Source organism: Polaribacter sp. Hel1_33_78, from assembly GCF_900106075.1.
In the GTDB taxonomy this organism is placed as follows: domain Bacteria; phylum Bacteroidota; class Bacteroidia; order Flavobacteriales; family Flavobacteriaceae; genus Polaribacter.
Window position 1 is genome coordinate 1 of record NZ_LT629794.1, and the last position, 57,671, is coordinate 57,671.

At 30.6% G+C, this 57,671-nt stretch carries 58 protein-coding genes and 3 pseudogenes (1 of these 61 running past the window's edge); 27 read left to right on the forward strand and 34 right to left on the reverse strand.

From position 1 onward, the window contains the following. Positions 1-1,096, reverse strand: a pseudogene (locus tag BLT88_RS00005) (ATP-binding protein); the annotation flags it as partial. A 108-nt stretch (positions 1,097-1,204) separates the two neighbouring features. Between BLT88_RS00005 and pgk the strand changes: the two are divergent. Continuing rightward, positions 1,205-2,388: pseudogene (gene pgk / locus BLT88_RS00010) on the forward strand (phosphoglycerate kinase). A 100-nt stretch (positions 2,389-2,488) separates the two neighbouring features. Continuing rightward, a pseudogene (locus BLT88_RS00015) lies at positions 2,489-3,540 on the forward strand (aldo/keto reductase). A gap of 106 nt (positions 3,541-3,646) precedes the next feature. Here BLT88_RS00015 and BLT88_RS00020 read toward each other — a convergent pair. From BLT88_RS00020 to BLT88_RS00030, 3 genes are all read right to left on the reverse strand, one after another. Further along, positions 3,647-4,219, reverse strand: a complete 573-nt coding sequence (locus tag BLT88_RS00020) for an acyltransferase (protein WP_036784779.1) — start codon at positions 4,217-4,219, stop codon at positions 3,647-3,649. Between the two features lie 6 nt (positions 4,220-4,225). Beyond that, entirely contained in the window at positions 4,226-4,972 is a 747-nt protein-coding gene (deoC, locus tag BLT88_RS00025; protein WP_091952149.1) for a deoxyribose-phosphate aldolase, read from the reverse strand. A gap of 130 nt (positions 4,973-5,102) precedes the next feature. Next, a complete protein-coding gene (locus BLT88_RS00030) occupies positions 5,103-5,699 on the reverse strand; it encodes a DUF3109 family protein (protein WP_091952150.1) in 597 nt (198 codons plus the stop codon). An 88-nt stretch (positions 5,700-5,787) separates the two neighbouring features. Between BLT88_RS00030 and BLT88_RS00035 the strand changes: the two genes are divergently transcribed. The 3 genes from BLT88_RS00035 to BLT88_RS00045 all read left to right on the forward strand — a co-directional run bounded on the left by BLT88_RS00035 (position 5,788) and on the right by BLT88_RS00045 (position 7,860). Next, a complete protein-coding gene (locus tag BLT88_RS00035; RefSeq protein ID WP_036784771.1) occupies positions 5,788-6,372 on the forward strand; it encodes a MarC family protein in 585 nt (194 codons plus the stop codon). Between the two features lies 1 nt (position 6,373). Continuing rightward, the gene (locus BLT88_RS00040; protein WP_091952151.1) at positions 6,374-6,979 is read left to right on the forward strand and encodes an NAD(P)/FAD-dependent oxidoreductase; all 606 of its coding nucleotides are present in this window, start codon (positions 6,374-6,376) and stop codon (positions 6,977-6,979) included. 149 nt (positions 6,980-7,128) lie between these two features. After that, entirely contained in the window at positions 7,129-7,860 is a 732-nt protein-coding gene (locus tag BLT88_RS00045) for an energy transducer TonB (protein ID WP_091952152.1), read from the forward strand. Positions 7,861-8,274: 414 nt separating this feature from the next. On the opposite strand, the gene BLT88_RS00050 is transcribed toward BLT88_RS00045, so the two are convergent. Beyond that, positions 8,275-10,167 carry a recombinase family protein gene (locus BLT88_RS00050; RefSeq protein ID WP_091952153.1) on the reverse strand — a complete coding sequence of 631 codons (1,893 nt, stop codon included), beginning with the start codon at positions 10,165-10,167 and terminating at the stop codon, positions 8,275-8,277. 332 nt (positions 10,168-10,499) lie between these two features. On the opposite strand from BLT88_RS00050, the gene BLT88_RS00055 reads away from it, so the two are divergent. The 6 genes from BLT88_RS00055 (at position 10,500) to BLT88_RS14100 (ending at position 18,416) form a co-directional block, all read left to right on the forward strand. After that, the gene (locus tag BLT88_RS00055; protein WP_091952154.1) at positions 10,500-12,206 is read left to right on the forward strand and encodes a class I SAM-dependent DNA methyltransferase; all 1,707 of its coding nucleotides are present in this window, start codon (positions 10,500-10,502) and stop codon (positions 12,204-12,206) included. Beyond that, entirely contained in the window at positions 12,199-13,506 is a 1,308-nt protein-coding gene (locus BLT88_RS00060) for a restriction endonuclease subunit S (RefSeq protein ID WP_091952155.1), read from the forward strand. Before BLT88_RS00055 ends, BLT88_RS00060 begins: the two co-directional genes overlap by 8 nt. After that, complete coding sequence (locus tag BLT88_RS00065) at positions 13,503-16,454, forward strand: type I restriction endonuclease subunit R (protein WP_091952156.1); 2,952 nt, start codon at positions 13,503-13,505, stop codon at positions 16,452-16,454. The genes BLT88_RS00060 and BLT88_RS00065 overlap by 4 nt, the downstream gene beginning before the upstream one ends. 12 nt (positions 16,455-16,466) lie before the next feature. Then, a complete protein-coding gene (locus BLT88_RS00070) occupies positions 16,467-17,408 on the forward strand; it encodes a DUF4917 family protein (protein ID WP_091952157.1) in 942 nt (313 codons plus the stop codon). A gap of 217 nt (positions 17,409-17,625) precedes the next feature. Beyond that, positions 17,626-18,255 (forward strand): recombinase family protein, encoded by a 630-nt coding sequence (locus tag BLT88_RS00075; protein ID WP_157691088.1) that lies wholly within the window; start codon positions 17,626-17,628, stop codon positions 18,253-18,255. Further along, a complete protein-coding gene (locus tag BLT88_RS14100; RefSeq protein WP_157691090.1) occupies positions 18,255-18,416 on the forward strand; it encodes a hypothetical protein in 162 nt (53 codons plus the stop codon). Before BLT88_RS00075 ends, BLT88_RS14100 begins: the two co-directional genes overlap by 1 nt. 264 nt (positions 18,417-18,680) lie before the next feature. Here the strand turns inward: BLT88_RS14100 and BLT88_RS00085 are convergent, their stop codons facing one another. From BLT88_RS00085 to BLT88_RS00095, 3 genes are all read right to left on the reverse strand, one after another. Next, on the reverse strand, positions 18,681-18,941 hold the full coding sequence (locus tag BLT88_RS00085; RefSeq protein WP_157691092.1) for a hypothetical protein: 261 nt from the start codon (positions 18,939-18,941) through the stop codon (positions 18,681-18,683). Then, on the reverse strand, positions 18,934-19,551 hold the full coding sequence (locus BLT88_RS00090; RefSeq protein ID WP_091952161.1) for a hypothetical protein: 618 nt from the start codon (positions 19,549-19,551) through the stop codon (positions 18,934-18,936). The genes BLT88_RS00085 and BLT88_RS00090 overlap by 8 nt, the downstream gene beginning before the upstream one ends. A 105-nt stretch (positions 19,552-19,656) precedes the next feature. Further along, positions 19,657-20,082, reverse strand: a complete 426-nt coding sequence (locus tag BLT88_RS00095; protein ID WP_157691094.1) for a hypothetical protein — start codon at positions 20,080-20,082, stop codon at positions 19,657-19,659. A 311-nt stretch (positions 20,083-20,393) separates the two neighbouring features. On the opposite strand from BLT88_RS00095, the gene BLT88_RS00100 reads away from it, so the two are divergent. Together BLT88_RS00100 and BLT88_RS00105 are read left to right on the forward strand one after the other, a co-directional pair. Beyond that, positions 20,394-21,110 (forward strand): hypothetical protein, encoded by a 717-nt coding sequence (locus BLT88_RS00100; protein WP_091952163.1) that lies wholly within the window; start codon positions 20,394-20,396, stop codon positions 21,108-21,110. Between the two features lie 8 nt (positions 21,111-21,118). Next, positions 21,119-21,841: an endonuclease/exonuclease/phosphatase family protein gene (locus BLT88_RS00105; protein WP_091952164.1), complete on the forward strand. Its 723-nt coding sequence runs from the start codon at positions 21,119-21,121 to the stop codon at positions 21,839-21,841. A 162-nt stretch (positions 21,842-22,003) separates the two neighbouring features. Here BLT88_RS00105 and BLT88_RS00110 read toward each other — a convergent pair whose 3' ends face one another. The 5 genes from BLT88_RS00110 to BLT88_RS00130 form a co-directional block, all read right to left on the reverse strand. Continuing rightward, entirely contained in the window at positions 22,004-22,189 is a 186-nt protein-coding gene (locus tag BLT88_RS00110; protein ID WP_091952165.1) for a helix-turn-helix domain-containing protein, read from the reverse strand. Further along, on the reverse strand, positions 22,174-22,386 hold the full coding sequence (locus BLT88_RS00115) for a hypothetical protein (RefSeq protein WP_091952166.1): 213 nt from the start codon (positions 22,384-22,386) through the stop codon (positions 22,174-22,176). Before BLT88_RS00115 ends, BLT88_RS00110 begins: the two co-directional genes overlap by 16 nt. A 763-nt stretch (positions 22,387-23,149) precedes the next feature. Then, the gene (glmS, locus tag BLT88_RS00120) at positions 23,150-25,006 is read right to left on the reverse strand and encodes a glutamine--fructose-6-phosphate transaminase (isomerizing) (RefSeq protein WP_091952167.1); all 1,857 of its coding nucleotides are present in this window, start codon (positions 25,004-25,006) and stop codon (positions 23,150-23,152) included. Between the two features lie 14 nt (positions 25,007-25,020). Next, entirely contained in the window at positions 25,021-26,601 is a 1,581-nt protein-coding gene (locus tag BLT88_RS00125) for a DUF4270 family protein (RefSeq protein WP_091955583.1), read from the reverse strand. A 12-nt stretch (positions 26,602-26,613) separates the two neighbouring features. Further along, the gene (locus BLT88_RS00130) at positions 26,614-27,423 is read right to left on the reverse strand and encodes a glycogen/starch synthase (protein ID WP_091952168.1); all 810 of its coding nucleotides are present in this window, start codon (positions 27,421-27,423) and stop codon (positions 26,614-26,616) included. A gap of 97 nt (positions 27,424-27,520) precedes the next feature. Here BLT88_RS00130 and panC point away from each other — a divergent pair, with 97 nt between their 5' ends. The 3 genes from panC to radA all read left to right on the forward strand — a co-directional run bounded on the left by panC (position 27,521) and on the right by radA (position 30,955). Further along, positions 27,521-28,363, forward strand: coding sequence for a pantoate--beta-alanine ligase (gene panC / locus BLT88_RS00135; RefSeq protein WP_036784763.1), 843 nt, complete (start codon positions 27,521-27,523; stop codon positions 28,361-28,363). Positions 28,364-28,431: 68 nt separating this feature from the next. Beyond that, complete coding sequence (locus BLT88_RS00140; protein ID WP_091955585.1) at positions 28,432-29,376, forward strand: lysylphosphatidylglycerol synthase transmembrane domain-containing protein; 945 nt, start codon at positions 28,432-28,434, stop codon at positions 29,374-29,376. Positions 29,377-29,593: 217 nt separating this feature from the next. Beyond that, positions 29,594-30,955, forward strand: a complete 1,362-nt coding sequence (gene radA, locus BLT88_RS00145; RefSeq protein ID WP_036784761.1) for a DNA repair protein RadA — start codon at positions 29,594-29,596, stop codon at positions 30,953-30,955. 62 nt (positions 30,956-31,017) lie between these two features. Here the strand turns inward: radA and BLT88_RS00150 are convergent, their stop codons facing one another. Together BLT88_RS00150 and BLT88_RS00155 are read right to left on the reverse strand one after the other, a co-directional pair. Next, positions 31,018-31,764 (reverse strand): uroporphyrinogen-III synthase, encoded by a 747-nt coding sequence (locus BLT88_RS00150; protein WP_036784758.1) that lies wholly within the window; start codon positions 31,762-31,764, stop codon positions 31,018-31,020. 17 nt (positions 31,765-31,781) lie between these two features. Then, complete coding sequence (locus BLT88_RS00155) at positions 31,782-32,450, reverse strand: DUF4271 domain-containing protein (protein ID WP_302846597.1); 669 nt, start codon at positions 32,448-32,450, stop codon at positions 31,782-31,784. Positions 32,451-32,505: 55 nt separating this feature from the next. Between BLT88_RS00155 and BLT88_RS00160 the strand changes: the two genes are divergently transcribed. The 4 genes from BLT88_RS00160 to BLT88_RS00175 are packed head-to-tail and all read left to right on the forward strand — an operon-like array spanning position 32,506 to position 35,502. Further along, a complete protein-coding gene (locus tag BLT88_RS00160) occupies positions 32,506-33,228 on the forward strand; it encodes a polyprenol monophosphomannose synthase (protein WP_091952172.1) in 723 nt (240 codons plus the stop codon). A 6-nt stretch (positions 33,229-33,234) separates the two neighbouring features. Then, complete coding sequence (locus BLT88_RS00165) at positions 33,235-33,696, forward strand: GNAT family N-acetyltransferase (protein ID WP_091952173.1); 462 nt, start codon at positions 33,235-33,237, stop codon at positions 33,694-33,696. 8 nt (positions 33,697-33,704) lie between these two features. Next, on the forward strand, positions 33,705-35,045 hold the full coding sequence (locus BLT88_RS00170; RefSeq protein ID WP_091952175.1) for a dihydroorotase: 1,341 nt from the start codon (positions 33,705-33,707) through the stop codon (positions 35,043-35,045). Between the two features lies 1 nt (position 35,046). Continuing rightward, positions 35,047-35,502 (forward strand): DUF4296 domain-containing protein, encoded by a 456-nt coding sequence (locus BLT88_RS00175; protein WP_052107596.1) that lies wholly within the window; start codon positions 35,047-35,049, stop codon positions 35,500-35,502. Here the strand turns inward: BLT88_RS00175 and BLT88_RS00180 are convergent. Continuing rightward, a complete protein-coding gene (locus tag BLT88_RS00180) occupies positions 35,495-36,493 on the reverse strand; it encodes an SDR family oxidoreductase (protein WP_091952176.1) in 999 nt (332 codons plus the stop codon). The two genes, BLT88_RS00175 and BLT88_RS00180, sit on opposite strands and share 8 nt — an antisense overlap. A gap of 187 nt (positions 36,494-36,680) precedes the next feature. On the opposite strand from BLT88_RS00180, the gene tyrS reads away from it, so the two are divergent. Next, complete coding sequence (gene tyrS, locus BLT88_RS00185; protein WP_091952178.1) at positions 36,681-37,973, forward strand: tyrosine--tRNA ligase; 1,293 nt, start codon at positions 36,681-36,683, stop codon at positions 37,971-37,973. Positions 37,974-38,053: 80 nt separating this feature from the next. Here the strand turns inward: tyrS and mscL are convergent, their stop codons facing one another. Next, the gene (mscL, locus tag BLT88_RS00190) at positions 38,054-38,506 is read right to left on the reverse strand and encodes a large conductance mechanosensitive channel protein MscL (RefSeq protein ID WP_036784742.1); all 453 of its coding nucleotides are present in this window, start codon (positions 38,504-38,506) and stop codon (positions 38,054-38,056) included. 10 nt (positions 38,507-38,516) lie between these two features. Further along, positions 38,517-39,491 carry an acyl transferase gene (locus tag BLT88_RS00195; protein WP_091952186.1) on the reverse strand — a complete coding sequence of 325 codons (975 nt, stop codon included), beginning with the start codon at positions 39,489-39,491 and terminating at the stop codon, positions 38,517-38,519. 223 nt (positions 39,492-39,714) lie between these two features. Between BLT88_RS00195 and BLT88_RS00200 the strand changes: the two genes are divergently transcribed. Together BLT88_RS00200 and BLT88_RS00205 are read left to right on the forward strand one after the other, a co-directional pair. After that, positions 39,715-40,155, forward strand: a complete 441-nt coding sequence (locus BLT88_RS00200) for a hypothetical protein (RefSeq protein WP_091952188.1) — start codon at positions 39,715-39,717, stop codon at positions 40,153-40,155. A 197-nt stretch (positions 40,156-40,352) separates the two neighbouring features. Further along, positions 40,353-40,727 carry a hypothetical protein gene (locus tag BLT88_RS00205; protein ID WP_231960021.1) on the forward strand — a complete coding sequence of 125 codons (375 nt, stop codon included), beginning with the start codon at positions 40,353-40,355 and terminating at the stop codon, positions 40,725-40,727. Here the strand turns inward: BLT88_RS00205 and BLT88_RS00210 are convergent. Then, entirely contained in the window at positions 40,715-41,767 is a 1,053-nt protein-coding gene (locus BLT88_RS00210) for an isoaspartyl peptidase/L-asparaginase family protein (RefSeq protein WP_091952190.1), read from the reverse strand. The genes BLT88_RS00205 and BLT88_RS00210 overlap by 13 nt on opposite strands. Before the next feature lie 112 nt (positions 41,768-41,879). On the opposite strand from BLT88_RS00210, the gene BLT88_RS00215 reads away from it, so the two are divergent. The 4 genes from BLT88_RS00215 to BLT88_RS00230 all read left to right on the forward strand — a co-directional run bounded on the left by BLT88_RS00215 (position 41,880) and on the right by BLT88_RS00230 (position 45,706). Beyond that, positions 41,880-43,421 carry an aldehyde dehydrogenase family protein gene (locus BLT88_RS00215; RefSeq protein WP_091952192.1) on the forward strand — a complete coding sequence of 514 codons (1,542 nt, stop codon included), beginning with the start codon at positions 41,880-41,882 and terminating at the stop codon, positions 43,419-43,421. A gap of 173 nt (positions 43,422-43,594) precedes the next feature. Beyond that, a complete protein-coding gene (locus BLT88_RS00220; protein WP_091952200.1) occupies positions 43,595-44,482 on the forward strand; it encodes a hypothetical protein in 888 nt (295 codons plus the stop codon). A gap of 178 nt (positions 44,483-44,660) precedes the next feature. Then, on the forward strand, positions 44,661-45,434 hold the full coding sequence (locus tag BLT88_RS00225) for a DUF1295 domain-containing protein (protein WP_091952202.1): 774 nt from the start codon (positions 44,661-44,663) through the stop codon (positions 45,432-45,434). A gap of 2 nt (positions 45,435-45,436) precedes the next feature. Next, positions 45,437-45,706, forward strand: a complete 270-nt coding sequence (locus tag BLT88_RS00230; protein WP_091952204.1) for a hypothetical protein — start codon at positions 45,437-45,439, stop codon at positions 45,704-45,706. A 54-nt stretch (positions 45,707-45,760) separates the two neighbouring features. On the opposite strand, the gene BLT88_RS00235 is transcribed toward BLT88_RS00230, so the two are convergent. From BLT88_RS00235 to BLT88_RS00305, 15 genes are all read right to left on the reverse strand, one after another. Then, complete coding sequence (locus tag BLT88_RS00235) at positions 45,761-46,513, reverse strand: SDR family NAD(P)-dependent oxidoreductase (protein WP_091952206.1); 753 nt, start codon at positions 46,511-46,513, stop codon at positions 45,761-45,763. A 260-nt stretch (positions 46,514-46,773) separates the two neighbouring features. Beyond that, on the reverse strand, positions 46,774-47,706 hold the full coding sequence (locus BLT88_RS00240) for a hypothetical protein (protein ID WP_091952209.1): 933 nt from the start codon (positions 47,704-47,706) through the stop codon (positions 46,774-46,776). A gap of 103 nt (positions 47,707-47,809) precedes the next feature. Then, complete coding sequence (locus BLT88_RS00245; protein WP_091952210.1) at positions 47,810-48,289, reverse strand: hypothetical protein; 480 nt, start codon at positions 48,287-48,289, stop codon at positions 47,810-47,812. Between the two features lie 155 nt (positions 48,290-48,444). Beyond that, positions 48,445-49,311: an ATP synthase F1 subunit gamma gene (gene atpG / locus BLT88_RS00250; RefSeq protein ID WP_036788092.1), complete on the reverse strand. Its 867-nt coding sequence runs from the start codon at positions 49,309-49,311 to the stop codon at positions 48,445-48,447. Between the two features lie 49 nt (positions 49,312-49,360). After that, positions 49,361-50,938: a F0F1 ATP synthase subunit alpha gene (gene atpA / locus BLT88_RS00255; RefSeq protein WP_091952211.1), complete on the reverse strand. Its 1,578-nt coding sequence runs from the start codon at positions 50,936-50,938 to the stop codon at positions 49,361-49,363. A gap of 21 nt (positions 50,939-50,959) precedes the next feature. Then, entirely contained in the window at positions 50,960-51,517 is a 558-nt protein-coding gene (gene atpH / locus BLT88_RS00260) for an ATP synthase F1 subunit delta (protein ID WP_091952212.1), read from the reverse strand. A gap of 7 nt (positions 51,518-51,524) precedes the next feature. Continuing rightward, on the reverse strand, positions 51,525-52,025 hold the full coding sequence (locus BLT88_RS00265; protein ID WP_036784715.1) for a F0F1 ATP synthase subunit B: 501 nt from the start codon (positions 52,023-52,025) through the stop codon (positions 51,525-51,527). A 95-nt stretch (positions 52,026-52,120) separates the two neighbouring features. Beyond that, positions 52,121-52,309: an ATP synthase F0 subunit C gene (gene atpE, locus BLT88_RS00270; protein ID WP_013993139.1), complete on the reverse strand. Its 189-nt coding sequence runs from the start codon at positions 52,307-52,309 to the stop codon at positions 52,121-52,123. A 36-nt stretch (positions 52,310-52,345) separates the two neighbouring features. Then, positions 52,346-53,482 carry a F0F1 ATP synthase subunit A gene (gene atpB / locus BLT88_RS00275; protein ID WP_091952216.1) on the reverse strand — a complete coding sequence of 379 codons (1,137 nt, stop codon included), beginning with the start codon at positions 53,480-53,482 and terminating at the stop codon, positions 52,346-52,348. 66 nt (positions 53,483-53,548) lie between these two features. Then, positions 53,549-53,941 carry a DUF6168 family protein gene (locus tag BLT88_RS14300; protein WP_091952217.1) on the reverse strand — a complete coding sequence of 131 codons (393 nt, stop codon included), beginning with the start codon at positions 53,939-53,941 and terminating at the stop codon, positions 53,549-53,551. Further along, positions 53,934-54,164, reverse strand: a complete 231-nt coding sequence (locus BLT88_RS00285; RefSeq protein ID WP_036784704.1) for an AtpZ/AtpI family protein — start codon at positions 54,162-54,164, stop codon at positions 53,934-53,936. The genes BLT88_RS14300 and BLT88_RS00285 overlap by 8 nt, the downstream gene beginning before the upstream one ends. Then, positions 54,115-54,501, reverse strand: a complete 387-nt coding sequence (locus BLT88_RS00290) for a polymer-forming cytoskeletal protein (RefSeq protein WP_052107508.1) — start codon at positions 54,499-54,501, stop codon at positions 54,115-54,117. The genes BLT88_RS00285 and BLT88_RS00290 overlap by 50 nt, the downstream gene beginning before the upstream one ends. A 31-nt stretch (positions 54,502-54,532) precedes the next feature. Further along, on the reverse strand, positions 54,533-56,755 hold the full coding sequence (locus BLT88_RS00295) for a hypothetical protein (RefSeq protein ID WP_091952219.1): 2,223 nt from the start codon (positions 56,753-56,755) through the stop codon (positions 54,533-54,535). 122 nt (positions 56,756-56,877) lie between these two features. Continuing rightward, positions 56,878-57,573, reverse strand: coding sequence for an ABC transporter ATP-binding protein (locus tag BLT88_RS00300; RefSeq protein ID WP_091952220.1), 696 nt, complete (start codon positions 57,571-57,573; stop codon positions 56,878-56,880). A gap of 20 nt (positions 57,574-57,593) precedes the next feature. Further along, positions 57,594-57,671: the 3' end of a DUF5687 family protein gene (locus tag BLT88_RS00305; RefSeq protein ID WP_091955586.1), read on the reverse strand. The gene runs 1,389 nt beyond the window's last position; only the last 78 of its 1,467 coding nucleotides appear in the window; its start codon lies beyond the right edge, outside the window; it ends in the stop codon at positions 57,594-57,596.

The window sequence follows — 57,671 nt, forward strand, 5'->3', positions numbered from 1 at the left end:
AAGATCTAATAAAATAATCTTTGCATTCCCATTTCTTTCAATATGATACATGGCATCATTTAATTCTTTTTCTATTTCTAGAATATTTCCTGAATGCACAAAAGGCGCAAATTTAGACAAATCAAAACCTGATTTTGATTCCATAAAAACCAACTGATCAGACTTGTAGTTCATCAATAGTGCTTGTCTAAAGAATTGTAAACAATAGTCTAAAAAACGTTTTTGGGTTTCTCTTCCAGTTTTTGCAATGGTATCAGACCAAGAAATTAGTTGCTGCACCACTGAAGCATTTCCTTTAGCCCTAAAAGCAGTTCTTATCCAGGCAATAAACCATTCTTCAAAAACTAAATCAGAAGAGTCATTTTGTAATAAATGCAATGCTTTGATATAATTTCCTTCTGCTTGATGTGCAATTTTTGTCGCTTGGTTGTCCGCAACTTGATTCTTTAAAATCAAAGCATTTGCGATATCTTGTTCACTCAAAGCAGGAAAATGCAATGCTTGGCAGCGCGATTTTATAGTGTTTATAATCTGTTCTTCATTTTCTGTAATCAATAAAAAAACAGTTTTTTGTGGTGGTTCTTCAATCAGTTTTAATAATTTGTTGGCAGCAGCAATATTCATTTTTTCTGCCATCCAAATTATCATTACTTTAAAGCCACCCTCATAACTTTTTAAGCTTTAACTTTTTAACAACAGCTTCAGATTCGTCAACTCCAATTAAACCTTGCTTATTTTCTACACCTATATGTTGTAACCAATTAAATAAGCTACCGTAAGGTTGTGTTGCAATAAAATCTCGCCAATCTTCTAAAAACAAATCACTTACAGCATGTTTTTTTACCGAATCGTTTGTAGTTACAGGAAATGCAAAATGTAAATCTGGATGTTGGAGTTTGTTGCATTTTATATTACATGCTCCTGCATCTTCGGAAAAATTACACAATAAAAATTGTGCATAGGCAATTGCCATTGGCAGCGAACCACAACCTTCTTTGCCTATAAACAGCTGTGCATGCGGAACTCTGCCATTCTCAGCAGACTTTTGCAAATGTTTCTTAATGTGTTCTTGGCCTATAATTTGTTTGAAAAGCATATGCAAATATAACAGATAAATTTACGCAAACGTTATCTTAATTTTTGAGTTTTCAATTTTAGTAACCGTAAATAAAAAAGTATTTTTGTTAAAAATACATCAACAAAAATGAAAACACTGAAAGATTTTAATTTCCAAAATAAAAAAGCAATTATCCGTGTAGATTTTAATGTGCTTTAAATAATCAATTCGAAGTTACAGATACTACTAGAATTGAAGCTGCTAAATCTACCATTATAAAGGTTTTAGAAGATGGAGGAAGCTGCGTTTTAATGTCACATTTAGGTCGTCCAAAAGGCAAGCAAGAAGAGTTTTCTTTGAAACATATTGTTGCAAAAGTAAAAGAAATTTTAGGTTAACGTAAAGTTTGTTGAAGATTGTATCGGTGAAAAAGCTGAAGAAGCTGTTGCTAATTTAGAAAATGGAGAAATTTTATTACTAGAAAATCTTCGTTTTTACGATGAAGAGAAAAAAGGAGATGTTGCTTTTGCAGAAAAATTGTCTAAACTAGGAGATATTTATGTAAACGATGCCTTCGGAACTGCACACAGAGCGCATGCATCAACCACAATTATTGCACAATTTTTTGGAGATAATAAATGCTTTGGAAACTTATTAGCGAGAGAAATTGAAAGTATCGATAAGGTATTAAATAATTCAGAAAAACCAGTTTTAGCAATTCTAGGAGGGGCAAAAGTGTCTTCAAAAATTACGGTAATTGAAAATATTTTAGATAAAGTAGATCACTTGATTATTGGTGGTGGAATGAGTTTTACATTTATTAAAGCACAAGGCGGAAAAATTGGTAACTCAATTTGTGAAGATGACAAAATGGAGTTAGCACTTGACATTTTAAAACAAGCAAAAGCTAAAAATGTTCAAATTCACATTCCTGTTGATGTTGTTGCTGCTGATGATTTTAGCAATGATGCAAATACGCAAGTTTGTGATATTAACAAAATACCAGATGGCTGGGAAGGAGTTGATGCTGGACCAAAATCTAGAGAAATTTTTGATATAATTGCAAACCAATGTAAACTATTTTATGGAACGGCCCTTTAGGTGTTTTTGAAATGGACTCTTTTGCTGCAGGTACGATTGCACTTGGTCATTCAATTGATAAAGCAACTAAAAATGGAGCATTTTCTTTAGTTGGTGGTGGAGATTCTGTTGCAGCTGTGAAACAATTTGGTTTTGCAGACAAAGTAAGTTATGTTTCTACGGGTGGTGGAGCAATGCTAGAAATGTTAGAGGGTAAATCTTTACCAGGAATTGAAGCAATTTTGAAATAAAAACGCTTAAAACATATGTTAAAAAAGTTCTCAAAATGAGAACTTTTTTTTATGCCTATAATTAGTGTTAAATAAGCCTTATTTTTGTTATTCTAAAAAAATTAAACATCAAAATGAATATACAACGTTACCAAACACAGAGACAAAAGTTTTCTAAAATTTGTTTAGGAACCATGACTTGGGGAAACCAAAATACAGAAGCAGAAGCACATGAGCAAATGAATTATGCTTTAGAAAAAGGTGTGAATTTTATAGATGCCGCCGAATTATATCCTGTACCCGCAAATGCAGAAACGTATGGCGATACTGAAAGAATTATCGGTAATTGGCTAAAAAAAACAGGAAATAGAGATAAGGTAGTTTTGGCTTCAAAATTGCTGGAGCGGGGATTATACAGCACATATTAGAAAAAATGGCTTTAGTAAAAAAGGCATTACGGAAGCAATTGAAAATAGCCTCAAACGTTTACAAACAGATTATATGGATTTATATCAATTGCACTGGCCTTCTAGAGGAGTAAACTGTTTTGGAGTTAGAGATTATCCTTATAAAACAGCTAGTAAAGAAGCAGAAAATCATTTAGAAATTTTAGAAACTTTAAGTGATTTTATAAAACAAGGCAAAATAAAACATATCGGTTTGTCGAACGAAACTCCATGGGGAACTATGAAATATTTACAAGCATCAGAACAATATAATTTACCAAAACCTGTAACCATTCAGAATTCATATTCTTTAATTCACAGAGGATATGAAGTTGGTATGTCTGAAGTTTCAATGAGAGAAAACATAGGTTTATTAGCTTATTCACCTTTAGCACAAGGTGTTTTATCAGGGAAGTATATAGATGGAAATTTACCTGAAGGCGCAAGAGGAACTTTGTTTCCCAGGTTTATTGCTAGATACAGAAATAAAGGCTCAGAAGCTGCGGTTCTAAAATATTTAGAAATCGCCAAAAAGAATAATTTAACACTTACTGAATTATCTTTAGCTTATATAAATCAGCTACCATTTGTAACCAGTAATATCATTGGCGCTACAAAAATGAGTCAATTAAAAGAGAATATCAATTCTATTTATGTTGAATTATCTGATGAAACTTTAAAAGAAATTGAAGCTGTTCATGCAGCAATTCCGAATCCTGCACCTTAAAAAAAGACACTTTAAATAAAGTAGAAAACCAGATACTATTAATTGACAGCATCTGGTTTTGTAGCTTCATAGTTCGAATGAGTTTAAAACACCTTTTAATCTATTTTCACTTTACTTTTATAACACTATTATCCTTCAATTGATACTCTTGCCCACTTTCTTTACACGTTGCAAAACCCTGTTTATTAAATTCTAATCTATGGCCAAACTCCCCCACCCAGCCTATTTGTTTTGATGGATTCCCAACCACCAAGGCATATGGTAAAATTTCTTTTGTTACAACTGCTCCCGCTCCAATAAAAGCAAATTCGCCAATATCATTACCACAAACAATGGTTGCATTTGCGCCAATACTCGCTCCTTTTTTTACAATTGTTTTTAAATATTCATTTTTTCTAATAATAGCACTTCTTGGATTTATAACATTTGTAAAAACCATGGAAGGCCCTAAAAAAACATCATCTTCACAAATAACACCCGTATAAATAGAAACGTTGTTTTGCACTTTTACATTTTTACCTAAAATAACTTCAGGAGAAACCACAACGTTTTGACCGAGATTACAAGATTCGCCAATACTACAATTAGACATAATATGACTAAAATGCCAAATTTTTGTCCCTTTCCCTATAATACAATTATCATCTATAACTGCCGTTTCGTGTGCAAAATAATCCATAAAGTATTAATATCCTGTCTTGTGACTTTTCTCTTTAGTACAAATCTCTTTAGATGATGAAGTTCCTATTCTATCAACTCCTATAGAAATCATTTTTAATGCCGTTCCATAATCCCTCACGCCTCCTGCAGCCTTTATTTGCAATGGTTTTGCATTTTCAGAAATTAGTTTCATAGTTTCAAAAGTAGCACCATTTGGCGTGTTGTCTTGAGTTTTAAAAAATCCTGTTGATGATTTAACAAACACTTTTTTAACAGCAGCTTCATCAAAATTTTCGAGAACAACCTCCTTTATTAGTTGTGAAATTACAATAATTTCTTCTCTCGTCAAGGCAGCTACTTCTATGATCCATTTTGCAACTTTATTGTTTTCAATACAAAGTTTAGTCGCTTTTAAAACTTGCTCTTTTATCATCGCAATTTTACCTTCTTTAAAAGCGGTATAATTGACAACAAAATCCAATTCATCTGCACCTAAATCAATCGCTTTTTGGGCTTCTTTTAATTTAATTTCAGTAGATGAGTTCCCTTCCGGAAAATCGATTACAGTTCCTATTAAAAAGTCAGCTTTTGATTCTAAAAACATTTTTTTTGCTAATGAAATATATTTTGAACGAATCATTACTAATTTATAATTGTACAAAATGGCTTCATTTATCAAATCAACTACTTTTTGTTGATTATCTTCTTCTGTAATACTTGCTTGAGTTGCTGTCTTTAAATAAGTAGCATCTAAAAATTGATTAATTTTCATACTACCAAAAATACGTAATAAAAAAAACCCAGCATAAAGTTGGGTTTAAATTTTAATCTACCCAGAAAGAAAAATACAATTTATATCTAACCTTTACTGGTTTTTTACTTTGTAATCCTTGTATAATATTCTAGAAAACTTTGCTATATAGGTGCTTTATTTTAAATGTTTTTTCCGCCACTTTTTCTAATTCATCATACCAATTTTGACCAAACTTTCTAACTAAGGCTTGTTTTACAAACTTGTATACTGGCACTTGAAATTCTTTGCCTAAAGAACAAGCGTCATCACAAATTTCCCATTTATCATAATTTACTGCAGAAAACTCACTATAATCTTTAACTCTTATTGGATATAAATGACAAGAAACTGGCTTCTTCCAATCAATTTCTCCTTGATTATGCGCTTCTTCGATAGCGCACAAGGCTGTATTCTTTTCATCAAAAATTACATAAGCACAATCTGCCCCATTAATCAAAGGTGTTTCTAATTCTCCCCATTCACTTGTAACCCAAGCTCCTTCTTTTTCAATAACCTCAATTCCCTCTTTTCTTAAAAAAGGTTTTACTTTTGGATAAATTTCTTCTAATATTTTAGCTTCTTCTTTTTCTAATGGAGCTCCAGCGTCACCATTTACACAACAAGCACCTTTGCAGGCGGCTAAATTACACACGAAATCTTTTTCGATAATATCTTCTGAAACGATTGTTTTTCCTAGTTGAAACATGCGAACAAAAATATGACTATTTTTTTTAATTTTTTACAAATTCATAAAGTAAGTTTTCTAATTTTGCAATAAATTAAACTTATAGATTATGAAATTTAACCTAAAAGAAATTATAACTGCGTTTATGGTATTATTTGCTGTTATAGATATCATTGGTAACATTCCTATTATTATTGATTTACGAAAAAAATCAGGACATATACAGTCTGAAAAAGCATCACTTATTGCAGGTTTCATTATGATTGTATTCTTGTTTCTTGGTCAAAGCTTATTAGGTTTAATTGGTATTGATGTAAATTCTTTTGCTGTTGCTGGTGCTTTTATTTTATTTTTTATCGCTTTAGAAATGATTTTAGGCATTACTTTATATAAGGAAGATGGTAATTCTTCCTCCATAACTGCCACCGTATTCCCTCTAGCTTTTCCTTTAATTGCGGGTCCAGGAAGTTTAACAACGTTACTTTCTTTAAGGGCAGAATTTGCCATAGAAAACATTATTGTAGCTGTAATTTTAAATGTAATTTTCTTATACATCGTTTTAAAAACATCGTCTAAAATAGAACGTTTAATTGGTCCTTCTGGAATTCAGATAATTCGTAAAATTTTTGGCGTAATTCTCTTAGCTATCTCTGTAAAACTTTTTACTCAAAACATAAAAATGCTATTTATATAAAATGATTTTTGATGCATTAATAATTGGCGGAGGAGTTTCCGGAATGCAGTGTGCACTCATTTTAGGCTCTGCAAAAAACAAGCATTTTGCTGCTCATAAAAAAATAGGAATTATAATGCACCAAAGAGCTTCTCATTTAGAAAATGCCTTGTTTAATAATGTTTTAGGTCTGGCTCCAAAAACATTAGGAAAAGATATTTTAATTGAAGGTAAAGAGCAATTAACAACTTTATATCCTCATGTTTCTCATATTAATAACGAAAAAGTTTTGTCAATAAGAAAAATTGATGGCATTTATACTATAGAAACAACTAAGAACAGCTATCAATCGAAAATTATAGTCATTGCATTAAACTACTCAAAACCCTTTTCCATAAATGGTTTAAACAAATATATTATTCCTCACAAAAAAGCAAACCCAGAAAAAGATAGAATTCAATTAAATAATGAAAATCATCTCATACAAAAAGGGTTGTATTGCTGCGGTACAATCGCTGGTTTACGAAGTCAATTTGCAATTGCTGCAGGAAGTGGTGCTTCTGTAGCCACAGATATCCTTACTCTTTGGAACGATCATACACCAACAAAAGTGCATGATAAAGTATGAGGAAAATCATGTTTTAATTCTCTTTTACTGTCTAATTTTATATCTGTTAAGTGACTCTGTTTTTATCGGTTTAATTCCGTTCATTTAACAATAGACTGTTATTCATAATAGTCGTTTTATATTTTTTAGAAACATTAAAGAGTTAAAAGATGCAAATTAAAAAAAACCCAAAACAACAGTTAGAAAATTATAGTAAAATTTTTATGCAAATAGGTTTAGTACTTTCGCTATTTATCACTTACGTGTCAATGGAGCATAAAACATTTGAAAAAAATAATTCATCACACTTAGGCATCGTAAATATGGTTGATGAAATGAAGGAAGAAATTCCAATTATTGAAATTCAAAAAGTAGAACCTCCAAAACAAAATATACCTCCCCCTACAATAGAGAAAATCAAAATTGTCGAAGACGATTTAAAAATAGAAGAAACCATTATAGAATCTACAGAAACTGATGAAGGTGAGGCTATTGTTGTAAATACTGAGGATATTGAAGAAGTTGAAGAAGCAGAAGAGTTTATCGAAGACATTCCTTTTATTTTAATTGAAGACGTACCTGTTTTTCCTGGATGCAAAGGAAATAACAAAGAACTTAAAGCTTGTTTTACTAAAAAAGTAACAGGACACTTTGGGAGACAATTTAATTTAGATTTAGCGACTGAATTAGGCCTACTACCGGGTAAAAAAAGATTATTTGTAGTTTTTACAATTAGTAAAACCGGAAAGGTCATCAATGTAAGATCAAGAGGACCTCACCCAGTTTTAGAGAAAGAAGTAGCTAAAGTTATTGGTTCTTTACCACAAATGAAACCAGGTAAACAAAGAGGCACTCCAGTAGGCGTAAGTTATAGTATACCGATAACATTTGAAGTTAGGTAATAAAAAAATCCAGCTTAAAAGCTGGGTTTTTAATTAGATCAAAATGGTCATTATAATTTTCGCTAATCTGTATAATAAGTCGCAATTATAATTTTTTAGTGAAGCCATCTTTGTGTTCATTTTATAAAGTACTCCAAAATTTGTTGTAAAGAAAAACTCTATATCTGTTATGGTATAAAGACGTCAAAACGTAAATAATCATGTATAACATGGACTGTAAAACAATACATTCTCGTATCTTTTATGACTTCATGATTTTCTTCTTGTTTCTTTGATACCGGAAGAACCCAAAACAAGAGAGAGGTGATTTCTACGATACACGTAAAAATCACCTCTCCTATATTTTCAATTAAAGCTACTATGAGTTTACTCTACTGTAATGGTTTAATTCGTTGTGACAATTACTCTTACTCCTTAAACCTTTTTTAGTACTTTTCCTTTAAGTGTTCGGTAGTAAGATGAGAGTTTTGGTTTATCCCACTTCTTTCCTGTCGGGGTTAATAACCTTTCCTTATTTAATTTATCACATATATTTTGTAATGATAAAAACTCTACTTCTTTAAGTTGAATTATTCTTTCATTTAAACCTTTACGAACTTCTTTATTTAACTTAGTTCTTATTTGTGTTGGTTTTTTGAACCTGAAGTTTACTTTCCTATCCCCATCTATTATTTTATAATCCTTAAACCCAGTTTCATCTATATTACCTTTATTATTATAAATCAATTTATCACCTACAATTGGTAATCTGAAATTGATAGTAATATCGTGTTCTTTCGATTTCTCATCAAAGAAAACTTGAATATTCTGAACATTACGATTTATGAAACCTCTTTTTTCTTCTAACGATAGGTTCTGTACTTTTTTTACATCTTTCTCCATTTTTGAAATCCAATTAACCCATCCTTTTGATTCAGAAATTAATCTCTCCTCTTTTGTGATTAAATCCATCTCCTCCTCAACTATTTCAATAGATATTTTAAATTTCTCTCGAAGTTTATCACCAACTGATTCACTTATTTTTTTAGTTCTAACATCATACTCTATCTGTATTTGTTCATCTTCTAAACTCTCTAATTCTCTTCTTTTGTTTCGTAATTTTGTTCCAATACTACCCAATCTTTTGGAGTTCTTAGACTCTGAATCCCATTTTGGAGATAAATCTTTTATTTTGTACTTCTCTCTAACAATCGATGATTTAGTAATAATCTCTGTAATCTTGTTTAGGAGTTTTTCATCAGTCTCTATGATATTCAAACTCCTCTTCATTTTACAATTTGTTTTATTGTAATTTTTCTTTTTATCGTTAAGGTAATCTTCATTATGTTTCCAACTGTATTCTGAACACCTACCGTAGTACTGTTGAGAATTTCCTCTTTTTCTATAAGATAAACTCAACCCACATTCATCACATACAATAGTTCCACCAAGAATATGGTCGGTAGGAATATTCTTTTTTCTTTTTTGAAGATGGAGATTCATTTTTTGATTTACACTATCCCATAAATCTTTTTCAATAAGTTGAGGGGTATCAATCGTTATCTCATCAACAGTAGTTATATCTCCATTTGGAAGTTTTTCCTCCCATTTCCATACTTGTTTTCCAATATAAATTGTGTTCCTCATCATTTTTTGAAGTGTCCCTAAATTCCATCCTAATTTGGTTCTCCGAGGTTTAATATCTGGTATCTTATCAAGATACATTTTAATATCCATTGTACTTTTACCCTGGTTGTACATCGTGAATATCTTTTTTAGATGGAAACTCTCTTTTAAATTTTCTTTAAGTTTTTTGTTTTTTACAGTATATCCAAAAGGTATGGTTGAACCTAGATAGGTGTTTCCACTTCGAAGGGAGTTTCGTTTTCCCATAATACTTCTCATCCTTCTCAACTCATTATCATATTGTGATATTAAAGAAAGTACTCCTATCATTAATTTATCAGGTGAGTTATTTAAGTCATATGGTTTCGTTGAATCTCCAATATAAATTTGAACCCCATAATCGATAAACACTTTTAGAATAGAGTACCAAGATTGAGAATACCTACCCAACCTATCTGTATTAAATACCCAAACTTTTCTTATCCCATTAGGTTTTTGAATCTCATCCAACAACTCGACTAATTTTGGACGATGGTTTATTTCAACCTTAAAAGAACTTTGAACCCCTTCATCAAATTCTTGATGTTTTAATCCTAATATTTCGGATATTTTTCTTCCAAGTTCCTTTTGGATATCAAGAGAACTACCGTCTGTTTCTTGAGGTTTTGAACTAACTCTATATAATAATCCTATTTTCTCCATAAGGGTAAGGTTGACACAGTTTAATTTAACCAAATGTAAATATAATGTGTGTTAAAATATAATCTTACTCCTTAAAATTTTTAAAACTTAATAAAAGATAACAGAATGAAGAACAATTAACCAAATACAAATCTCTTTTTGATAGTGGATTACTCCCAAAAGAAGTTTATTTAGAAGAGGTAAGGAAAATAATGGGTTAATGAGTTTACACTATCCCACCTTTCATTCTTTACAACTACAACTCCAAAATTCTTATATTTCATACAATTAATTCAAAAAAAAGGGTCTTTAAAACACCCTAAATTGACTATATTGTCCCTTAAAAAAATACGATGAATAACCATAATGAAATTTCTTCTTTTGTATGGAACGTTTGTGACGATGTACTTAGAGGATTATTTAAACAACACGAATACGGAGATGTAATCCTTCCTTTCTTAGTACTTAGAAGATTGGATTGTGTTATTGAACCAAAGAAAGATGAAATTATTGAACTCTACAATGAGTTGAAAGATGAGGTTGACCCAACCCCAATTATAAAAAAACAAACAGGATTAAAATTCTTTAATCACTCTAACTACGATTTACAAAGATTGAAGGGAGACCCAAATGGATTGAAGGTTAACTTCCCTAACTATATAAGTGGTTTCTCTCAAAATGTATTTGAGATTTTAGAAAATTTCCAATTAGAAAAACCAGTTGAAAAACTCCTTAAGAACAACAAACTATATCTTTTAATAGATAAGTTTACTGAGATAGATTTACACCCTAATAAGGTAGATAATCATACAATGGGACAAGTCTTTGAGGAACTTCTTCGTAAGTTTTCAGAGATGTCTAACGAAACTTCGGGAGAACACTACACCCCTCGTGATGTGGTTAAACTTTTAGTTTCTATGGTTTTTTCTGAAAGTGAAGAACACTTAAAAGGAGATGGAATTATCCGTTCTATTTTTGACCCTTGTTGTGGTACAGGTGGTATGTTAACGATTGGTAAGGAATGGATTGAGGAAAACATTGATAATAAGGTTCGTTTAAACCTTCAAGGACAAGAATTAAACCCACACACCTATTCTATTTGTAAATCTGATATGTTGATTTCAGGTGAAGACCCTGACAATGTAAAGTTAGGTTCTTCTTTATCTGAAGACCATTTTGAAGGTAGAAAGTTTGATTATATGATAACCAATCCTCCATTTGGGGTAAGTTGGAAATCTGAGAAAGAGTTTGTGGAAGAAGAATCTAAAAACCCTTATGGAAGATTTAGTGTAGGAACTCCAAGAGTTTCTGATGGTTCTTTATTATTCCTACAACATCTTATTTCTAAGATGAAAGAGGAAGGTTCTCGTATAGGAATTGTATTCAATGGTTCTCCTCTTTTTACTGGTGATGGTGGAAGTGGTGAATCTGAAATACGTAAATGGATTATTGAAAATGATATGTTGGAATGTGTAGTTTCATTACCAGACCAATTGTTCTTTAATACAGGAATATCAACGTATATATGGATTGTAACCAATAAAAAGAAATCTCAACGAAAAGGAAAGGTTCAATTAATTGATGGTTCTACTTTTTACAAACCGATGAAAAAATCATTAGGAAGTAAACGAAAGAAAATATCCAAAGACCAAACAGAATCACTTATTCAAACGTATCACAACTTTGAAGAAAATGAATTCTCTAAGATTTTTGACAATGAGTTTTTTGGATATACCAAAGTAACCATAGAACAACCAACTATAAAAAACGATAAGGTTGTTAAGGATACAAAAGGAAATCCAAAACCAAACACTAAATTAAGAGATAGTGAGAGAATACCTCTTACCGAAGATATTGAAGAATATTTTAACAGAGAAGTAGAACCACATTTACCTCATAGTTGGATGGATAGAGAGAAGGATAAAGTGGGTTATGAAATCAACTTTACAAAGTATTTTTATCAGTACAAACCATTACGTAGTTTAGGAGATATTACCTCTGATTTATTGGAGTTAGAAAAAGAGAGTGAAGGAATCTTTAAAGAAATTATAAATGAATAGATACCAATACTATAAAAACGTACCTGAAACATGGATTGGAGATATTCCTGTTCATTGGAAAATTTCTTTAGTTAGTAGACATTTTAATATTGGAAGAGGAAGAGTTATATCTAAAGTTGAAATTTTCGAGAATAAAGGTGATTTTCCAGTTTATAGTTCTCAAACAACAAATAATGGTGAATTAGGAAAAATTAACACATATGATTTCGATGGAGAATATGTGACATGGACAACAGATGGAGCAAATACTGGTACATGTTTTCACAGAAATGGGAAGTTTAACACAACTAATGTTTGTGGAATGTTAAGTAAACGGAACATTCTTTTTGAACTTAAGTATTTGTGTTTCTATTTAAACCTTGTAACAAAACCATACGTTCGTATTGACATAAACCCAAAGTTAATGAATAATATGATGGGGGGAATACCATTAATTGTTCCTCCAATATTCGAACAACAACAAATCGTATCCTTTTTGGATGATAAAACCCAAAAGATATATTCTCTTATCCAACAAAAAGAAAAGAAGATAGAACTCCTTAAAGAGAAAAGAACCTCACTCATTAACCATGTTGTAACCAAAGGTGTTAATCCCAATGTGGAGATGAAAGATTCTGGAGTGGAATGGATTGGTGAGATTCCAAGTCATTGGAATACTTCAAAGTTAAAATATCATGGTAATTTTTTTAGTGGTTACTCATTTGACAGTAATGATTTTCAAAATGAAGGTGAGGTAAGAGTTATTAAAATTTCTAACATTCAAAACAATGGTGTTTCTTGGGAAGATTTATCATTTTTACCAAAAAACTATTATGACGATTTTGAAGGATTTAGAGTATTAAAAGGAGATTTAATTTTTGTTTTAACAAGACCTATAATCTCCACAGGAATTAAAGTATGTTTTTATCAGGAAGAACATTTAACTCTTTTGAATCAAAGAAATAGTGTATTTAGACCTGATGTAGATACTTTAGTAAAAAGATTTTTATTCTTTTTAGTTAGGACGTTTTACTTTTTTGAAGAATTCAAACAACAACTAAAAGGAAGTGGTCAACCAAATATATCTACAGAACAAATATCAAATATTAAAATCTATTTACCCTCTCTTAAAGAACAACAACAAATCGTTGAGTATTTAGATAAACAAACAGAAGAAATTGATACCCTCATCCAATTAGAACAAAAGAAAATAGATACTCTAAAAGAATATCGTCAATCTTTAATATCAGAAGTAGTAACAGGTAAAATAAGAGTATGTGAAGAAGATAATTCATTGATTTTAAACTCCCAAACCGTATGAGAAAACCAAACGAAGAACGTTTCGAAAAACATATAGAACAAACCTTAATTCAACATGGGTATACTTCTCGTTTATATACGGAGTACGATAGAAACCAATGTCAACTTCAAGAAGAACTCATAGAGTTTATTAAATCTACTCAAAAGGAAGAATATGATAAACTATACAAACAATTTGATACTTCAACAGATAAACAACTGAGTAAGATTGTAAATGACCAAATCTCTAAAAGAGGGATTATTGATGTTCTTAGAAAAGGAATTAGTACAAGAGGATGTTCTTTTGATATGGTATATTTTGAACCAAAGAGTGGTTTGAATCCTGAACATCAATCTAAATTTGAAAAGAATCGTTTTGTATCAGTTCGTCAACTTCACTATTCTAATAAAAATGAGAATTCTATTGATTTGGTATTGTTCTTAAACGGAATACCAATTATTACAATGGAGTTGAAAAACCAACTCACAGGACAAAACATAAAGAACTCAGAGAACCAATACAAATACGATAGAAACCCAATAGGAGAACCCCTATTACAGTTTAAAAGGTGTTTGGTACATTTCTGTGTAGATAACGATAAAGTATCTATGACTACTCGATTGAGTGGTAACAAAACAAGGTTCTTACCTTACAATAAGGGGATAGAAAACCCATCTGTAAAAGATGATTTTCGTTCTGAGTATTTATGGAATGAAATCTTACTTCCTAATTCACTTTTAGATATCATAGAGAACTTTGTATTGGTATCCGTAGAATCTAAAAAGGAGTGGAATGATAAACTGAAAAAAGTAACTTTAGAAAAGGAAGAGATTCTTATATTCCCTCGTTACCACCAATTAGATGTTATTCGTAAAGTAAGGAGTAGTGTAAAAGAAGAAGGTGTTGGAAACAATTACCTAATTCAACATACCACAGGTTCAGGTAAATCATTTAGTATTGGTTGGTTATCACATACCCTAACCTCATTGTATAAAACCAAAGAAGATACCAAACGAATGTTTGATACCATATTGGTAATTACAGATAGAAAGGTATTAGATAGTCAGTTAAAAAAGACTGTTAAAGATTTACAACAAACTGATGGGGTGGTGAACCCAGTAGATATTAACTCAAAACAATTAAAAGAGTTTTTAGAAAAAGGAAAAGATATCATTGTAACTACAATTCAGAAGTTTCCTTTTATCTCTGAAACCATTTCACAACTAAAAGGACAAACCTTTGGAGTAGTGATTGATGAAGTACATTCATCTCAGAGTGGAGAAACCTCTAAACACCTAAAGAAATCACTTTCAGGAGATGTTATTGAAAATGAGGATGGAGAGGTAGATTATGAAGAAATGATTCGTAAAGAAATTGAATCTAGAGGAAAACAACCTCATATATCTTTCTTTGGTTTCACAGGAACTCCTAAAAATAAAACATTAGAACTCTTTGGTAGAAAGAATGAAAATGATGGGTTTGAACCCTTCCATTCTTACTCCATGAAACAATCTATTCACGAGGGATTCACTTTAGATGTATTAGAACATTATACAACTTATAAAAGATATTTTAAGGTAAAACAAACGGACACAGAGGATAAGGAATTACCTGAAGGACAGGTTATGAAACAACTTGTTGATTATGTAGATTCTCATGATGAGACCATTAATCAAAAGGTTAATATTATTCTTAATCATTTTACTTCATCAACTTCCAAAAAAATAAACGGAAGAGGAAGAGGAATGGTGGTAGTTCGTTCTCGTAAACATTGTGTTCTTTTCCATAAAGAAATGGTACGTCAAATGAAAGAGAGAGGACTTTCATATTCTTGTTTAGTAGGGTTTAGTGGTGTAGTTCATTTAAAAGGGGACCATAAGGAGTATACAGAAGTATCTCTAAATAAAGAAAACGGATTAGAAGGTTCAAACATTCCAAGTGGTTTGAAAGACCCACGATTTAGAATCTTAATTGTATCCAATAAGTTTCAAACAGGATTTGATGAACCATTGATTCACTCTATGTATGTAGATAAGAAATTGAGTGGAGTTCAATGTGTACAAACCCTTTCAAGATTAAACAGAACGAAGAGTGGTAAAACAGATACGTTTGTTTTAGATTTTGTAAATGATACGGAAAAGATAGTAGAATCATTTCAACCATTTTATACATCAACCGTTCTAACAGGGGAAACAGAACCTGATAAACTATATGATTTACAAAACGAAATAGAATCGTTTACCATCTTTTCAGATGACCATATTGATAGGTTTTGTAAAGAGTTTTATAAAGATACGGAAACAGATGAACGTTTACACCCTATCATTGATGAGGTTGTAGATAACTTTAAGAATTTAGAAAATGATGAACAAAAAGAAGAGTTTAAATCTAAAATTCAATCTTTCATTCGATTGTATTCTTACATCTCTCAAATCATCAATTTTACAGAAGTAAATTGGGAGAAACTATATGTATTCCTTCGATTCTTAAACAAGAAACTACCAAAAGGAATTACTGAAAAAATTAGTATAATAGATTCAGTTGATTTAGGTTCTTTAAGAATTCAAATGATGGGAGAATCTCGTTTATCATTAGAAGATAAAGGTGGAGAAATCGAACCAATGTCTGGTGGAACAGGTGGTGGTATTGATGAACCAGAATTAGACCTTTTATCTCATATTATTCAACGGATTAATGAAGTTTATGGAATAGAGTTATCTGAGGAGGATAAAGTTGATTTGAAACAGGTAACCGAAAGATTAAAGAATAATGATGATTTGGTTTCTGTTATGATGGGTGATAATTCAGAGAGTGATAAAAAAGATTGGTTCAAAAAGGAATTTGGTGGAGAGGTTTCTGAATACTACGGAGATAGATTAGATTTTTATAAGAAGATAATGAACCCTAAAGTCTTCCCAATGATATTAGAGGGGATGTATAAAGATTACAATAAAGATATAAGGAAGTAACAATATTTAAGTATGGATTTATTTAAAAATCTAGAGGAGTTATGGGGGAAACCTTTGTTATTGGGTAATGGGTTTAGTGTTTTAAACAATCCAACTTTTAATTATACTAATTTAATTGATGAGATAAAAAATGAGTATGAAGACGAAATGACAACTATTTTAAATGATAACAATAATAAAAATATAGAAGAAATATTGTTTAAAATCCAATCGAGTATTGAAATCTGTAAAATATTAACTATTGACGTTGAAAAAATTAAAAAAGTAGAAGAAAAACTAAAAAAAAGTTTTATCGAGACAATAACAAAAATTCAACCAGATTGGAATTTCTTTAAAACCGAATCAGGAACCTTATTTGGTAATCAATTAAAAAAGTTTGGAAATATTTTCACTACAAATTATGATTTAAATCTATATTATTTAATGGTACAATCTAAAAATGGGTTGATAAATCATTCTGACAACTTCTCTAATGATGGAAATTATTTGAAATTTGATAATGAAAACAATGAAATACATAGACATCACATTTATTATTTACACGGAAACATAATGTTGTTCAGTAATGAAGATAATGTGTACAAAGTAAGACATTCACAAGGTCAAAGAATAGTTTCACAAATTGAAGAAAACTTAAATAATAACTATCTCCCTTTAATCATAACTGAGGGAAACTCTGAACATAAATTAAATAAAATAAATGGGAATAAATACTTAAGGTTTTGTTTTAAAGAATTTAATAAACTTAAATCTTTGGTCATATTTGGTCATTCTTTAAGTGAATTTGATAAACACATATTAGATGTTATAAATGATTCTAAAAAAAGAGTTTATTATGGATTAAATAAACCTACAAATGAAAAAATTAACAAAGTAAAATCTTTATTTGGTGAAAATATTGAACTTAAAATTTTTAACTCAAGTTTACTTTTCAATACTGACCAAAATTCTTAAAGAGAATTCATTACTCTATCAATCTTCTCCAGTAAAAAAAAATGACTCCGATAAAATAACGAGTAAGACCTCTATTTTATAAAAAAGTATTTCTCTCAGTTACAAGAAACCCCCCTTCTACTTCCCTTTAATTTATAAATAAATAGGGTTCACTTTATTTGGATATATCATAGGTTTTTAATACATTTAAGTGTTGAAATTAAAAGGAATCACTATTATGAATAAAATGGTAATTAAGTACAATAGAACATCAACTATCAATCAAAAGGGAGGAAGGTTTGAGTTAGATAAGAACAAATACGATTTAACTATAAACGATTTTGGAGTTAGTGGTAAAATACCTTTCAAAAAGAGAGAAGGAGGTTTTCAACTTATTGAACTGGTAAATGAGAGTAAGGTTGAGAAAATTGTTTTTGAGGATTTGAGTAGGTGTGGTAGAACTCTGAAAGATTCAATTAATACATTGGATTTCTTTTTGGAAAAGGGTGTGGTAATAAAAATCAGAAACATTGGTATTGAATCTCATACTCCTAATGGTGATAAAAACCCTATGTGGAATATTGTTACTTCTATCCTTTCATCAGTTTATGAAATGGAAAGAGAGAGAATCTTAGAGGTTACAGAGATGGGTAGGAAAAATTATGTAATGAAGGGTGGAAAGTTAGGAAGGAAGTTAGGAAGTAAAGAAGATACTGTTGTTTGGTTAAATAAACCTCAAACCAAATCCATTATGAAACTTCTCAAAATGGGAAAATCTAATAGAGATATTATTGGAAGGTTGAATTGTTCTCCTAAAACAATTACAAAGTGTAGAAATCATTTGAAACAAGATTTAATTATTGTGTAATGAGTAAAAAGAAAAAATTAAATAAAAAAATCAGAGATAGTTATGGAACTATTACTCTGAAAGAATTAATTGATAGAGGTGAGTGTTCTCCATTTCATCACTTGAGTGATGGAAATTATATCGGAGGGTTAACAATACCTAATTCAACTGGAATTAATTAAACCTAATATGGAAACAAAAAGAATAATTAAAAAATATAACATTAGTGAAGATGAACTTAATTCACTTCGTAGATTTTGTGAAATAATAATTGATTTTAAAGGAAATAAGAACAAACAAACTTTACATACTAATCATTTCAAATAAAATAATCTATCAATCTGATTCTTATTGGTTCTTACAACCTCACTACAAAGAAAAACCCCCACCATTACTGATGAGGGAGTTTCCAAATTATGAATATGAAGTAACAAAAATCATAACTCTTAATTTTTAATTAGTTCTAACCTTTGAATACATTTATCTAAACTGAGATTCTTATCTAATGAAACTTCAATTCTTTCACCTAAGTTCTCATAGAACATAAACTGACATAAAACCTCATTTGTCCAATAGTTTCTTTTTTGAACTATTCCATATCTAAACATACCACTCTCATCTAAATAGGTTTTTGTGTAGGTAGTGTTTTCTTTGATTTTCCCTAATGGGGAATTAACCGATTCTCTTAATCTTATTTTATTACTCATATCTCTTAATTTTATTTGTTTTAAAATACTCTTCAATTAACTTATCCCAAAGTTTTATCTCTTTTTCACCAAAATAAACTTTGTAATTTTCGTAGTTAGGTTGAAAATCAAATTTTAACTTCACTCCACTCTCAACCAATTTTTCAATATCACTATTTATGAGTTCCTTTAACTCAGAAGGTTTTGGTCTTTTCACATAATGATTTATTACACTCCACAAATCTCTACCAATGGGAATTCCCTTTCCTATTTCATCTATATATTGAATAACACTATCTGATTCCTTATCAGTTATTATCCCATTCAAACTCAGAATACTATTATTGATTCCAAAATGAGGAGTAACTTTAATGATATATTGGATTTCATCATCTACATCACTACCAACAACCATAAGGTGTTTGTAATTTTTGAAAGAGAAGTTCGTTCCATATTTGAAATACTTTCTTTCATCGTTATTTGAAGTACCCTTTAACACTTTGTTTCCGTTTTGAGGTTGGTTAGGATTATTCACCACATCCCTTTGTAATAGTGAATCAATTAATTTGTTAAACTTTTTGTTGTTTTCTTCCATTTGTTTGGAAACTTTATTTTCTAATTGTTTTTCCATTTTGATTTAATTTATATAACTTTTATCAGTTGGTTCTCACTTATTATATTAGGGAGGAGAAACCGTTAACCCCTTTTACATCTATATATTTAGTACTCAATTCACTTACACACTAATTTGATTTTTAGTGTTAGTGATTTTTTTCAACCACCATTCTTCAATTTCATCCATCCCATAATCCGATTCAATATGTTTATAGAAATCTTCTTTATTAGTGAAAACATACCTTCCAAATGAACCTTCATAATCACAAAAATCAGAATTGAAAAAGGGTTGATTAACTCTTTTATCCCAAATGATAAATTGTTCTTTATTGTAATGTTTATGAACTGAAAAAGTGATGTGATGAATAACTCTTCTCTCTTTTTCTTTTGGTTCTCCATTTTCATCCCAATAATTAGGATTCAATGTATTTACCAAATACTTTCCATCTGAATCACTACAACCATCATACTCTACATTAAAACCCATTTTCGTAATGATGTGATTTGAAACTTCATTCAACAACTCATTTGTTTTTACTTTACTCATAATTTAATTTGTGATGTTATCCCATTTCACTCCATCGGTTTTGTTATTAATTAATTTTTGATTCTCTTTTATTTATTGAGGTTTCAAATCTCATTTCCCTCACTAACAATACTATAGTTAGTCGATGTTTTACTTACACACTAATTTTATTTTCAGTGTTGGTAATTTTTATTAATTCTCACTTTTAATAGGTGGAGAATTTTAACCCCTTAATTACTCTCCTTAAATTACTCGAGAGATTACTTACACACTAATTTTATTCTTAGTGTTAGTAATTTTATTATTATTCTAAAATTCTTAAATTTGGAAATATGGAAGACAAGTGGAGAATCAATAAAATCGGAGATGATTTTTATTTCATTCCAAAAAAGGAAAGAGAGGAAAAGTTAGAGTATGAACGATTACTGAGTAATATCAGTAAAAGGGAAAAGAAAATTGAATCTGAATTAGTAAAGATTGGAAAACTCAAAGAAGATTTGAGGAATATGAAAAAGGATAGAACTAAGGGATTTAATAAAATGATTAAGTATCATAAAAAGTTCCTACCTTCTTTTTCAATATTCTTGGATGGTGATGATTTTAACCCTCAATGGGGTATGTGGGTCTCAATTGGTGGTAAGAGAAAATATATATATATCGGTACCGTTGGTGATGTATCGTATCACTTAGATTTATTAGAAGATAATGTTCCTCATTACAATAAGAATAATAGATATGAGGATGGACCAGTAGGATATTATAATTCATTAAACCCTAAGAATTACGAGGGTGATGAACATAAAGAAATCATCATATCCAAAATTGAATCTTATGTTTGTGATGTTGTTAAGAAGAAGATGTTAGGTATTTTAAAGAAAGATGGGAATTTAGATAGGTTCTATGATAAAAAATATAAATTGAAAGGAATTGAAATTCTTTATGATTTATATAAAAAATCTCCACATTACACACCTCCTCAGAAAGAAAGAGAAAAGAAAAAAGGAGGAAGATTAAAACCTCTGAATGTTGGTAAAAAGAAAGTCTGGTAAATTAAAACATGAGAGTAATAACATGGAATTGTAAACAAAATTTTAGAAAAAAATATTCAGATATTGAATTTTTTAATCCTGATATTTTAGTAATTCCTGAATGTGAATCTTTGGATAAGATAAATTTTAAGTTATTCAAAAATCCTCCTACGGATTCTTATTGGATTGGAGAAAACCAAAATAAAGGATTAGGAGTTTTTACTTTTAACAATTTTAAAATAACTCTTTATAAAAACTATAATGAAGATTTTAAATATGTACTTCCTCTTATCATATCAAATAATAGTGAAACATATAATCTAATTGGAGTCTGGACTCAGAAAATTGGACCCAAGAAAAAGAACCATATTAATTACATAAGACAATTTAAACTTTCAATGGAAGTTTATAAACCCTTCTTAAATTTTAAAAACATAATAATCTGTGGGGATTTTAATAGTAATCTAATTTGGGATAACCCTTTTAGGATAGATAAAGTTCATAAGAAAGTTATAGATGATTTAGAAGAAATGAAAATATTCAGTTCCTATCATAACTTCTTTAATGAAGAACAGGGTAAAGAATCAATACCAACTTATTACCACACTCATAATAAGGAAAAACCTTTTCATATAGATTATTGTTTTTTATCTAAGAACTTATTGGATAGAGTTGTTAAAGTTACAATTGGTGAATATGACAATTATATTGATAAGAGTGACCATGTACCAATTTATATAACTATAAATTAACGATTGTTTCTAATCGGTATCAAAATCAATAATTTAAATTAATACATCAATCAACAAAGAAACCAAATTCCATCAACTGATATATTAATTACAAATCTTTCATTCTTTATAGTATATCAAATAGTGATTCATTCTTATTTTGATACTATACTTATTTTTGAACTACACTAAACTATGATTTTGTTTCATTTGATTTTCCCATTCTAATAAATCGGTTTTCCTGATGTATTTTTTATGAGATGATATTTCTATCATTGGTAACCCAAACCTTCTTCTCCATTCTTCTATGGTGGTTCTATTTACATTATACATCTTCATTAATTGTTGTTTGGTTATTCTTTCTTCCATTGTTTTTCTTCTTCTTTTTTTAATAGTTCTTTAAATAATTTTTGATACCCTTCTTTATCTTTTTTCATTCGATAAGGTTCTAATTCTTTGTGGAAGTTTTTAACCAGTTTTGATTTTCTGATGAACTCATCTGTGAACTCTTTTGAATTATCTTTTATCCATTGTATAGATTTAGAATCTAATTTATTTTGTTTCATTATCTATCAGTTTTATATAAATAGTATCAACCTTTAGTTTTAAGTAAAAGGTTGTAATCTTTTTTTCAAACTTTTTAAATTGTTTGAATTCATAAAATATTTCACAATTAGATATAAAGATTCCATTAGGGAATTATTCCCTTTATTGAAAACTTTACCATTTTTCAGTTGAATCTAACAAATACCCCAACAACGATTCTTCCTATATGTATTTTTACGAGTTCATACCTTTCTTCCTTTACCTCTCGGAACACTAATGAATGGTTTTACCTATCGGTGAGTATTGTTCATTATCGGATTCTTCCCCCTGTGTCAGGTGTAGTTCTCGGTAGATTAAGTATTTCTTAAAGTAATCTACAACTCAGTAGAACAATGTGTTCTGAGTATAAGTATTACAAAGTGAAGGAAAACGTAAAAAAATAGAAGGATTTTTATTTAATAACTTCTACAATAGGAGGAGTAACAACAACTACATCTTGTTTATTTATTCGTTCTTCACGAATTAAACCTTTCTTATAAATGGAATGAACGTGGTTGTTTTTAAATACATTTCCACGAGGTGTTTTTAATCCTTCCTCATTTAGAATTTGAGATATCTTTCTGTATCCAATAGGGGTAAGAAAATGTTCTTTTAAACCCCTTATTTTATCAAATAAATACTTCTGATATCCTGAATATGGAGAACTCCAAAGATGTGTAGTTCTTATTGATATTGAGAAGGTTACTAACAGTTTGTAGGAGTAAGAGTAATTGTCACAAGCAACTACTCCACTGTCACTGACTTTGCTAAATTTCTAGGTTGATCTACGTTCTTACCTAACATTAAAGCAATATGATAAGATAATAACTGAAATGGAATTGTAGTTAATAACGGTGTTAATGCTTCTTCTGTTTCAGGGATTTCAATTACATGATCTGCAATTTCTCTAACCTGCGTATCTCCTTTTGTAACTATCGCAATAATTTTTCCTGATCTAGCCTTTATTTCTTGAATATTACTTACAACTTTTTCATAATGACCCTTTTTTGTAGCAATTACAAAAATTGGCATGTTTTCATCAATCAAAGCAATTGGTCCATGTTTCATTTCTGCTGCAGGATACCCTTCTGCATGAATATAAGAAATCTCTTTTAACTTTAAAGCACCTTCTAAAGCAACTGGAAAATTAAAACCTCTACCTAAATACAAACAATTTGTAGCGTCTTTATAAACCGCTGCAATCGATTTTACATGCTCATCTATTTTTAATAGTTCTTCAACCTGCTTTGGTATTAATTGCATTTTATGCAGATAATTATTAAAAGCATCATCTGTTAAAGAGTTGTTTGCTTTTCCTAATTTTAATGCAATTAAAGTTAACACTGTTATTTGTGTTGTAAATGCTTTTGTTGAAGCTACTCCAATTTCTGGTCCTGCATGTGTGTAAGCTCCTGAATGCGTTTCTCTTGCAATCGAAGAACCTACAACGTTACAAACTCCATAAACAAAAGCACCTTTAGATTTTGCTAATTTAATAGCTGCCAGTGTGTCCGCAGTTTCTCCTGATTGTGAAATAGCAATTACTATATCCTTATCCGTGATTATTGGATTTCTATATCTAAACTCTGATGCATACTCAACCTCAACCGGAATTCTTGCCATATCTTCAATAAGATACTCTGCAACCAAACCTGCATGCCAGGAAGTACCACAAGCAATAATAATAATTCTGTTTGCATTTAAAAATCTATCAAGATTATCGTCTATACTAGACATCTTAATCATATTTTTATCAGCCAACAATCTTCCTCTAAACGTATCTGTAATTGCCTTAGGTTGCTCATGAATTTCCTTTAACATAAAGTGATCATACCCCCCTTTTTCAATTTGCTCTAAATTCATTTGAAGCTTTTGAATAATAGGGTCTACCTTAGAATCATCATGAATTTTATGAACTTTTACTTTTTTACCTATTTTAATGATTGCCATTTCTTCATCTTCTAAATAAATAGCATTCTTTGTATATTCTATAAATGGTGAAGCATCTGAGGCTATAAAAAATTCCTTATTATCTTCCCCTACTCCAATTGCAATAGGGCTTCCCAAACGCGCAACCACTATTTCATCTGGTTTTGTTCTATCAAAAACCGTAATTGCATACGCACCTATTACAGTATTTAAAGCCAATTGCACCGCTTGTCCCAGTTTACAGTTTTCTCTCTTTTTTACTTCTTCAATTAAGCTAACAAGGACCTCTGTATCTGTATCACTTTTAAAAATGTAACCTCTATTAATTAATTCTTTTTTAATGGTATCATAGTTTTCTATAATTCCATTGTGTACAATAACCAAGTCTCCAGATTGTGAAAAATGTGGATGAGAATTTACATCATTAGGCACTCCATGAGTTGCCCAACGCGTATGACCCATTCCAATATTTCCTTTTTTTCTTACTTCATCATTATCCGTTATAAGTTCTAAATCGGATACTTTTCCTTTAGTTTTAGAAAGTTGCATTTGCTCTCCATCGAAGATCATTATTCCAGTACTGTCATAACCTCTGTATTCTAATCTTTTTAAACCATTTATGACTATTGGATATGCTTCTCTAAAACCTATATATGCTGATATACCACACATAACAATTCTTTTTTTTAATTCTTTTTCTCTGAGTATGAAATTTTAAGTACCGCTCTTTTATCTCCATTAATGACCTCATGATTCAACAAAGTAACGGCTTTTGGATTCCAGTTATAATTTTCAAAAACAGTACTAGAAAGCGGATCATCACTACTATTATGTACTTTTAATTTTAATATCGGTAAAATATCATCCTCACCGCTAATTACATCTGAAATATAATCTGTAATTCTAAAAGTATATTTTTCTGCTCTTCCATTATCATCTCTTTCTAAGTTACCACCAAAAGTAGTTTCACTATACGTATCTTTTATTTGACTGAAACCTGTTGGAGAACTTGAATCTGTAACAATTCTATACATGTAGAGTCTACTAGGAATTGCTGTTGTATCAACTGATTGATTAATATAAAATGTTAAAGACGCATCATTAACTAACCAATTATTATTTCTCAATTCTTCAATTTTATCTGCAAAACCGTTACTATCAGCATCCTCTCCGAAAAGATCTATTGAAACCTCACTACCTGCAGCTCCTTGTAGTTTTATTTGATTGTTTACTGGATATACTTTCTCTTCCATTTTATAAATAGCAGATCTTACTCCTGAAAATAAAAATGAATCGTTTTTTTGAATTGTATCGATAACCTGACCTTTAGTCAATACTGTATTGGTGTAGTAAACTTCAATAGAAGGATTTAATGCTGGAACAGTATTACTAAAATTAAAAGAAATTAAAGACCCTTCATCTCCTTTTGCTTCTAGAATTACTCCTCTAAAATAATCATTAAATGCATCTTGAGACTCAAATTCTGATAATTCATATTTATCTAAAAATATTTCTTTAAACTTATCTTCATTTAACGGAATCACAGCAAATGGCAAAGGCACTCCAGATGCAGTAGAAGTTACATATTTTATAGTGTCTTTTGAATACAATACATTACTACTTAACCTTCTTTTTACAACGATTACTGTGTCGTTTTTATTAGGTTTAAATTGATAATTAATTGGATCATTTAACTCAGTTCCTTTCTTGTCAAAAACATCGTTCGAACTGTATGAATTTAATTTTGATGGATCTGCAGGATTTAGTCTGCTTAGGTAAGTACCTGTTTCATATGCATTAAAAGTAAATGCTTTTGATTGATCTCCGATAATAGAATTTAAGGTGTAATCTGGACCTGAGGATGTATTTTCATCTAAAGTAGCAGTATACGGTAACTTTACGAAAACAGTATCTATTGTAGTGACAACAACAGTATCGAGACCATAAATATTTTCATCATCTACTACTTGTAATCCGTTTCTTATCGCTATTTGGGAAACCACAGATGCTTCTATTTTTTCATACTCTGAGCTTGCATGCACCCCCAGTAAATATTCGCTTGGTTCTCTCGTAATATTGTCTGACAATACATATTCAACTAGACTATTTTCTGCTTTAATCTCTACAGAATATGCGCTTGTGTTAAACTTTGTATTACTAATAACATTCGATCCAATGTCTGTAAAGTCCTCTTCACATGATATGATTGCTGAAAAAAATGACAACAAAACACCTATATAAACACTCTTTTTAATAATCTTTATCACTTTAAAAAACAATTAATTAGCTGATAGTAAATCAGCGTAAAAATTCAAATAAGATTCTTTTAAATTCTCTGATTCATATTCTAAAACAGGCATTCCTTTTTCTTCAATAAAGGAACTTAATTCTTCTGGAATTATTTCACTCCCGTGAATAATTGCATCAGAATTTTCTATTGCACTTTTTAAAATATTAGTATGGGTAGGTGTCTCTATAGTCGATATCTTGTCATTTTCAGATAAATCAAACTTAACTTTCACTGCTAAATCTGAATTTAATCCCCCCTCAAAACCGCTATTATAAAGTGAAGTAACAATTTTACTCTCCTTAAATAATGGTTCTTCCTTGTAAAACTCTCTTAAATATAGAGGTAATAAAGAGGCCATCCATCCATGAACATGAATAATATCTGGAGCCCAGTTTAACTTTTTTACAGTTTCTACAACACCTTTTGCAAAGAAAATTGCACGCTCATCGTTATCAGAAAATAATTCATCATCTTCATCCGTAAAAACGGCTTTTCTTTTAAAATACTCTTCATTATCAATAAAATAAACCTGCATTCGTTCTTTTGGAATAGAGGCAACTTTAATTATTAATGGCATATCTAAGTCATTTACAACGAGATTCATTCCAGATAAACGTATTACTTCATGTAATTGATGTCTTCGCTCATTAATCACACCATATCTTGGCATAAAAATTCGTGTCTGAACTCCTTTAGAATGTGCGTTTTTAGCTGAATTAAAAGCTGTGGAAGACAGTTCCGTTTCGGGTAAATACGGAACCACTTCAGACGATACAAATAAAATTCTCTTGTCCTTCATTAAATCAAACTCTTTTGTGAGAAGCGCAAAAGTACAAATTATTATGCTAATATCGTGTTAAAATGGTAAGTTTGCAGACTTTACTTAATTTTTAAGAATGAAAATTTTTAACACTAAACAAGAGATAAAATCATACTTAACCACTCAAAAAGAGGAGCACAAAACTATTGGCTTTGTTCCAACAATGGGTGCATTACACCAAGGTCATTTGTCCTTGGTTAAAAAAGCTAAGAAAAAAAATGATATAGTTGTCGTAAGTATTTTTGTGAATCCTACACAATTTGACAAAAAAGAAGATTTAACAAATTACCCAAAGACGATAGAAAACGATACACAATTATTAGAAAGTATTTCTTGTGATGTTTTGTTTTTTCCCTCTGTGGAAGAAATATATGATCATCATATTTTATCAGAAAAATTTGACTTTGATGGTTTAGAACATCAAATGGAAGGGAAATTTAGACCAGGTCATTTTGATGGTGTCGGCACCATAGTAAAAACACTTTTTAAAATTGTAGCGCCTAACAAAGCTTATTTTGGTCAGAAGGATTTTCAGCAATTGCAAATCATTAAAAAAATGGTTAGAAAAAATCGTTTAAATGTAAAAATTAAAGGATGTCCAATTTTTAGAGAAAATGATGGTTTAGCGATGAGTTCTCGGAATACACGACTATCGAAAGAACAGAGAGCGGCGGCACCTTTTATTTATAAAGTCCTTAAAAAAGTTAGAAAAAAATTTGGACCAGAAAATATTATTGAGCTAAATGAATGGGTAGAAAATCAGTTTAAAATGCATCCTTTCTTTAAATTAGAGTATTTTACAATTGCCGATGAAAAATCATTAGAAACTATAAAAAATAGAGAATCTAATAAAAAATATCGTGCTTTTATTGCCGTATTTGCAGGTAAAATTAGATTAATTGATAACATTAGATTATAATAAGATTAGTAAAAAAACAGTATTTTTACCCCTTGATAATTCAAGTTGTAAAATCTAAGCACTTAGTTTTGAATATAAAAAAGATTTTAAAAATTATACTTCCCCTCGTTTTGGGAGGTCTTTTAGTTTGGTATTCAATCTCTAAAATCTCTATTGAGATATTAATCGATTACTTTAAAGAAGCAAATTACACTTGGATTTTTCTTGGATTATTCTTTGGAGTTTTAAGCCACCTTTCTAGAGCTTATAGATGGAAATTTATGCTAGATCCTTTAGGCTTTAAACCTAAATTCACAAACAGTGTTTTGGCAGTTTTAGTGGGTTATTTAGTTAACTTAGCAGTACCAAGAGCAGGAGAAGTTTCTAGAGCTTTAGTCTTAAAAAACTATGAAGAAATCCCTTTTGAAAAAGGGTTTGGGACCATTGTAGCAGAAAGAATTGCAGATTTAATTATGATGTTATGCATCATTTTAATCACACTTTTTGTTCAATTCGATTTTATTTATGAACTCTTAACCAAGAATTTTAATCCAACGAAAATAATAATTGGTTTAGCAATTCTAATAATTGCTTTTTACATTTTAACATCTATTATTAAAAAAGCAAAATCTGGGTTTTTATTAAAGATTAAAACCTTTGTTTCTGGCCTAATAGAGGGTGTTACGAGCATCTTTAAAATGAAAAAAAAATGGGCCTTTATTTTTCATACCTTATTTATTTGGGCAATGTATGTTGCTATGTTTTGGGCAACAATTCCTGCAATTGAAGGCTTAGAAGTTCCTTTAGGTGGAATTTTAATCGGCTTTATTGCTGGTGGATTTTCTATCGCTGCAACAAATGGAGGAATTGGATTGTACCCAATTGCGGTTGCTGGAGCTCTTGCTTTATTTGATATTCCTGCAGAACCAGCCACCGCTTTTGGCTGGATTATGTGGACCGCACAAACTGCAATGATTATCGTTTTTGGCGGATTGGCCTTTTTGTTTTTACCTATTTACAACAAGGACAAGTAGTTTTTTGAGGTTACCAAAAGGATGCGCTTTCATTAATCGCTTTTTGCTTGTAGTCATAAAAATCAGTATTTTAAAAAAAAGCTCAAATATACCATTCAATCACTAACGCAACTTTTTACCGACTTTAAGAAAATCTTATTTTTTATCTGTTTTTTAAAAGTTATCAACTCATAAACTTTGTAACTTTGTTACTTTCAAACTTGGAAACTCTTTTTAAATGGCAAAAACCAAAACAACTTTTTTCTGTCAAAACTGTGGAACTCAACATGCAAAATGGGTTGGACAATGTGGCGCATGTAAAGAATGGAATACGATTGTAGAAGAAGTAATTCAAAAAGAAGAAAAACGTATATGGAAACAATCTACAACAGCTAAACAGGTTATAAATAAACCTTTAAAAATTGCTGATATTCAGCTAAACCCAGAAGAAAGGGTTGTTACTAATAATAACGAACTAGACACTGTGTTAGGTGGTGGTCTAGTAAAAGGCTCTGTAACTCTTTTAGGAGGTGAACCTGGTATTGGAAAATCCACTTTATTATTGCAAGTTGCTTTAAATATCAGTCAGAAAGTGCTGTATGTCTCTGGTGAAGAAAGTCAATCTCAAATAAAAATGAGAGCAGAAAGGTTAAAAGCGAATACTTCTAATTGTTTGATTTTAACCGAAACCAACACACAACAAATTTTCAAAAGCATTGAAGAAACGGAGCCAGAAGTTTTGGTTATAGATTCTATACAAACATTGCACACAAGTGCAATAGAAGCCTCTCCTGGAAGTATCTCTCAAATTAGAGAAACGGCTGCAGAGCTCATAAAATTTGCCAAAGAAACTGCTACTCCAGTTCTATTAATTGGTCATATAAACAAAGAAGGAAACATTGCTGGACCTAAAATTTTAGAACATATGGTAGATGTTGTTTTACAATTTGAAGGCGACAGGAATCATACCTACAGAATTTTACGGTCACAAAAAAACAGATTTGGCTCTACATCAGAATTAGGAATTTACGAAATGCTTGCAACAGGTTTAAGAGAAATCTCAAATCCATCTGAAATCTTAATTTCTAAAAAAGATGCAGATTTAAGTGGAACAGCAATTGCATCAACTTTAGAGGGCATTAGACCATTAATGATTGAGATACAAGCTCTAGTTTCTACAGCCGTTTATGGAACCCCTCAGCGCTCTACAACAGGTTACAATCTAAAACGTTTACATATGATTTTAGCTGTTCTAGAGAAAAGAGCAGGTTTTAAATTAGGAGCAAAAGATGTTTTTTTAAATATTACTGGAGGCATAAATGTAGATGACCCTGCAATAGACCTAGCTGTTGTGGCTGCTATACTATCATCAAATCAAGATATTGCCATTAACCCGAATGTTTGTTTTGCTGCGGAAGTTGGTTTAGCTGGAGAAATTAGACCTGTTTCAAAAATTGATCAGCGAATTTTAGAAGCAGAAAAATTGGGCTATAGAACCTTTGTAGCTTCAAAATATAACAAGATTTCTTCTAAAAACCATGAAATAAAATTGGTTTTAGTTGGTAAAATTGAAGAGGCTTTCGCTACTTTATTTGCATAAAAAAACCGAACTTTTCTGCTCGGTTTTTTTCTTCTACGTTTCTAAATCAACTTCAAAATATGTTATTTTTTATTCACTAATTTGATGTACTTATCTAAAGCCATCGTCATAGAGGGTGTTTCTGGGCTTGGCGCTGTAATATCACACTTTAAACCGGCTTCTGTAACAGCCTTTACTGTAGAATTACCAAAGGCAGCAATTCTAGTTTTGTTTTGTTTGAAATTGGGAAAATTCTGAAATAAAGATTCTATTCCTGAAGGACTAAAGAAAACTAGTACGTCATAAAAAACATCTTCTAAGTCAGATAAATCACTTACTACAGTTCTGTATAAATCTGCTCTTATCCAATTAACCCCTAAAGCATCTAATTCAGCTGGAATTAATGGCTTTAATTTATCTGAAGATGGTAATAAAAATTGTTCCGTCTTATGCTTCTTAATTAACTTAATTAAATCAGGAAATGTTCTGTTCCCAACATAAATTTTACGTTTTCTATAAACAACATATTTTTGCAAGTAATAAGCTACAGCTTCAGATTGGCAGAAATACTTCATACTATCTGGCACTTTAAAACGCATTTCTTCAGCAATTCTAAAAAAATGATCTACCGCATTTCTACTTGTTAAAATAATAGCGGTAGCTTTAGTTAAGTCAATTTTTTGACCTCTTACTTCTTTTACAGAAATTCCTTCGACATGAATAAAAGATCTAAAATCAATTTTTACTTTTTGTTTATCAGACAAATCAAAATAAGGGGAAGTTTCTGTCTTTGGAGGTGGTTGCGATACTAAAATCGTTTTGACTTTCATAAGCTTTCGTTTTGTAATTAAAACATCAGTTTAAATAGTATAAATAGCGGTGCTATTTCGAACGTGCAAATGTACAAAATAAAATAAAACAACTTCTTAAAAATCAGGTTTTTATTACTAACCACATGAAACACAAATCTTATTAGAAACATAAAGCCTGTAAAATAGTACAAATAAGGATGTTTTAAGTTTGTATATTGACTTAAAACTAGTGCCACATATAGTAAAATTGAAATTGTATTTAAGTATCTAGATTTTGAAATAATAAAAAACCTGACTTCATTTTTTATTAAAAATACTTGTATACATAAATATTCTACTATTTTTAAAAGTAAAAAATAACAAAACAGACTAAAAAAAACTGATAAAAAAGAATAAAAGCTTGCATCACTTGCTGGCAATGTGTAGATCTTAAAATTAAAAATTAATAGCGATATTACAATTACAGAAAATATAAAAAATACCATTTGAAAAAAATCAAAAAAATTAGTTTTCTCTTCAGATTCTGTCTCGATAAAATTTATATTAAATAGACTATATATACTCCCTTTTAACCTGCTTAAATTTATTGCTTTTAATAAAACAATACCAAAGAGTAAAAACATTAAGACTAATGTAATCCAATGGTTAGAAGTTGTAATTTTATCTAGTGCTTGCAAGTAACTTTCATTTAATAAGATTAACACAAAATTAGTAATTAAATAATGTATATTTGTGTTCTTACTACATGAAAATTAATTTATGTCAGACGCGTTAGTCATTATTCCTACCTATAACGAAAAAGAAAACATAGAAGTTATCATTAAAGCTACTTTTAGCCAAAAAAAAAAGTTTCATATTTTAGTTGTTGATGATAATTCTCCGGATGGAACCGCCAAACTTGTAGAGAAATTAATTTTAGAATTTCCAAATCGACTTTTTTTAGAAAAAAGGTTAGGTAAACATGGGTTAGGAACTGCTTATATTCATGGTTTTAAATGGGCAATTGCAAAGAAATATGATTATATCATAGAAATGGATGCAGATTTTTCTCATAATCCAAAAGATTTAATTCGCCTATATAATGCTTGTAAAAAAGAAGGTGGCGCTGTTTCTGTTGGATCTAGATATGTAAACAATAAAGTTAACGTTGTTAATTGGGATATAAAAAGATTACTCCTTTCTTATTTTGCTTCAAAATATGTCCGTTTAATCACGAGCATTCCTCTTTTTGATACAACTGCAGGTTTTGTGTGTTGGAAAAGAGAAGTACTAGAAACAATACAATTAGACAAAATAAAATTTATAGGATATGCTTTTCAAATAGAAATGAAATTTAAAGCTTGGAAACATGGTTTTGACATAAGAGAAGTATCTGTAGTTTTTACCGACAGAGCACTAGGAACCTCTAAAATGAGCGGAAACATAGTTTCCGAAGCTTTATTTGGTGTGATAAAAATGAGATTAAAAGGGCTTCCAAGATAGATTAATATGAATGTAATTTCTCTCAGAAATGCTGATTTAAAAGACTTAGAAACACTCTTAGAATTTGAGCAAGGAGTAATAGAAGCCGAAAGACCTTTAGATCCTTTTTTGGCACAAGGCGAGCTGTTTTATTACAATATACCTGAATTAATTTCTAGTCAACAAATCCATTTTATAGTTGCCATTTCTAATGAAAAACTGGTAGCTTCTGGTTATTTAAGATTAGAAAATTCTGAACACTATCATAAAAACCCAGAACATGGTTATATTGGTTTTATGTACGTAAAACCATCATTTAGAGGCCAAAAAATTAGCAATCTAATTTTAAAATCTTTAAAAGATTGGGCAAAAGCAAAAAACCTAAAGGAATTGAGATTAGATGTATATAGTAATAATACACGGGCGATAAAAGCTTATGAACGTTTTGGATTTACCAAAAGTTTAGTAAATATGAGAATGGATATTTAAAAAGAAAAATGGCAAAATCAATTTTAATAAAAAATGCAAGAATAGTAAATGAAAACAAAACTTTTTTAGGTGATGTTTTGATTGAAAACGAAATTATAAAAAAAATTTCATCAGAAATAAAAGCAACTGAAAACTTCGAAGTTATTGATGCTGAAGGTAAACTTTTAATTCCTGGTTTTATAGATGATCAAGTTCATTTTAGAGAGCCTGGCTTAACACACAAAGCAACTATTGCCACAGAAAGTAGAGCGGCTGTTGCTGGTGGAATTACTACCTTTATTGAAATGCCCAATACCGTTCCACAAGCTACAACTCAAGATTTATTAGAAGATAAATTTACAATAGCCTCTAAAGATTCATATGCAAACTATTCTTTTATGTTTGGTGGCACGAACGATAATTTAGATGAATTACTAAAAACAGACCCTAAAAAAGTAGCAGGAATTAAATTATTTTTAGGATCCTCTACAGGAAATATGTTAGTAGATAACGAGCAAGTTTTAGAGAAAATTTTCTCGTCAACAAAAATGATTATATCCGTACATTGCGAAGACGAGGCTACTATCAAGAAAAATACACAAGAATTTATAAACAAATACGGAGAGGATATTCCTCTAAAATATCACCCAATTATTAGAAGTGAAGAAGCTTGTTATTTATCCTCCTCAAAAGCAATTGAGTTGGCTAAAAAAACCGGAGCAAGACTGCATATTTTTCATGTATCAACAGCCAAGGAAACCGAACTTTTTAGAAACGACATTCCTTTAGAAGAAAAACAAATTACTGCAGAAGTTTGCATTCATCATTTATGGTTTTCTGATAAAGATTATGCAGAAAAAGGAACACATATTAAATGGAATCCTGCAGTAAAAACGGAAACTGATAGACAAGGTTTATGGAAGGCTTTGTTGGATGATAGAATTGATGTGTTAGCAACAGATCATGCACCTCATACTTTAGAGGAAAAAAACAATGTGTACACAAAAGCGCCAAGTGGCGGACCTTTGGTGCAGCATGCAATACCTGCTATTTTAGAAAAAGTAAAAGAAGGTGTAATTTCAATTGAGAAAGCAGTTGAAAAGATGAGTCATAATCCTGCTAAATTATTTCAAATCGAAAAAAGAGGTTTTATAAAAGAAGGTTATTTTGCTGATTTAGTTTTGATTGATACCAATAAGCCTCAAAACGTTTCTAAAGATACTATTTTCTATAAATGTGGCTGGTCTCCTTTTGAAGGGACTACTTTTTCATCAACCATAACACATACTTTTGTAAATGGTAATTTGATGTATAAGCAGGGGGTTTTTAATGATAAAATTAAAGGAAAAAGAATTACTTTTAATCGGTAATATGAAAAATATAAGCTACATACTAATTTTTAGTTTCTTGATTTCCTGCACAAGTAACACCATTTTTGAGAAACCAAAAGACTTAATACCTAAAGATACAATGAGTCTTTTAATTCAAGAGATGATGATTGCTTCTTCCGCAAAACATGTTAAAAACAAGAATTTAGAAAAAAAAATTGAGTACATGTCTTTAGTGTATGACCAATTTAAAATTGATAGTACACGTTTTCAAAAGAGTAACTTGTATTATATGTCTAAAATAGATTTGTATCAAGAAATTTTTAAAGATGCTAAAGTACTTTTAGAGAAGCAAAAAGTTTTCTTTGAAGAAATAAGCAAAAGGCTCGATTCTATAAAAAAGGATTCTCTTGATATAATTAGAGCAAAAAATAAAAAGAAGATTGAAAAATTGGAAGAATCAAAGAAAAGAGTTTTGAAAATTAAACCTACTATTTAAGATACCGTTTAGAGATTCTTTGCACTGATTTTTCGAGATCTTCAAACTGATAATTTATTTTTTTTTGTATTTTTTCTGATGAATATTCAGCTACAGAATGAGCTGATCTTGCAGAGTATTTGCTCAACAATGGTTCTTTTCTCGCGATTTTTGAGACGCACCAGGCAAACCTCCAAAAGAGATTAGTTTGCCAGGGTTTTATTTTTATTGACGGTCGACTTTTACCAAGAGTATCCGCAATTAGAAAGAAAATTTCTTTGAATGATTTATTTTCTGAAATCAAAATAAAACGTTCGTTTTTAACGGGTGAATTCATCAATAAAATCATAGGTTTTACAACATCTTGTACTGACACAAAACCAGTAACTCCTTCCGTATAAAAACGGAATCCGTTATTCACTTGAGAAAATAATTTTCCCGAACCAGAATTCCAAAAACCACTTCCTAAAATAACTCCGGGATTTACGACAACCACATCAACTCCTTCTTGGCTAGCTCTCCAAACTTCCATTTCTGCACCAAATTTGGTGATAGAATAACCACTATTGTCCAATTCTTTATTCCATTCATTTTCTTCAGTAACTATTTTCCCTTTTAAAGAATCACCCACAGCAGCAATAGAACTTACAAAACATAATTTTTCAATTTTTGCAGCAATACAAAGATTTACAATAATCGCAGTTCCATGTATATTTACTTTTCGCATTTTTCTATAATCTTTAGGATTAAAGGAAATAAATGCAGCACAATGATATACCTGCTTTACATCAGAAAAAGCAGGGATCATTTTAGGAACATCGGTAATGTCTGCTTGATACCATTCTATCTTTGAAAATAAATTTTCATTTTCTGTATAATACCTAAAAACTTTTTTTACGTTTTCTAAAGACGATTTTGTTCTATAGATAGCTCTAATTGCAACATTTTGCAAACATAAATGATACAACAAATGAGAACCAACTAAACCCGTACCTCCAGTGACTAAAATCATACAGCTAATTTATGGTTTTTTCATCGATAAGTTTATCTTTGCCTTGTTAAAAAGCATTTATTTAAACCTGTTTAAAAACGGCAGATTGAGCTTGTGGGAAGTGATAATTTAAGCTATCAAAATACAGAAACTGTGAGCAGTTTAGTTTGACATCCCAATTTTAAAATTGAATTAATTAAAATTTACAATGAATAATTTTATTGCAGAATTACAATGGAGAGGAATGTTGCACGACAGCATGCCAGGAACGGAAGAGCATTTGTTAGAAGAAATGAGAAGTGCTTATGTTGGTTTTGATCCAACAGCAGACTCTTTACATATTGGAAACTTAGTTCCTATTATGTTATTAGCACATTATCAGAGATGTGGTCATAGACCTATTGCTTTAGTTGGAGGGGCAACTGGTATGATTGGTGATCCTTCGGGGAAATCTGCTGAACGTAATTTATTGGATGAGAAAACATTACGACATAATCAAGAATGCGTAAAAGCACAATTAGGTCATTTCTTAGATTTTACTTCTGATGAAAAAAACGCTGCAATTCTGGTAAATAATTACGATTGGATGAAAGATATTTCATTCTTAGAATTTATTAGAGATATAGGTAAACATATTACCGTAAATTATATGATGGCCAAAGATTCTGTAAAAAACCGAATTAGTGCTGAATCTAAAGACGGCATGTCTTTTACAGAGTTTACCTATCAAATGGTTCAAGGGTATGATTTCCTTCATTTATTCAGAGAAAACGCTACCACGATTCAAATGGGTGGATCTGATCAATGGGGAAATATTACAACAGGAACTGAATTAATTAGAAGAATTGGCGGTGGAAAAGGGTATGCAATTACCTGCCCTTTAATCACAAAATCTGATGGTTCTAAATTCGGAAAATCTGAAGGAGGAAATGTTTGGCTAGACGCTAAAAGAACCTCAGCCTATAAATTTTATCAATATTGGTTAAATACTTCTGATGAAGATGCAGAGAAATATATTAAAATCTTTACTTTTTTAAATCAAGAAACAATCAATGCCTTAATTGAAGAGCATAAAGAAACACCTCATTTACGTGTTTTACAAAAACGTTTAGGAAAAGAAGTTACTGTCTTAGTGCATGGTGCAGTAGAATATGAAAAAGCCATTGCCGCTTCTAATATTTTATTCGGAAAATCTACAGCTTCTGATTTAAAATCTCTAGATGAACAAACATTTTTAGATGTGTTTGATGGTGTGCCTCAAGCTACAATTTCAGCTTCTGATTTTTCTGAAGGATTAGATATGATAGGAGCTCTAGCGGCAAAAACCAATTTTTTAAAATCTAATGGGGATGCAAGAAGGGCCTTAAAAGAAAATGCAATTTCAGTAAATAAGGAAAAAGTAAAAGAGGATTTTATCATTACTTCTGATGACTTAATTGCTAATAAATATGTTTTATTACAAAGAGGTAAGAAGAATTATTACCTATTGATTGTAGCATAACTTAAATAATTAAATTTAAAAAAAGTAGCTGAAAATTTCAGCTATTTTTTTTGTTTTTTTTTTAACCTTTCCTTTTACTGCTACTTTTTTTGCGCTAACACCTTCATCAAAAACGCATTTTGTTTTTCTAATAACTCATTGGTTTTATTCATTAACTCAATATTTTTTGGAGTTACAACAGTTGTATTTTTAGGGTCGTCTGCTTTTTTCTTAATGGAATTCATCACCTTAACAACTAAAAAAACAGTAAAAGCGATCACTAGAAAATCTACACCAGCTTCAATCAGTTTTCCATAGCCTATTGCAATTTCTTCTAGTTTTACAACACCATCAACTATACCTGCCTCCCTTAAAACGATCTTTTTATTTGCCCAATTTTTACCTTGTGTCATAAAAGATAAAGGTGGCATTAAAACCTCTTTTACCAAAACATTCACAACCTTATTAAAGGCTGCTCCTATGATTACGCCAATGGCAATATCAATCATGTTTCCTTTAACCGCAAACTCTTTAAATTCTCTATATAATTTCATACTTTTAATCTTATAATACCATTAAATTACACCCTCGAATATCTGAATTATCAAACCTCCCAATAATTTCAAAAGATTTATTTTGATGCACTTTTCCTAAATCTTGAGTTGCGATAAATGAGCAAGAATTATAGTTTGCTAGATCAATTACATTGATTCCTCCTGCCTTTCCTGTTGGTAAAATACTTAATGCATCTTCTGTATCTCGGGTTAAAATTCTCATCCAAGAAGGCGTTTCAAAAACTCCTTTTCCTTTAGAATAGGCTTGACTTAAAAGTTCTGTCATTCCATATTCTGAGTGAATTTCATCTACCTTAAAGCCTTCTTGCAATAATTGATGCAACTCATTTCTAATCAATTCTTTTCTTCTTCCTTTCATTCCTCCAGTTTCCATCACTATAGTGTTATTAAGATTAAATTGATGTTTTTCAATCAAATCTAATAATGCAAAAGAAACACCAATCAACAAGATTTTTTGGCCTTTTTTGTCCAAACTAATCAGTTTATTGGCCAATTCATCAATATTATTCAGATAGAATCCGCTTTCAGGATTTTTAGATTTTACGATTAAATCATCAACCATAAAAACCAAAGAAGAACCATTTCTCTCCAAATAATTTGGCAATAAAGCGAGTACAACATAGTCTTCAATATCTCCGTAAAAATGAGCAAACGCTTTTAAATAACTTTCTTTATAAAATTTAATATCCGTAACAAAGTGTTTACTTGCAATGCTACCTGTTGTTCCAGAACTTGTAAACGTTTCTTTAACTTCATCGAGTGAAGACAGTACTTTTTTTATCTTAAAAAATTGAATGGGCAAAAAAGGAATTTGCTCAACTTTTGTAACATCCGAAGGATGTACATATAACAAATCGCAAAAAGAACGGTACACTTTATTATTTTTAAACTGATGTCTAAAAACCTCTAAAGCTACTCTTGTAAAATTTTCTTCGTTTTGTATGTTAAAAATGGATTCTTGCATAAACTTTTGCAAAAATAAGATTATTAGCCACAACCTTTTTAATCTTTTTACATCTTATATTTATTTAAACAACTATGAAGTCTCTTTTGCTGTTATTTTGCTATTTTATTTTTATCTCTTTTGCCGCTGCTGGCGAAAGGTTTTCTAATTGCAATAGAAATAATAGATTAAAAAAAATACTTAGTTAAAACAAATAAAACTACCCGACTTAAAATCAATACTTATGAATTTAAAAAATATTTTTAGCATCCTTTTTGTAATTTTATTCTTCTCTTGTGAAATTAATGAAACTGCAATCAATTCAAATAACCTTTTATTAGGTTCTTGGATTGAACCAAAATATGATTCAGAAACCACTACCTATAAAATTAGTGACAATAAATTTAAAACTCATTTAATCGGAGGGTTCAGTACTTTATTTTTAAAAGAAAATCAGATTCGTTTATCTACTTCTTCGTTCAGCAAAGAGGGAAAAGCCAATAATTTAAATAATATAAATTTTAGCGGGAATTTAGGAGTTGATTTCAATTACAGCCTTAATACAAATTGGTCTTTGCATATCAATCCAATGTTTAAAAGCCAATTAAATACTTTTAATAAAAATCCAGATAGGTTTCAACCTTATACTATTGGCATTTATACGGGAATTCATTACCAATTTTAAGAAACAAGGCTCTTATTAGAATAAAGAAAACACAATTTTATAAATGTCAAAGAAACCATCCTTAATTAAAATACTTGGTTTAAACGATTATTAATTCACTTCTATCGAAATTAAAATATTTTGAATGCGCATAAATATTATCTTTGCGGTAGCCCTTTCACTTAATACTTATTATTTCCTTTTAAAAAATAATTGCTATGAAGCTAATTTTATTAAAAGAATACGAAATGAAACTTATTGAAACTACTTATAGAACTTTCAGCGGCACAAAGAAAGTTATTGAAATCCCCAATAGAAGACCAACACAATGGATTATCTATCAAGATGACAAACCTGCTTTTTATGTAGATTTATATGATTTATCTATTGAGTCAAATGCTATGATGAATAGTTTGGTGCTATGCGCTAAAAAATCTATGGAATCTGTCTTAGCAAAAATCAATAAAAAAAATAACATCAATTTATCACTAATAAAAATTTCTAAACTAGGGGTGAAAAAGAAAATAAAAACAACGAAAATAGAAATTGACCTGGGGTATTTGCCTGAAGAGTGGCTAGATTATTCTTTATAAATTTTCACAATCAATGCATCTTTATCATTCATAGAAGCCCTGTACATTCCAGCCGTATTAAACTCAAAAGACATGTTTCCATTTTTATCTAATGCAACTACACCTCCCGTGCCTCCTAGTTTTGTTAGTTTATTCTGAATCACATCTTTTGTAGCTTGTTTTAATGTTTTTTGCTGATATTCCATTTGTGCAGAAATATCATATGCAACCTGACTTCTAATAAAATATTCTCCCCAACCTGTTGAAGAAACCCCACAAGTTTTATTATTGGCGTAGGTTCCAGAACCAATAATCGGTGCGTCACCAATTCTCCCCCAACGTTTGTTTGTCATTCCTCCAGTTGAAGTTCCAGCAGCAATATTTCCATTTTTATCTAAAGCTACACAGCCAACAGTTCCGAATTTGCTATTTTTAATATCGGTATCATAAAAAGCAGCCTTTTTATCATCATGATCTAATTCTGTTTTCTCTCTATCTTTTATTCTTTGAAGGGATTTAAAACGTCTTTCTGTATAAAAATAACTCGGGTTAACAATTTCTAAACCCTTTTCTTCTGCAAATATAGAGGCCCCTCTCCCGGAAAGCATTACATGATCCGAATCTGTCATAATCTTAATTGCTAACTCAATAGGACTTTTTACATTTGTAACTCCTGCAACTGCACCAGCGTTTAAAGTCTTTCCATCCATAAAAGACGCATCCAATTCATTCGTTTCTTCATGTGTAAAAACAGCCCCTTTTCCAGCATTAAATAATGGTGAAGCTTCCATAATTTGAATTGTTCTCATTACTGCCTCTTGGCTTGTTCCTCCGTTTTTCAATATTTTATGGCCAACCTTTACGGCTTCTTCTAACTTTGCTTTGTACTCGCCTTCTTTTTCATTAGACATATTTTTTTTTAAAATAGTACCTGCTCCGCCATGAATTATTATTGCAAAATTATTTGTTTTTTGAGTTTTCTCTTTCTCTGGCATTGATTCATCTGCTTTGCATCCGAAAAAAATCATTAGAACGGATACCATAAAAAGTAATTTTTTCATATATTTTTGTTTGATTTTAAACAAAAAATGTAATTTCTGTTTAATTTATTTATTTGTGAAATAATTCGTAAATTCGTTCCTCGAATTTAAACAACTAAAACCAAACTACAAAATGACAGATTTTGGAATTAAAGAAGCCTTGCTGGAATTAGGCGTAAAAGATATAAATCAGGGAACTTCTACTGGTTCTAATAATTTTTCTAACGGCGAAATTATTGAATCATACTCTCCAGTTGACGGGAAACTGATTGGTAAAGTAAAAGCTAGTACCAAAGAAGACTTCGAAAAGGTAATGGAATCAGCTACGGAAGCTTTTCTCTCTTTTCGAAATATGCCTGCTCCGCAAAGGGGAGAAATTGTACGTCAGTTTGGAAATAAATTAAGAGAAAAAAAAGAAGCTCTTGGAAAATTGGTTTCTTATGAAATGGGAAAATCATACCAAGAAGGTTTGGGTGAGGTTCAAGAAATGATCGACATCTGTGATTTTGCTGTTGGATTGTCAAGACAATTGAACGGACAAACAATTCCTTCTGAAAGACCCGGGCATGTAATGAGGGAACAATGGCATCCAATAGGTGTTGTTGGTATTATTTCTGCATTTAATTTTCCTGTTGCAGTTTGGGCTTGGAACACAGCTTTAGCATGGATTTGTGGTGATGTGTGTGTATGGAAAGGTTCTGAAAAAGCACCTTTATGCACGGTTGCTTGTCAAAATATCATTGCAGATGTATTAAAAGAAAATAATTTATCAGAAGGAATCTCTTGTATTATTAATGGAGATTATAAAGTCGGTGAAATGATGACCACCGATACTAGAATACCGTTAGTTTCAGCAACTGGCTCTACAAGAATGGGAAGAATTGTTGGTGCAACTGTTGCACAACGTTTTGGAAAATCTTTATTAGAATTAGGCGGAAATAATGCCATTATTATAACACCAACTGCAGATTTAAAAGTAGTAGTTCCCGGAGCGGTTTTTGGCGCTGTTGGAACTTGTGGACAACGTTGCACATCTACAAGAAGATTAATTATTCACGAATCTGTATATGATAAAGTAAGAGATGCCATTGTTGGTGCGTATGGGCAATTAACGATCGGAAACCCTTTAGATGAAAGAAATCATATTGGACCATTAATCGATCATGATTCTGTAAACACTTATCTAGCTGCCATTGAAAAAGCAAAAGCTGAAGGTGGAACTGTTTTAGTTGAAGGCGGTGTTCTAGAAGGAGAAGGTTACGAAAGCGGCTGTTATGTAAAACCAGCTATTATCGAGGCTGAAAATCATTTCGAAATTGTACAGCATGAAACTTTTGCACCTATTTTATACTTAATAAAATATACTGGCGAAGTAGAAAATGCTATCGGAAAACAAAACGGTGTTGCGCAAGGATTATCATCTGCAATTATGACCAACGAATTAAAAGAGGCTGAAAAATTCTTGTCTTATGCCGGTTCAGATTGTGGTATTGCAAACGTAAACATTGGAACTTCTGGTGCAGAAATAGGTGGCGCTTTTGGTGGTGAAAAAGAAACAGGTGGCGGCCGTGAATCAGGTTCTGATGCATGGAAGGTATATATGAGAAGACAAACAAATACCATTAACTATTCTGATGAATTACCTTTAGCACAAGGAATTAAGTTTGATCTTTAATAGATTTTAATATTTAAAAACATATAAAAGCCCAACTCAAAAGAGTTGGGCTTTTAGCTTTCTTAAACTTGACTTTCTCATAAAAAACAACTAAATTCGTTTAACTTCTGATTTAAAACATTAAAACGTTCGATATCATTATATTAGACAAAATATATCAGACTTAATAGCATATGAATTTTTTAAATAAAATTTATCAAATTTTTCTATCTGAGTTCGCCAAAAGGCGGATTGAAAAAACAATACTCTATGTTGCGTTATTTGGCTTTTTTATCCACTTAATTTTAATTTACTTATCAAAATTCGGTGTAGTAAATTTGTCTTTAGAATCGGAATTATTTAAAAATCCGATATCGGCAATTTACACCCCATTCTCATTTATACTTGTTTATGAAGTTTACTTATTAATCTATTACTTACCAAAGTCATTTACCACCTATATAACTAAACAGTATGAAATTATAACACTTATAATCATTCGAAAATTATTTAAAGATTTATCTGCTCTTGAACTGACATCAGATTGGTTTCAAATAAAAGGAGATCTGCAATTCACTTATGATATCTTGGCGTCAGTTATTCTTTTCTATCTGATTTTTCAGTTTCAAAAACAGGGAATGCAAAAATCAACGCAACAAAAGGACAATAAACTAAAAATTGAAAGATTCATCAGTAGAAAGAAAATAATTGCCATTGCGCTGGTTCCGATTTTTTTTATGATGGCTTTCGTTACACTTTTCAATTGGACTTCAGATGTTTCCCTTGGTTCTAATGACCTGGCTAGTTTTGAAACAATTAATAATCTATTCTTTGACGAATTTTTTACCGTTCTGATTTTAGTAGATGTTGTTCTACTATTAATTTCCTTCTTTTACACAGATAAATTTCATAAAATAATAAGAAATTCTGGATTTGTAGTTTCAACGATTTTAATCCGTATGTCATTCGGGGTAAGCGGATTAATAAGTACAATTTTAATTGTATTAGCTGTCCTGTTTGGATTAGCAATAATAATAATCCATAATAAATTTGAAAAAAATACTTTGCCTAACAATGTATAAAATTAATTGCTGGTTTTAGCCGATTTACGAAAGTCACAGCGGACTCTCTATCTGCATGTATTTGCTAAATTTAGTGGGTTAAGACACGTCGCTAATCTTATACAAGAACGTTAAACGAACCAATTAAATATACTCTCTTTATTAATGAATTTTACTTTATAGCACAATGATCAAATTTATGTCACAATTTATACAAGTAACATTTTTAATTTGGATTCTAGTAACCCTGCTTTGGGCATGGAGTGTTTTGATTAAAAATGTAAGCATTGTAGATATTTTCTGGGGTTTTGGTTTTGTAGTTGTCAATACTTTTTATGTGTACAATTTAGAAGAAATAAATCCAAGAAATTGGTTATTGTTAGCGCTAGTTTCTATTTGGGGTTTGCGTTTAAGTATCTATTTAGCGCTCAGAAATATTGGTAAAGGAGAAGATTTTAGATACCAACAATTCAGAAAAGATTATGGCGAAAAACGATATTGGTGGTTTAGTTATTTTCAAGTTTTTTTGCTACAAGGCGGTTTAATTCTAATTGTTTCTTTACCTCTATTAGGTATTCACTCCAATACAACTCTTGGAGAATTCATTTGGTTAGATTACATCGCAATTTTTGTTTGGGGTATTGGTTTTAGCTTTGAAGCAGGTGGCGATTATCAATTGTACCAATTCAAAAAAAATCCAAGCAATAAAGGAAAAGTTTTAAATACGGGTTTTTGGAGATATACAAGGCATCCTAATTATTTTGGAGATACTGCAGTTTGGTGGGCATATGCTTTATTTAGTGTTGCTGCAGGTGGTTATTGGCAAATTATTGGAGCGGTAATTATGACCTTATTAATTATAAAAGTTTCTGGAGTTGCCTTGCTAGAAAAAACATTAAATAACACAAAACCAAAATATAAGGAGTATATAGCAAACACGAATTCCTTTTTTCCTTGGTTTCCTAAAAAATAAAGATGATTGATTTTTTAAAAGAAAATATCTGGTTTATACTCTTCTTAATTTGGGGTTTTCCTTTAAGTATTTACAGAAGTAAATTCAGGAAAATAGTGTACCAAACAGATAGTTGGCTAATCAATATTAAACCACTTTTTATAAAAGAATTTAAAGGATTGTTGGGTAATTTATTTCCTGAAAATAAGGAATATATTAAACAACGAAATTTCTATCGATTTTACTTAAGTGTTTACACCATCCTCTTTTTACTCTATTTAAAATACACTTAATTATATTTTACTTTTCTTATTATTATTCGGAAAAAGTAGCTTTTTGTTTCCCTTTTAGGTTTTATGAATCATAGTTGCACTTGCTTGTGCTGTAGGAAAAACTACCAAATCTTCTATATTTACATGATATGGTCTTGTAATAACAAAATGAATAACATCTGCAACATCCTCTGCCTGTAATGCTTTATAGCCTTTGTAAACCGTTTCTGCTCTTTCTATATCACCTTTGAAACGAACCTCAGAAAATTCGGTTTGTACCAAACCTGGATGAATTGCAGAAACTCTAATATTGTGTTCATTCAAATCTAATCTCATAGACTTATTTAAGGCGTTCACAGCAAACTTTGATGCACAATATACATTTCCGTTCTTATAAACCTCTTTTCCTGCTGTAGATCCAATATTTACGATAAAACCATTATTGTTTTCAATCATTTGAGGAATGATCGCTTTTGAAACATACAACAACCCTTTTACATTAATATCTAACATTGCGTCCCAGTCATCAACATTTCCGTCTTGTATCGTTGATAATCCATGGGCATTACCTGCATTATTTATTAAAATATCTATTTGTTTAAAGTTTTCGGGAAGTGCATTCATGGCGGCTTCAACTTCTGTTCTTTTAGAAACATCAAACTGTAAAGTAGTTACTTCTGTTAGTTTACTTAATTCATTTTGAAGTTCTTTTAGGCGCTCTGCTCTTCTACCACACAGAATTAACCTAATATTATTTTTGGCAAAAATTTCTGCAGTTGCCTTTCCAATTCCTGATGTTGCTCCTGTAATAAATGCTGTTTTATTCATAATTTATTTTAAATACTCATTAAAAAAAGATATTTATCAATTGACTTTCCTAAAGCATGTGCGCTACCTTCAAACAAAAAACATCTTATTTTCAGCGATACCAAACCTAATATAAAAGTATAAAAACAAATTGTTTCGTTTGTTCTTTAAAATTTGAATTTTTCATCAATTATTAACAAAGAAAAAACCGCTCTTTTCAGAGCGGTTTTCCTTTCGATTGATTATTGAGAAATAACCAACCAAAAATCAACTAACCAAACTTATTTTAAACTTCTTCTAATCTTTGTCTTTCTATTTATTTTAGTACGTTTTCTGTTGTTGTTTCTTACAATTTGTTTACTATTTTTTCCAGTTTTTTCACTTTTCAAATACTGTAAAAATCCTCTTCCAGAAAAATCGTATATAGTATCTGAATTTACATGATACAAACGAATAATATTGTCATCTATAACGTTCAATTCAAATTCTTCCGTATCTCCCTCATCATAATTAAGTGTTAAAATCTTTAGATCTTCATAATCTACTACATCATACACTTCATATCCTCCAACAAAATTCCAATTAATTAAGTCAATATTTGTGCCAAGAGTGTCCTGAGAACTATAAAATGTTGTTATATCTTCAGGAGTAAAGGAGAGATAATTTTCTTGATCAAAAACATTTTGAGTTCCGCCAACGGCATCTACTTTTTCCCAAGCGATATATTCTTGTAAAAAATATTCTATATTTTCATAAAATAATTTATCGTAATCAAAATTTCGAGTAGTGTACCCTATTAAGTAATAGCTTACATTTTCTCTATAATTATATAGCCTTATTTCATTATTCGAAATAATAGTTACTTCAAAATCGTTTACGCCATCTAGTATATGATTGGTTTCTAGCAATCCATTATATGTATTGTAGTTTCCTACATCAATTCCTAAACCATTGCCTGTTTTACCAATATCTACAATATTGTTATTTGCATATACTACACCGTTTATAAATGATAATGTAAATGCTCTGGAAACATAAGGTATATCGCCACTTCCAATAGTTCTGTGATAATCTACATACCATAAATCATATTCCGAAACTACTTCTTCTAAAGTTGGCTCATACTCATAATAAGAATCCTCGAAAATGGTAGAACAAGAAGTTAGTAGCGCGCCTGCTATAATAATTGTAAAAAGTAGTTTTAGAGTCTTCATAAGCCTTGTATTTATAAGATATACTTACAAAGATTCAAAATGTGTGCCAAAAAAAATTCCTATTCTAATTAGAATAGTTAAAGTACTGATTTTAGGTAACTTACTAATTTTTATTTGCTCTTGGAAAAAACGCAGGTTTTGATTCCTTTATATCTTTAATTTTAAAATATTTGATTTTATCTCCTACCTTATAACTAAGAATCGCTTCGTTCTCTTCTAATTCAAAAGGAAGCTTTTTAAGCTCTGGTAACGTATTTTCTATTTCTTTGGTAGCATCTATATCTAAAATAAGATCTCTATTTTGTTTACTTGATGTACTGAAATGGCCTATTAAAAGAGTTTTGCCGGCAGCAATATTAATTTCCACTTTAGTTGATTTATTTTGAAAAAATAATGAATCAAAAACAATCGTTGAATTCTCTTTCAACGCTATTTCTATTTTAGTCCCTGAAACTCCAGGCTGTCCACCAACCCATTTATTGTAAGATGCTTTTTCTATTTTAAAAGGAGGATTATTTTCAAGTTTTAAGCTCCCACATTGTGCAAAACTAACTATAATTGCAATTATTGATAAAAGTTTCATTCTCTTCAATTTTTTATATTTAATAAATATATTTCAAACGTTGTGCCAAGATATAAAAAATCAGCAAACTAGTTTGTCTTTGTATTAATCGAGTCTATAAAAATAAAAAAGCGAACCACATTGGTTCGCTTTCAATATATATAACTTATAATTTCTTAATTTTTCAATGCTTCTGCACCACCAACAATTTCAAGAATTTCATTCGTAATTGCTGCTTGACGTGCTTTATTGTAAGTTAATAATAAGTCGTCTCTTAAGTCCGTTGCATTATCTGTTGCTTTATGCATTGCAGTCATACGCGCACCATGTTCCGAAGCAAAACTGTCTCTAATAGACTTGTATAGTTGTGTCTTTAAAGATTTTGGTATTAATGCTAAAACAATCTCTTCTTTAGATGGTTCAAAAATATAATCAGAATTTACTTCTGTTGAATCTGACCCTTCAACAGGTTTGATTGGTAAAAACTGTTCTACTTGTGGTATTTGAGTTGCTGCATTTTTAAACTGATTATAAAGAACTTCTATTTTATCATAGGTTCCTTCGGCATACATACTCATTAAATTTTCTGCTATTGCAGCAACATTATCAAAAGTTAAATCATCAAAAATATCGTTTCTTGTTGCTACAATATTGAACTGTTTCGATAAAACATCACCACCTTTTTTACCGATAGCAAATAAATCTACTTCAACATTATTGTATTTATCTTTAACTGTTTTAATAACTTCTTTAGTAATTGATGAATTAAAACCACCACACAAACCTCTATTGGAAGTTATTACTACTAATAAAACTTTAGAAACTTCTCTTTGAGTTGAATATACTCCACCAGCATCACTATCTAAAGTTGCACTTAAATTCTGCAACAATTCAGTTAGTTTGGATGAATAAGGGCGCATTGCCGTTATTGCATCTTGGGCTTTTTTCAACTTTGCAGCAGAAACCATTTTCATGGCAGATGTAATCTGCATTGTTGATTTAATAGAAGTAATTCTATTCCGTATTTCTTTTAAGTTTGCCATTCTTTTGTAATTTTGAAATTCCCGATTTCGCGGGAATGACAACTATTTATTATGCAAAATGAGTAGAAATTTCTTTAGCTGCTGCTTCTAATACAGCAATTGCTTCTGGTGTTAATTTTCCAGACTTCAATACATCTAAAGTATCTCTATGCTTTGCGTTTAAGTAATCGATATAATCTTTCTCGAATTTCTTTACTTCATTTACAGGAACATCCTTTAACAAGTTCTTAGAACCTGCGTAAATGATTGCAATTTGATCTTCTACTGAAAAAGGATCGTTTTGTGCTTGCTTTAAAATTTCAACATTACGTTGTCCTTTCGAAATTACGCTCATTGTAGCTGCATCTAAATCAGAGCCAAACTTTGCAAACGCTTCTAATTCACGGTATTGAGCTTGATCTAATTTTAATGTACCCGATACTTTTTTCATCGCTTTAATCTGAGCGTTACCACCAACACGAGAAACCGAAATACCCACGTTAATTGCTGGACGAACACCAGAGTTAAATAAATCTCCATCTAAGAAAATTTGTCCATCTGTAATCGAAATTACATTTGTTGGAATGTATGCTGATACATCTCCTGCTTGTGTTTCAATAATAGGTAATGCAGTTAAAGAACCTCCACCCTTTACAATTCCTTTTAAAGAATCTGGTAAATCGTTCATTTCACTAGCAATTTTGTCATCATTAATAACTTTTGCAGAACGTTCTAATAATCTTGAGTGTAAATAAAATACATCACCAGGATATGCCTCACGCCCTGGAGGTCTTCTTAATAATAAAGAAATTTCACGGTAAGCAACAGCTTGTTTCGATAAATCATCATAAATAATTAAAGCTGGTCTTCCAGAATCTCTAAAATATTCTCCAATAGCAGCTCCAGCAAATGGTGCATAAACCTGCATTGCTGCAGGATCCGATGCATTTGCTGCAACAATAGTAGTATATGCCATTGCGCCTTTTTCTTCTAACATGTTTGCAATTGCAGCCACAGTAGAAGCCTTTTGACCAATAGCGACGTATATACAAAATACTGGCTCACCAGCATCGTAAAATTCTTTCTGATTTAAGATGGTATCAAGCGCAACTGTAGACTTACCAGTTTGACGGTCTCCAATAATTAATTCACGTTGACCTCTACCAACAGGAATCATTGCATCAATAGATTTAATACCCGTTTGTAATGGTTCAGTTACTGGTTCTCTATAAATAACTCCAGGAGCTCTTCGCTCTAAAGGCATTTCATACGTTTTTCCAGCGATAGGTCCTTTACCATCTATCGGACTACCTAAAGTATCTACTACTCTTCCTACAATTCCTTCTCCTGCTCTTAAAGATGCAATTCTTTCAGTACGCTTTACCGTAGAACCTTCTCTAATTGAAGTGGAAGCTCCTAATAATACAACACCTGCATTATCCTCTTCTAGGTTTAATACAATACCTTCTAATCCATTATCGAATTCTACTAATTCACCATATTGAACATTTGAAAGACCGTAAACACGAGCAATTCCATCTCCTACTTGTAGAACAGTTCCTACTTCGTTTAAAGTAGTTTTTGCTTCAAAATTTGTTAACTGTTGCTTTAAAATTGCTGATACTTCAGCTGGTTTGATACTTGCCATCTTTTATAATTTGATGTATAATTAAATTTTTGGAATGTAATGACTGTTGTCAAATTCCTTTTTCAATTCGTTTAAATAATTAGAGATACTTGCGTCATATTGCACATCTCCAACACGTAAAATAAACCCTCCTAAGATTGATTCATTTATTACGTTTTCTAAATTTGCTTTCTTTCCTGTTAAAGAAACTATTTTTTCTAAAATTTTTACTTCTATTTCTTTAGTTAAAGGAACTGCTGTTGTTACTTTAGCAACCTGCATATGCTTGTCAAAAGAATAAATAATTACATATTGTTTTGCAATAGAATGCAACATTGCAATTCTTTTGTTATCTTGTAATAAGTGAAATAAGCCAAGCGTGATATTGTTTACCTTACCATCAAACAAAGCATTTAAAACTTTAATTTTATCAGAAGATTTAACAATAGGACTTCTTAACATTACTTCAAATTCATCATTGTCAGCAATAGTAGTTGATATCAATGACATATCGTCATTTACCGCCTTTTCTTCTTTAGAATCTTTAGCAAGATTTAAGATTGCTTTTGCATAACGTATTGCTGCTCTTGCGTCTTTCATGCTTAACTTAGTTTAAAGTAACATCTTTTAAGATTCCTTCAACTAACTCTAGCTGATCTTTCTTAGAAGATAATTCTCTTTTAATTACTGATTCTGCAATTGAAATAGATAGCTCTGCAACATTCTTTTTCAATTCTGCAATGGCTGCTTGCTTTTCTTGAATAATCGCTGCCTGCGCATTTTCTATTAATTTTGTAGTAACTTCTTTGGCATCTTCTTTTGCTTCGGCAATTATATTATTTCTAATATCTCTTGCATCTTTCATCATTGCCTCTCTCTCTGCTCTTGCTTCTTTTACTAATCTTTCATTATCAGATTGTAAGTTTTGCATTTCTTTACGCGCATTTTCTGCTGCTGCTAAAGCATTTTCGATTCCAGACTCTCTTTCTTCCAAAGAATTTAAAATTGGTTTCCAAGCAAATTTTACCATTAATGCGATTAATGCGAGCAATAAGATTGTTGACACTGCAAATAATCCTGGTGAAAAATCGTTTAATAAAGTTTCCATTCTATAAACTAATTATTTTTTTATTTCTTTTGTTTAATTTTAAAATAGGTTCTGCAACCAACCGTTGCAGAACGCTATCTTTGTTTTTATTTGGATTATTTCCCTAAGAATAATGCTCCAAATGCTAAACCTTCTAATAATGCAGCGATAATAATCATTGCTGTTTGAATTTTTCCAGTTGCTTCTGGTTGACGAGCAATTCCTTCCATTGCTTTACCACCAATTTGACCTAGACCAATTCCTGCTCCAATTACGATTAATCCTGCTCCAATTAAATTGTACATAATAAATGTATTTATATTAAATTAAACAAATTTGTATTAATGAGCTTCCGAGTGATCTGCTACAGCCATACCGATAAACAATGCAGAAAGCATTGTAAAGATATATGCTTGTAAAAAAGCCACTAAAACCTCAATTAATGTTATAAAAAATGATAATACTAAAGACAATCCTGTTGCACCTACAACCCCTAAAGATTCTTTTAAAGTGAACATAATTGCAATTAAGCTCATTACCACAATATGACCTGCTGAAATGTTTGCGAACAAACGTACTAATAATGAAAACGGTTTAATGATTAATGCTCCAGCTAATTCTATAATTGCTAAAACTGGACGAATTAAAACAGGAACTCCTGGCATCCAAATCATGTGCATCCAGTAATCTTTGTTTCCACTAACTGTATAAATTACTAATGTAAAAATTGCTAAACATCCTGTTACTGCTAATTGTCCTGTTACATTAAAACCTAAAGGGGTTAAACCTGCTAAATTTAAAACCCATATGAAGAAAAATACCGTTAATAAATACCCAGTAAATCTTCTATAATGTTTATCACCAATATTTGGTCTTGCTATTTCGTCACGCACATATAATACTAAAGGCTCTAAAACTCTTGCAAAACCTGTTGGTATTTGTTTCGTCTTGTATTGTTTTGCCAATCTAGAAAACCAAAACAACAGTAAGAAACCTATGAACAAAATTCCTACAACACTTTTAGTAATAGAAAAATCTAATAACTTGTGTGCATTTGTTGCATGGTGCGTTTCGTCAAAAGAAATCGTTACAGCATTGTTGTCTAATTCAAAAATTTTAGAGTGAATCTTCGCAAATTTTAATCCATCTTTTTCTACGATTACATGTCCATCATCGTTGTGATGAAATTCTGAAGACATAAAAGTTACTAGCCCTTTACTTGTCCAAAGAATTACAGGTAGAGGAAAACCAACGTGCTTTCTTTCGCCTTCATCCGAAGTATAAGACCATAAAGAAAAATCATGAGAATCTTTGATGTGATGTAAAATATAAGCCTCTACTTCTTCCTTCGTATTTACACGCCCACCATCATTTTGAATGTCTTGTTTTTTATCTGTAACAGCAGCAAATCCTGCAGCTGTAAAAAGAGCTATCATTGCTATTGTAAGAAACCTGACTGTTTTTTCTGCAATCTTCATTGTTCAAATACGCTTTCTAAATTCGGCGCAAAAATACGTAATAATTCAAAACTACAAACCCTTTTTTTAAATATTTTTTTTATTCAAAACTTTTGCTACCAAAATGGTCTCTGTTAATAAAAAAATAATTGCTGGAATAAAGAATGATAATCTTGAAATTTGAGTTAAGTTTTCTTCTGTGAAGATAGACTTGTAAAAGATTGCACAGAAAAGCACAATTTTTAAAAGAAGTGTTCCTAAATAGATAAAACCTAGTTGTTCAAAAATTTTATCAACAGTCGAAAACAATTTAAAATTGACACAAATTAACAATGAAAACCCCAAGTGAAAAAGGTATACTTTTTTTAATGAAAAAGGTAAAATAACCCCTTGTTTTTCTATCACATTTTCGTGAAAAAAAAGCCCTATAAAAAATAAAGAAAAAAATACTAAAGAGTAACCGAAAATTGCTTTAATCATTAATTTTATTGGCTTGTTTTATCAATGAATACATTGCTAAAAAAATAGCAATCAAGGTTACTGTTTCTTTTAAAAAGTTAGTTTCTAAACTTCTGTCTAACCATTTACCTAGAAGAAAACCTAGATAAATAGTAAGTCCCATTTGTAAACCTGCCCCAGAAAGTTGAAGTGCTTTATTTAAAGGTTTTTTGGGGTTGTTTTTTTGATTGTGATTGTTTTTCATCAGGTTTATTTTCTTCTTTCGCGAAACCTTTCATAACACAACTGGCATTAAAAGTAGCGCCAGGTTCAATAGAAAGTTTACCAACTACTACATCGCCAGAAATTTTAGCCATTGCTTTAACGGTAAGGGTTTTTATTACTTTTAATTGGCCGGAAGTTTCACCTTCTATATCTGCAGTTGAAGCCGATATATTTCCTTTCACTATGCCTGCTGCACCAATAATAACCTTTCCTTTAATTGTTAAATTTCCCTCTAAAGTTCCGTCGATTCTAAAATCTCCGTCAGATTTTATTTCTCCAACAATAATGGTGTTTTTACCAATAACATTTCTTTCCATATTTTTTGGCTCAGTTTTTAAACGCTATTTTTTATTTTTCTAATTGCTTTAAAATTGCCTTGGCTTTTTTACCTTCTTCTGTGCTTCCATAACTTACTGCTACAAAATCTAATGCAATCTTATAAGCCTGAGGGTCTTGATATTTACCAATTGCAAATGCTTTCAAAAGCTCGAATTTCGGAACTAAGGTTGAACCTGGTACTTTGGCGACATACTTACTAATTTTAGAGATTACCTCTTCAAATTTGTTTGCTTTATATAAATAATACACTTCTTTATAAACTTTTTCTACCTCGTCAACAGCAACTTCTTCAGCTATTTTTTCCTCTGGATTTAATATTACTTGTGCAAATTTTGTATCCGCAAATTGGGTAAGAATTACATTCTTATATTTTTCAGTCATTTCGGCATCCTCTAAGCTGTTATAAATCTGATACAAATGCCAATTTATTGGTAGAATTAATGCTTCTTTTGGTTGTAACCTAGCCAATCTCTCTAATCTTAGTTTTGCTAAATTTTGATTTTTAAATTGCTCTTTATAAATCAAACCTAATTCATATAATGCCTGATTTCTTTCTGTTTGTAAACTGTCTATTTTTTCTTTTTTAACGGGAATACTACTTAAATAAGCATCTAAATCATATTTTAAATTTACCTTATTTACTGGAGTAGAATCTTTTTCTGAAGCACCTCCAATTGTTGCTTTTTCAGACCATCTCCAATCATCTTCTAGTTTTCTACTTCCCCAAATCTTTTGAAATTCCGTTTTACCAAAACTTAAAGATTGACTGTTGTAGAAATACCATTTTCCTTTGTTAGAAGATTGCAAACCATCGCCTGAATCCCCGAATGCAAGCTGATTCAATCTTAATTGAGCAGCTTCCTCATCTGCTTTCTTTAACTTTTCTATATAACTTTCAAAAAATAATTTTTGTTCGTCTTTCGATAAAGCAGCAATTCTTACAATACTATCATTTGTAGCTACAACTTCTTCAAACTTAATTAAGGATGCTAAATTCCTATACTTTCTTTTAACACGTCTAATTCTAATATCTAAACTATCTGTAGAGACTTGCAAAACACTATCATAATAAGCGCTTGCAAATTGATATTCAGCATCCTTAAAATAAAGATTTCCTAATTTTTCAAACGTAAAAGTTTTCTGCTGATCACTTCCATTTTTAGCTCTTAATGAATTATTGTAATTGCTTAAGGCCAATTGAATGCTGTCCTTATTTTGATGCAAAACCGCTACTTGATAATACAACTCATCTAAATAAGGTCTATTATCTCTATTTTTAATCAGTTTTTGTATTCTTTCTAATATGGTTGTTGATATTGAATCTTTAGAGAAATTTTTCGCAAGTTCTATGTTTGCATGAATCTTGTATTTGTAGGGTGCTTTTTTAAAATTGGATAACTTTTCAAAAACATAAAAAGCAGAATCTTTTTTATTTTCATTACTATATATTTGCCCCAAAACAAATAGGTTTCTTGCTCCTTGATCTCTATTTTTTAAAGTTCTAGTTGCCAATTGCAAATGCTTTTTAGCCTTTTGCATACTATCACTTTTTACATAGGCCATCGCCAAAGCTGTGTGCGCTTGCTCTTTAATTTTATCGGGCAAGCTAGTTTCTAAACTGTCTCTAACAACCAATAATAATTTCATTGCTTCTATAGCAATTTCTTCATTATCATTTCTAGTATTTGCCTTAGCCCTCCAAATTTTTGTTTCTGCAATTAAATCTGCTTGTGGGTAATTTGCAATCACATAATTAAACGCTTCAATTGCAGGAATAAAACGTTGTGTATAATAACGAGACTTGCCTAACAACAAATAGGCATCATCTATTTGTCTGTTGCGTTCAATTCCGTCGATATTCATACCATGTCTTTGAATCGCTTTTACTGCTTTTTCTTCTGCTTTCTCAAAGGTCGTTAGCTCTTTTTTCTCTTCATCTTCATTGCTCCCAAAACCTGCTCCTGGACCATTGTTATTAAAGGAAGATAAAACTATTTTATCTTCTTCAAACTCAATTGGCTCAATTGGCAAACGCTGAAACCAATCGTCTTTATAATTGTTGTTGATGTCTTCAATTCCTTTTTTAAAGGCCTCTTTACCATTAAATAAGACATTGTATTTGGTAGTTATCGCATGAAAATTTCTGCTGACAACAGTATCTTTTTTTGTGCTACAGGCAAATGCAGCAACAAAAAGAACAAGAAAGGCTATTATTTTTTGGGTGTTTTTCACACAGGTAAATCTAAATTAAAAATTTGTTTTAAAAAAACTAGAAACTCTTATTTAAAACTAAAATCTTTAGAAAATAGTATAAATCAGCGTGTAAAAATAGTAATAAATTAAGAATAGCCTATTTAAACTGAAAAATAGCTTTCTAATTCTTTTAAAGTTTCCGTCGATGTTTGAATATCTTTTACCACATTTCCTTTATCTAGAACTACAATCCGCTCACAAACCTCTGTTACATGTGTTAAATCGTGACTAGAAATTAAAACGGTAACTTCTTTATTTTTAATCAATTCTTTAATCAATATTTTTAATCTAATTTGTGTTGTTGGGTCTAAATTAGCAAAAGGCTCATCTAAAATAACCACTTTTGGATTCCCCATCATTGCAGCTACAATTCCTGCTTTTTTCTGATTTCCTTTGCTTAAATCTCTTAAATATTTTTTCTTCCCAACAATCTCTCCATTAAAGAACTCATCAAATTGATTTAAAAACTTAGTAACATCCGCTTTGTTCATTCCCCTTAAATCACCAATAAAGTCGAAATATTCTTCTGGTGTTAAATAACCAATTAAAAAGGATTCATCAATAAAAGAACCTGTAAATGTTTTCCAATCTTCACTTTGATTTACTACAATATTATTATTTGTAATTGCACCCGTTGTAGGTCTAATTAAATCTAATAAAATATTAAATAAGGTGGTTTTTCCTGCTCCGTTATTACCCACTAAACCAAAACTTTGTCCTGTAGGAATTTCTATTGAAGGTACATTTAACACTTCTGCTTTGCCGTATTTTTTTGAAATTGTATCTATTGTAATCATGGTGTCTTTTTTTAATTTAATTATGCTTCTTTTCCAAAAGCGTTAATCATAGCATATTTGTCTTTAATGTATTTCTTTTCAGTGAAATTCATCGCGTA

Coding starts and splice junctions, on each gene's coding strand:
- BLT88_RS00265 (WP_036784715.1), bottom strand. CDS start 52,025: ATGGAAACTTTATTAAACGATTTTTCACCAGGATTATTTGCAGTGTCA.
- BLT88_RS00020 (WP_036784779.1), bottom strand. CDS start 4,219: ATGGATTATTTTGCACACGAAACGGCAGTTATAGATGATAATTGTATT.
- BLT88_RS00240 (WP_091952209.1), bottom strand. CDS start 47,706: ATGAAGACTCTAAAACTACTTTTTACAATTATTATAGCAGGCGCGCTA.
- atpH (WP_091952212.1), bottom strand. CDS start 51,517: ATGAAAGACGCAAGAGCAGCAATACGTTATGCAAAAGCAATCTTAAAT.
- BLT88_RS00055 (WP_091952154.1), top strand. CDS start 10,500: ATGAATAACCATAATGAAATTTCTTCTTTTGTATGGAACGTTTGTGAC.
- BLT88_RS00245 (WP_091952210.1), bottom strand. CDS start 48,289: ATGAAACTTTTATCAATAATTGCAATTATAGTTAGTTTTGCACAATGT.
- BLT88_RS00030 (WP_091952150.1), bottom strand. CDS start 5,699: ATGTTTCAACTAGGAAAAACAATCGTTTCAGAAGATATTATCGAAAAA.
- BLT88_RS00200 (WP_091952188.1), top strand. CDS start 39,715: ATGAATTTAAAAAATATTTTTAGCATCCTTTTTGTAATTTTATTCTTC.
- BLT88_RS00235 (WP_091952206.1), bottom strand. CDS start 46,513: ATGAATAAAACAGCATTTATTACAGGAGCAACATCAGGAATTGGAAAG.
- BLT88_RS00210 (WP_091952190.1), bottom strand. CDS start 41,767: ATGAAAAAATTACTTTTTATGGTATCCGTTCTAATGATTTTTTTCGGA.
- atpE (WP_013993139.1), bottom strand. CDS start 52,309: ATGTACAATTTAATTGGAGCAGGATTAATCGTAATTGGAGCAGGAATT.
- BLT88_RS00130 (WP_091952168.1), bottom strand. CDS start 27,423: ATGAAGGACAAGAGAATTTTATTTGTATCGTCTGAAGTGGTTCCGTAT.
- BLT88_RS00050 (WP_091952153.1), bottom strand. CDS start 10,167: ATGGAGAAAATAGGATTATTATATAGAGTTAGTTCAAAACCTCAAGAA.
- BLT88_RS00170 (WP_091952175.1), top strand. CDS start 33,705: ATGGCAAAATCAATTTTAATAAAAAATGCAAGAATAGTAAATGAAAAC.
- BLT88_RS00095 (WP_157691094.1), bottom strand. CDS start 20,082: ATGAGTAAAGTAAAAACAAATGAGTTGTTGAATGAAGTTTCAAATCAC.
- BLT88_RS00035 (WP_036784771.1), top strand. CDS start 5,788: ATGAAATTTAACCTAAAAGAAATTATAACTGCGTTTATGGTATTATTT.
- BLT88_RS00215 (WP_091952192.1), top strand. CDS start 41,880: ATGACAGATTTTGGAATTAAAGAAGCCTTGCTGGAATTAGGCGTAAAA.
- atpA (WP_091952211.1), bottom strand. CDS start 50,938: ATGGCAAGTATCAAACCAGCTGAAGTATCAGCAATTTTAAAGCAACAG.
- BLT88_RS00290 (WP_052107508.1), bottom strand. CDS start 54,501: ATGGAAAGAAATGTTATTGGTAAAAACACCATTATTGTTGGAGAAATA.
- BLT88_RS00300 (WP_091952220.1), bottom strand. CDS start 57,573: ATGATTACAATAGATACAATTTCAAAAAAATACGGCAAAGCAGAAGTG.
- BLT88_RS00040 (WP_091952151.1), top strand. CDS start 6,374: ATGATTTTTGATGCATTAATAATTGGCGGAGGAGTTTCCGGAATGCAG.
- BLT88_RS14300 (WP_091952217.1), bottom strand. CDS start 53,941: ATGATTAAAGCAATTTTCGGTTACTCTTTAGTATTTTTTTCTTTATTT.
- radA (WP_036784761.1), top strand. CDS start 29,594: ATGGCAAAAACCAAAACAACTTTTTTCTGTCAAAACTGTGGAACTCAA.
- BLT88_RS00225 (WP_091952202.1), top strand. CDS start 44,661: ATGTCACAATTTATACAAGTAACATTTTTAATTTGGATTCTAGTAACC.
- atpG (WP_036788092.1), bottom strand. CDS start 49,311: ATGGCAAACTTAAAAGAAATACGGAATAGAATTACTTCTATTAAATCA.
- BLT88_RS00150 (WP_036784758.1), bottom strand. CDS start 31,764: ATGAAAGTCAAAACGATTTTAGTATCGCAACCACCTCCAAAGACAGAA.
- mscL (WP_036784742.1), bottom strand. CDS start 38,506: ATGAAATTATATAGAGAATTTAAAGAGTTTGCGGTTAAAGGAAACATG.
- tyrS (WP_091952178.1), top strand. CDS start 36,681: ATGAATAATTTTATTGCAGAATTACAATGGAGAGGAATGTTGCACGAC.
- panC (WP_036784763.1), top strand. CDS start 27,521: ATGAAAATTTTTAACACTAAACAAGAGATAAAATCATACTTAACCACT.
- BLT88_RS00070 (WP_091952157.1), top strand. CDS start 16,467: ATGGATTTATTTAAAAATCTAGAGGAGTTATGGGGGAAACCTTTGTTA.
- BLT88_RS00175 (WP_052107596.1), top strand. CDS start 35,047: ATGAAAAATATAAGCTACATACTAATTTTTAGTTTCTTGATTTCCTGC.
- BLT88_RS00180 (WP_091952176.1), bottom strand. CDS start 36,493: ATGATTTTAGTCACTGGAGGTACGGGTTTAGTTGGTTCTCATTTGTTG.
- BLT88_RS00285 (WP_036784704.1), bottom strand. CDS start 54,164: ATGAAAAACAATCACAATCAAAAAAACAACCCCAAAAAACCTTTAAAT.
- BLT88_RS00065 (WP_091952156.1), top strand. CDS start 13,503: ATGAGAAAACCAAACGAAGAACGTTTCGAAAAACATATAGAACAAACC.
- deoC (WP_091952149.1), bottom strand. CDS start 4,972: ATGAAAATTAATCAATTTTTAGATGCTACTTATTTAAAGACAGCAACT.
- BLT88_RS00205 (WP_231960021.1), top strand. CDS start 40,353: ATGAAGCTAATTTTATTAAAAGAATACGAAATGAAACTTATTGAAACT.
- BLT88_RS00220 (WP_091952200.1), top strand. CDS start 43,595: ATGAATTTTTTAAATAAAATTTATCAAATTTTTCTATCTGAGTTCGCC.
- BLT88_RS00105 (WP_091952164.1), top strand. CDS start 21,119: ATGAGAGTAATAACATGGAATTGTAAACAAAATTTTAGAAAAAAATAT.
- BLT88_RS00195 (WP_091952186.1), bottom strand. CDS start 39,491: ATGCAAGAATCCATTTTTAACATACAAAACGAAGAAAATTTTACAAGA.
- BLT88_RS00085 (WP_157691092.1), bottom strand. CDS start 18,941: ATGAGTAATAAAATAAGATTAAGAGAATCGGTTAATTCCCCATTAGGG.
- BLT88_RS00090 (WP_091952161.1), bottom strand. CDS start 19,551: ATGGAAAAACAATTAGAAAATAAAGTTTCCAAACAAATGGAAGAAAAC.
- BLT88_RS00045 (WP_091952152.1), top strand. CDS start 7,129: ATGCAAATTAAAAAAAACCCAAAACAACAGTTAGAAAATTATAGTAAA.
- BLT88_RS00100 (WP_091952163.1), top strand. CDS start 20,394: ATGGAAGACAAGTGGAGAATCAATAAAATCGGAGATGATTTTTATTTC.
- BLT88_RS00230 (WP_091952204.1), top strand. CDS start 45,437: ATGATTGATTTTTTAAAAGAAAATATCTGGTTTATACTCTTCTTAATT.
- atpB (WP_091952216.1), bottom strand. CDS start 53,482: ATGAAGATTGCAGAAAAAACAGTCAGGTTTCTTACAATAGCAATGATA.
- BLT88_RS14100 (WP_157691090.1), top strand. CDS start 18,255: ATGAGTAAAAAGAAAAAATTAAATAAAAAAATCAGAGATAGTTATGGA.
- BLT88_RS00160 (WP_091952172.1), top strand. CDS start 32,506: ATGTCAGACGCGTTAGTCATTATTCCTACCTATAACGAAAAAGAAAAC.
- BLT88_RS00165 (WP_091952173.1), top strand. CDS start 33,235: ATGAATGTAATTTCTCTCAGAAATGCTGATTTAAAAGACTTAGAAACA.
- glmS (WP_091952167.1), bottom strand. CDS start 25,006: ATGTGTGGTATATCAGCATATATAGGTTTTAGAGAAGCATATCCAATA.
- BLT88_RS00060 (WP_091952155.1), top strand. CDS start 12,199: ATGAATAGATACCAATACTATAAAAACGTACCTGAAACATGGATTGGA.
- BLT88_RS00110 (WP_091952165.1), bottom strand. CDS start 22,189: ATGGAAGAAAGAATAACCAAACAACAATTAATGAAGATGTATAATGTA.
- BLT88_RS00075 (WP_157691088.1), top strand. CDS start 17,626: ATGAATAAAATGGTAATTAAGTACAATAGAACATCAACTATCAATCAA.
- BLT88_RS00115 (WP_091952166.1), bottom strand. CDS start 22,386: ATGAAACAAAATAAATTAGATTCTAAATCTATACAATGGATAAAAGAT.